The organism is Curtobacterium sp. MCBA15_016, from assembly GCF_001865105.1.
Lineage (GTDB): Bacteria > Actinomycetota > Actinomycetes > Actinomycetales > Microbacteriaceae > Curtobacterium.
This window is the reverse complement of record NZ_MJGR01000021.1, coordinates 1-55528: the sequence shown is the minus strand read 5'-3', so window position 1 is coordinate 55528 and position 55528 is coordinate 1. Positions and strand designations below refer to the sequence as shown.

Genomic DNA, 55528 nt, shown 5'->3' with positions numbered 1-55528 from the left:
CAAGTCCGTGTCCCCCTCGACCGCGGTCGAGCCCGGTGACGAGGTCGAGTACACGATCACCGCCCGCAACCGGGGCCCGGGCACCGCCGAGGACGTCGGGGCGGTCGACGAGCTGCCGAGCGCGATGCGGTTCGTCGGGTCGCCGGACGACTGCACGGCCGAGGGGCAGGACGTGACCTGCCGCTCCGGTGCCGCGCTCGCCGCGGGGGAGACCGTGTCGTTCCGGATCCGGGCGCAGCTCGACCCGGCGTACTCCGGGGACGGGTCGGACGTGGTGAACGTCGCGACCGCGACGTCGCCGAGCGATCCGGACGGCGGCGACCCCTCGCCGGGCGTCGGGATCGTGGTGGTCCTCGGCGGCGACGGCGGTGGTGACGGCGGCGACGGCGGCCCCGACGGGCCGGGTGACGGCGGGGACGCTGACACGGGTCCGCGCGACCGGGCGCCCGACGACCGCGGGGCCCGTCCCGTCGGGAACGGTGGAGACGGCGGGGACGCCGGGCCGGCCCGGACCGGAGCGCTCGCCTACACCGGCACGGAGGACCTCGGCGTGGTCGCGGCGGTGGCCGCCGTCGGTGTGGCGGCCGGGGCGACGTGCTGGTGGCTCGCGCGGCGGCGTGCGCGCCGACGTGCGGCGGAGGACGAGGTCGGGTCGACGCCCCGCTGACCCCTCGCTGACGCCTGCTGGTTCGAGCATCCTCAGCGGCCGATCGCCCCGCGCGGTCGGCCGCTGCACCGTGCGGCGGTAGGATCGAACCACGATCCGCATGCCCGAAAGAGGTCTCGTGTCCGACTCCGTGGACGACTCCGGCCAGCGCGCGCGGTACTGGCCGATCCCCGTCCTCCGGGCCGTGCCAGCCGCGATCGTGGCCATCGTCATCACCTTCTCGTCCAACCACGCGGCGGGCTACGGCCTGCTGCTGTTCGGTGGGTTCGCGGCGGCGGACGGACTCGTGCTGCTGCTCGCGGGCACGACGCGGCTCCCTGCGGACGGACGGTCGCGCCGGACGACCCTCCTGCAGGCGGTGATCACCCTCGTCGCCGCGGGCGCCGCGTTCGCGTGCAACGGCCTCGGCCTGCCGGCGTTCATCGCGGTCGTCGTCGCCTTCGCCGTCCTCACGGGGGCGCTCGAGCTCACGCAGGGGCTCCGCGCCCGTGGGCGTTCGCCGTTCGCGCGCGACTGGACGACCGTCGGCGGCCTGACGCTGCTGCTCGCCGTCGCCTTCCTGGTGACGCCGCCCGACTACTCGCAGGAGCTCGGCGGTGTCGAGCGGGTCACCGGCACGCTGGACGCCTCGATCGTCCTCGTCGGCCTGCTCGGCGCCTACCTCGCCATCACCGCGGTCTTCCACGTGATCGCCGGCCTCTCGCACAAGTGGGGAACGGCGGCCCCGGCCGCAACCCCGGACGGAGCACCACACGCATGACCACCCCCAGCCGTCGCGACCGCCTGCGCCCGGTCGAGCTCCTCGGGATCTCCGCGATCGTCGCGGTCTTCACCGGGCTCGTCGTGCTGCTCGCCACGCGTGAGCTCCAGCTCGCCGCGATCTTCCTCGGCATCGCGTTCATCGTCGTCGTGGTCGTCCTCGCGATGCTGCAGCTCGCGTCGACGAGCGACCAGGACGACAACGACATGCTCGGTGGTCACAAGACCCCGGGTGAAGGAGACGGCAACGACTTCCACTGAGTCGGAGACCGCCCCCGCGGTGCCGTCACGGCGGCCCTTCCAGGGCGACCCGGGCCTGCCGCAGCGGTACCGGCACCGGTACCTCATCCTCGCGGTCTGCTGCATGAGCCTCTTCATCGTCTCGATGGACGCCACCGTGGTGAACGTCGCACTGCCCTCGATCGGGCGGGAACTCGGCAGCTCGATCTCCGGGCTGCAGTGGACGATCGACGCCTACACGCTCGTCCTCGCCAGCCTGCTGCTGCTCTCCGGCTCCACCGCCGACCGCATCGGCCGCCGCGCCACCTTCCAGATCGGGCTCGCGCTCTTCACGGTCGGATCGCTGCTCTGCTCGCTCGCGCCCGGGGTGGGCTGGCTCGTCGTCTTCCGCATGGTCCAGGCGGTGGGCGGTTCGATGATGAACCCGGTCGCGATGTCGATCATCACGGCCACCTTCGACGACGCGAAGGAGCGTGCCCGTGCCGTCGGCGTCTGGGGTGCCGTCGTCGGTGTGTCGATGGGGCTCGGTCCGCTGGTCGGCGGCGCGCTGACCGACACCGTCGGCTGGCGCGCGATCTTCTGGATCAACGTGCCGATCGGCATCGCGGCGATCGTGCTGACGTTCCTGTTCGTCCCCGAGTCGAAGTCGCCGAAGCCCCGACGGCTCGACCCCGTCGGCCAGGTGCTCGTCATCGTGCTCCTGGCGACGCTCGTCGGCGGGCTCATCGAGGGGCCGCGGCTCGGCTGGACGTCACCGGCCGCTCTCGGGCTGTTCGTCCTCGCCGCGGCGTCCCTCGTCGTGCTCGTCGCCGTCGAGCGCCGTCGCCGCGAACCGCTCATCGACGTCCGGTTCTTCCGGAGCATCCCGTTCTCGGCCGCGGTCGTCACCGCGATCGGCGCGTTCGGCGCCAACGGGGCGTTCCTCTTCCTCAACGCGCTCTACCTGCAGGAGGTCCGGGGCATGTCGCCGTTCCAGGCCGGCCTGTGGACGCTGCCCGCGGCGGTCGCGACGATGCTCGTCTCGCCGCTGTCCGGGCGGCTCGTCGGCTCGATCGGCACCCGGGTCCCGCTCGTCCTCGCCGGCATCGGCGTCGGCGGCGCCGGGGCGATCCTCACGACGATCGACGCCACGACACCGATGTGGGTGCTCGTCGTCGCCTTCGTGCTGTTCGGGTTCGGGTTCGGCATGGTGAACGCGCCGATCACGAACACGGCCGTCTCGGGCATGCCCCGCGCGCAGTCCGGGTCCGCTGCGGCCGTCGCGTCCACGAGCCGGCAGACCGGGGTGTCGCTCGGGGTCGCACTCGCCGGCACCGTGACCGGCGCGAGTGCGGTCGCGACCGTCGGCGCCGGGTTCGCGGTGGCCACGCACGCGATGTGGTGGATCGTCGTCGGGATCGGAGCGGGGATCGTCCTCGTCGGGTACCTGTCGACCTCGGCTGCGGCGAAGCGCTCGGTCGCCGGCATCGCGCACCTGCTCGACGCCTGACCCGCTCGGGCGACCGACACGCCCGGGATCACGTTTTCGCCACGGTCCTGTCACGATCGCGCGTGCAGCCGACACCTCTGGAGTGAAGGAGGTGGGATGTGGACGTGACGACCGGCACCGACACGGACGAGGCGATCGTCCGTGCGATGGCACGGGGCGACAAGAGCGCGCTCGCCCGGGCGTTCGACCGGTACGCCGCGACCCTCACCCGCTACGCCTGGGCACTCGTCGATGACCGCCAGGACGTCGAGGAGATCGTGCAGGACGCCTTCCTGACGCTCTGGCAGCGTGCCGAGACCCTCGAGCTCCCCGCGGACACGATGCTCCCGTGGCTGCTCGTCGTCTGCCGGAACCACGCGTTCAACACCGGCCGGAAGCAGGCCCGCCGTCGCGCCGACGAGCTCCCGGAGCAGCTCGCCGCACCCGAGGACCACGCCGAGGCCCGTGAGCGCCTCCGCTGGGTCCGCGACGAGATCGCCGCGCTCCCCGAGACCGACCGACGCATCTGCGAACTGTGCCTCCTCGAGGGGCACTCCTACGCCGAGGCCGCCGAGATGCTGGGCCTCAGCGTCGGTGCGGTCACCCAGCGGGTCTCCCGCTCCCGACGCCGACTCAAGAAGGTGGTGATGCACGATGAACACTGAGCCCCCCGAGGGAGACGACCTGCAACGCATGCTCGTCTCGATGAAGCAGAACGTCCTCGAACGTGCCACCCCCCGTCCGAAGCGGCGTCGGTTCCGCCCGGGCATCGCGCTCGGCGTCATCGGCCTGCTGGCGATCGGGACCGCGACCGGTGCCGTGGCCCTGTCGCTGTCCCAGCAGGAGACGCCCGTCGCCGCACCCACCTGGACGCAGCAGCCGGAGCCGTCGCCCTCCGCGACGACCCCGACGTCCGCGCCGATCACCCAGCGCCCGACACCGCGCCCGACCCCGGTCAACACAGCAGCGACGATCCCGACCGACTGCCGTGCACTCGTCCCGGCGTCCGACTACGACCGTTTCTTCGGCGACGTCCCCTTGCAGCGGGTGCTCCCGGTCGCGGAAGGGCTGCCCGCTGAAGCGACGCCTCCGCCGGTGGTGGATACCGGCTCGGGACTGCCGGAGACCGACCTGTACTGCCTGTGGCGTGATCCGGCTGCGGACATCACGGGGCTCGCCGTGACGATGGGCCACGGCACGCCGGAGGAGCTCGCGAACGGAGAGCGCAGCTACTACGAGGGGTGGTCGCCGACGTGCGAGGAGTCCGACGGCATCCGGATCTGCCGGCAGACCAGGCCCGATCCGCAGTACGGCACGGACTGGAGCAGAACCCGCTACGTCCGCGGCGACACCTGGTTGGAGATCGACCAGGCCAACTTCCCGACCGACAACCTGCTGGGTGCGATCGTCGGGGAGATCTGGGGGGACTGACGGCCTGGAGGCGCGTGGCGGGGACGACCCGCGCCTCCAGTCCGTCGGTGGGGTACGACCGGGATCCGGCCGCTCAGCCCGGCTGCGCAGCGACGTCGACGCGCGCCGCCACGATGTCGCGCGCCAGCGCGCGCACCGCTCGGTTCGGCTCCGGACTCGTCCGCATCGCGAGTCCGATGCGCAGGGGGGCGACCTCGTCCTCGAGTTCGAGCACCGCACCGTCGTGGCGCACCCCGGAGTCCGGGACGACGCCGACGCCGAGGCCGGCCGACGCGAACCGGATCACTGCGGGCATGTCGTTCATCTCCGCGACGATCCGCCGCCGGATCCCGAGCCGCTCCAGCGCGGTGTCGAGGATGATCCGGTTGCCGAAGCCCTGCGCGGTGTCGATGAACGGCTCGTCGGCGAGCTCCGCGAGCGAGACCGAACGACGACCGGCGAACCGGTGGTCGGCGGCGGTGAAGACCCGGAACGGCATCTCCCGGAGCGGCGCCATCTCGACCCCGGCCGGGACCGCCGGGAGGCCCGTGTAGGCGATGTCGAGCCGCCCGGCGACCAGGTCCTGCACGAGCCCGGTCGTCCCGGAGGGCGAGGTCATGAGCTCCACCGCGACCAGCGGGTGCCGCTGCCGGAACCGTCGCAGCACGCCCGTGAGGTCGACGATGTCCATGCTCGTGAAGATGCCGAGCCGGACCCGTCCCCGCAGGTCGGCGTCGTCGACGGTCGCGAGGTCGTGCATCCGGTCGAGGGACTCCAGCACGGCGCGGGCGTGGGGGAGCAGGTCCTCGCCAGCGGTCGTCAGCACGAGGTGCCGTCCGGTGCGGTCGAACAGCCGGACCCCGAAGCTCCGCTCGAGTGACGCGATCCCCGCGGACACCGTGGACTGCGCCGCCCAGAGCCGTTCGGCGGCGCGGGTGACGCTGCCCTCGGCGGCGACGGTGACGAACTGTTCGAGCAGGCGGGTCTCCACCGGCTCAGTATCGATCAGGTCGATGGACGACATCAAGAGCATCCGTTGGACTCGATGGGTGTTCGGCGGCACGATCGGAGCATGTCAACCGCCACCGCATCCGCTCCCACGTCGTCGACCGTCGCCACCGCGAGCGAGCGCGTCGCCGCCCCGCGTGGACGACGAGCGCACACGCGCCGTCGGCACGGCGTCGGGTTCTGGGCCGTGGCGTTCGCGTTCCTCGCGGTGATGGCGTTCGCGACCGTGCCCGCACCGCTCTACGTCATCTACCAGGCACGCGACGGCTTCCCGACCTTCACGACGACCGTGGTCTTCGCGGCGTACGGCGTGGGCGTCGTCGGGTCCCTGTACCTCGCCGGACACCTCAGCGACGTGCACGGACGGCGTCCGCTCATCCTCGTGTCGGTGGCGCTCGAGCTCGTCGCAGCGGTGCTCTTCCTGCTCTGGAACGACGTCAGCGGCCTCATCGTCGCCCGGCTCGTGACCGGCCTCGGGGTCGGGCTCCTGACGGCGACGGCGACCGCGCACCTCGGCGAGCTGCGGGTCCGGGCGACGGGCTCGCAGTCGTCGGCCGACGGGGCGGGCGTGGTCGCGGGGGTCGTGAACCTCGGCGGGCTGTCGCTCGGAGCCCTCGTCGGAGGAGCGCTCGCGGAGTTCGTCGGGCAGCCGCTCATGGTGCCGTACGTCGTGTTCGTCGTGGCGCTGGCCGTCGCGTTCGTGGTGGTGCTCGCCGCCCCGGAGACCGTCGACCGTCCCACGTCGCCCGTGCCCTACCGCCCGCAGCGACTGCAGGCGCCGGAGGGGCAGGCCGGAGCGTTCTGGACCGCCGGCACCGCCGCGTTCGCCGCGCTCGCGGTGCAGGGACTCTTCACCTCGGTCGCGCCGACCTTCCTCGGGACGACCTTCCACGTGACCGACCGGCTCGCCGCCGGAGCCACGACGTTCGGGGTGTTCGCCGCGAGCGCGGTGTCGCAGATCGTCTTCGCCCGGCTGTCGCAGCGGGCGCAGATCCGCCTCGGGATGGTCCTGCTCGTCGGTGGTCTGGTCGTCCTGGCCGGTGCCGCGGTGGTGCTGCAGGTGGCCGGGTTCATCGGCGGCGGGGTCGTCGCGGGAGCCGGCGTCGGGCTGCTGTTCCGCGCGTCGATCGGCAGCGCCGGCGCCCTCGTCGGCCCGGAACGTCGCGGCGGTGTCCTCGCCGCGACCTTCCTCATCGCCTACGCCGGGCTGACCGTGCCGGTGGTGGCGGTCGGGGCTGCGCTCCTCGTGCTGCCGACGCTGCCCGTGCTGCTCGGGTACGTCGTGTTCGTGGTCGTGCTGGCCGTCGTCGCCGGCACCCGCCTGGCGGCGCGGGCCTGAGCGCTGGTCCGCGTCCGCGTTGAGCGTTCGGCCATGCTGCGCGTTCGGCCACGTCGAACCACGTTTCCGACATCGCACCACCGCTGGGGCGCGGCGCGATGTCGGGAACGTGGTTCGACTGCCTCCCGCGGCCGGTCCAGGAGGCGCGACACCCGTCCGGCATACTGGGCGCGTGTCCCAGAAGCGCAACCGTTCCGTCATCACCGGGGTCGCCGCCGTGCTGGCCGCCGGCCTCGTGGCCGGTGGCGTCGCACTGACGGCGCAGCGCGGTGCGGACGACCCGGTGCTCGGGGGCACGGCGGCCAGCGTCGTCCCGAGCGCGACCGCCGGCGGGGACGCGACGAAGGACGGCACGGTGACGATCACCCGCACCGGCCCGGACCTGCCCGGCGACGCCGTCCTCGACCGCTGCGACCGGAGCACCCGCGAGACCGTGGCCCGGTACGACACCGATGCGCTCGGCACGGTCGTGCTGCAGTGCGGGAACTCCGGCCAGGGCTACGAGCACATCCGCGTCCGCCACACCGCGGACTGGGAGGACGTCGTGACCGGCCACGGCTCCCGGGACTGGGACGACGCGATGCTCACCGCGGTGCAGTCCGCCCTCGAGGCACCGGCGACCGGGTACCCGCAGGACGCCGGCGACGGCAAGGTCTGCTTCGCCGCTCCCGTGCGGTTCGACGACGGGTCTCGCCCCGCGGCCGAGCCGTTCGTCCGCGTGATCGTGTCGGCCACCACCGACCGCGTGATCACGGCGTTCCCCACGAGCGACGGCGGCTGCTGACCTCGTCCCCGGGCGACGGTGGCGCGCCGGGCACCGCCTAGGCGTGCACCTCGTGCTCGTGCCGCCGGTGCGACGCCGGCTCCAGCTGGAACGTCGAGTGCTCCACGGGGACGTCGAAGTGCTCCGCCACGCACTGCTGCAGCTCGTCGAGGATCCGCGGGGCGTGCGCCGTCGAGAAGCACTCGTCGTCCACCACCACGTGTGCGGTCAGGTTGGGCACCCCGGTCGCCACGAGGGTCGCGTGCAGGTCGTGCACGGCGATGACGTGGTCGAGCTCGAGGATGTGCCCCCGGACGTCGTCGAGGTCGAGCCCCGGGGGCGTCGACTCGAGCAGCACATTGGCGGTCTCGCGCAGCAGCCGGATCGCCCGCGGCAGGATGAGCAGCCCGATCAGGATCGCCGCGACCGAGTCCGCACGCTCCCAACCGGTCACCATGAGGACCACCGCGGCGGCGATGACCGCGACGGAGCCCAGGGTGTCGTTGAGGACCTCGAGCCGGGCAGCCCGCGAGGTGAACCCCTCGCCGGAGGCCCGCAGCAGCACGGCGTACGCCACGAGGTTGCCGACGAGGCCGATGACCCCGAACACGAGCAGCGGCCCGGAGTGGATCTCGGCCGGCACGAACAGCCGCTGGATCGCCGAGATGATCACGTAGACGCCGACGGCGAGCAGGATCGCCGCCTGCGCCGTGGCCCCGAGCACCTCGGCACGCTGGAAGCCCCACGTGCGCTGCGCGGTCGGCGAGCGTCGTGCGAGCCGCGTCGCCACGAGGCCGATGCCGAGCCCGCCGGTGTCGACGACCATGTGCCCGGCGTCGACGAGCAGGGCGAGCGATCCGGTCACGACGGCACCGACGACCTCGGCCAGCAGGATCGTCGCCGAGATGCAGAACGCGATGAGCAGTGCGCGCTCGGACGCGTGCCCGTGCGGGTGCCCTGCTCCGTGGTCGTGTCCCATGCGCATCATCGTAGGGATCCGCACCGACGACATGCCAGGATCGGGACGTGACCCGGTCGCCCTACGAGCTGTCCACACCGCCCGACGTGCTGGCCCGGTTGCACCCGCGACTGTCGACGTACTTCGGTGCGATCCCGCCCGGACACGTCGGCCGCGGCGAGGGCGTCTTCGACGTCGTCGGCACACCCCGCCGCTGGCTCTGGCCGGTGCTCGCGTGGTTCGCCCGCGACGCCGTCATGTTCCCGGTCTGGGAGCGGGACGTTCCCTTCACGGTCGAGAACCGCCCGGCTCGCGTCGGTCGCGGGCGGGCGGTCCAGGAGGGTCGGATCGCCGTCCGCGCGCACCGCACCTTCCGCTTCCGCTCCGGCACCCGCACGATGGTCGACGCCATCACCGCCGGACCCGACGGGCTCGTCGACCACCTCGGTCGCCGTGGGCGCGTCAGCGCCATGCTCCGGGCGGAGGTCGACGCGCACGGCCCGGACGCTGGCGCCCTGCGCCTGGTCTCCACCCGTGTGTCGTTCCGTGCGCTGGGACGCGAGGTGCGCCTCCCGAGCCGCATCGCACCGCGTGTGACGCTCGTGGAACGATTCGATGACGATGCCGACCAGCAGCGCGTGTCCCTGGTGCTCTCCGTCCCGCTGGTCGGCACGCTGTACCGGTACGAGGGGGCGTTCCGGTACGAGATCGCGCCGGACACAGGACGGGGATGAGATGAGCGACCACAAGGGCCGCGCCGTGATCGCGGGGGCGAGCGGTTTCGTCGGGCAGTACCTGCAGGACGCCTTCCGCGACGAGGGCTACGAGGTCGTCACGATCGGCCGCACCGGGGACGCCGTGTGGGGCAACACCATGCGGATCCGGGAGCTCGTGGACGGGGCCGCACTCGTCGTGAACATGGCCGGCAAGAGCGTCAACTGCCGGTACGGGCGCCGGAACCGGGCGGAGATCATCCGCTCCCGGGTCGACACCACGCTCGAACTGGCCGAGGCGATCCGCACGAGCGAGCACCCGCCGCCGCTGTGGGTGAACGCCTCGACGGCGACGATCTACCGGCACGCCGACGACCGGCCCCAGGACGAGGCGACCGGGGAACTCGGCGAGGGGTTCTCGGTGTCCGTGGCGACCGCGTGGGAGGACGCCCTGTCCGCGGTCGACCTGCCCGGCACCCGCCGCGTGGCGCTCCGGATGGCGATCGTGTTCGGCGACGGCAGCGCCCTCGTGCCGTTGCTCCGGCTGGCGCAGGCGGGACTCGGTGGGCCGCAGTACGACGGCCCGTGGTTCCCGACGCGCTCCCGGCTCCGTGCCGGCACGTACCACGTGAACCGCCACACCCGGGGCCGGCAGCGGTTCAGCTGGGTGCACATCGCGGACGTCCTCGGGGCGATCCGCTTCGTCCGCGACCACGAGGACATCGACGGCGCGGTCAACGTGTCCAGCCCGAACCCGTCGGACAACCGCACCGTGATGGCCACCATCCGGGACGCCGTCGGGCGACGCTTCGGGATCCCGACGTGGCGGTGGATGCTCGAGCTCGGGTCGTTCGCGATCCGGACCGAGACCGAGCTCGTGCTGAAGAGCCGGTGGGTGGTGCCGACGCGCCTGGTCGAGGCCGGGTACGAGTTCCGCTACCCGCACCTGCGCGGCGCACTCGCCGGGATCATCGCGGAGCGTCGGCAGCACCGGGGCTGAGCGCCGGCGCCGGCGTCGGTGTCGGTGCCGGTGCCGGCGGGGGCGGGTCGCCGAGGTCGCTCGAACTGCCGCCCCGGCCGTCGGCGGGCGGCACGTCGTGCGACCTCGGCGGAGCGTCCGCGGCGTGTGGTGCGATCTCGACCGGTGACGACGCCGGGCGGACCCGCGCAGGGCGGGCCCGTGTCGGGCGGACCCGTGCCGGGCGGGCCCGCGCGGGCCGGGACGACCACAGCACGGCGGCCACCACGACGACCCCGGCCGCGACCTCCACCGCGTCCGGCACCTCCCCGAACGCCACCCACGAGGCGAACACCCCGACCACGGGCACGAGCATCGAGAACGGCGCGACGGTGCTCGACGGGTACGCCGCCAGCAGCCGCGACCAGATGCCGTACCCGACGAGGGTCGCCACCAGCACGATGTAGAGCAGCCCGAGGTCGGCCGGAAGCGCCTCTGCGGTGAACGCCGTCCCGAGCGCGTTCCCGATGCGCGACGGCCCCTCGACGACGAACGACAGGACGGCCATCGGCACCGGCGGCACGATCGACCACCACAGCGTCAGGTGCAGCGGGTTGGCCGCCCCGGCCCGACGGGTCGCGACGTTGCCGATCGCCCACCCGAGGGCCCCGCACAGCGCGAGCACGACGGGCAGCAGCGCGGCCGCCTGCGCCCGGTGCACGGCGATCGCCGCCAGCGCCGCCACCGCGATCGTGACCCCGATCACCTGCCGGCCGGTGAGCCGCTCGCGCAGGAACACCCCGGCGAGCACCACCGTGAACGGCGCCGACGCCTGCAGGACGAGCGACGCCAACCCGGACGGGAGCCCCGCGGCCATGCCGAGGTACAGGAACGCGAACTGCAGGACGCCGAGCCCGAAGCCGACCAGCAGGAGCCGGCCGAACGGGATCCTCGGGCGCGGGACGAGCAGCACGGTCGGGACCGCGAGCAGCGTGAACCGCAGCGCGGCGAGCAGGAACGGCGGGAAGTGCTCGAGGGCGAGGGCCGTCGCGGGGAAGTTGAGACCCCACACGACGGCGACGACCACGGCGAGGAGACGGTCACGGGTGCGCACGGGTCGATCGTGACCCAGCCGCACCGTTCAGCACCAGCGAAGAGTTCCGCACTGACGTTGTAGGCTCCCTGCATGGTCGGCTTCGACGTGCAGCTCCTCGCCGTCCTCCGCGAACTCGCCGAGCGGGGGAGCGTCACCGCCGTCGCCGAGGCCACGCACCGCACGCCCAGCGCCGTCTCGCAGCAGCTCCAGACCCTGCAGCGCCAGGTCGGCGTCCCCCTCGTCGAACGGGTCGGCCGCGGGGTCCGGCTCACCGAGCACGGCCGGGTGCTCGCCGGGCTGGCGAGCGGCGTCGCGACGGCGATCGCCACGGTGGACGCGGCGTGGCAGGAGCACCTCGGCGGCGCGACCGGGCGGGTGGACCTCGCCGTGTTCCCGTCGGCCGCGGAACTCCTGCTGCCCGGCCTGCTCACCCGGATGCGCGAGCACCCCGGCATCGACCTGGTGCTCGTCGACGTCGATGTCAGCGAGGACGCGTTCGGCCCCCTCGCCGCCGACCACGACGTCGTCATCGGGCACCGGCCGGACGGCGCCCCACCGGCCGGCCGGGAGGCGCTCGAGACCGTCCCGCTCCTCCGCGAGCCGCTCGACGTCGCGCTCCCGCTCGACCACCGGCTGGCCGCCCGCGAGCGGGTCCGCATCGACGACGTCGTCGGGGAGTCCTGGATCGGGGTGCCGGAGGGCTACCCGATCGACCGGGTGCTCACGGCCATGGCGGCGGCGACGGACACACCGCCGAGCGTCGGCTTCCGGACGATCCACCTGCCCGTCATCGAGAACCTCATCGCCGCCGGACACGGGGTGGCGCTCGTGCCGCGGTACACCTCGGGGACGCGGGCGTCCGGTCGCTTCCACCTCGCCGAGCTCGCCGACGTCCGCGCAGGGCGGCGGATCGAGGCGCTCGTCCGGCCGGACCGTGCGGTCCGCCCCGTGGTCCGGACGGTCCTGGAGGCGCTGGTCGCCGAAGCCCTGGACGTCACCACCTGAGGCGGTGACGCTGCCGGCGGGGCCGACCCGCGCCTCCAGGCCGCACTTGGTGAGCAGAAATGGTCGGGTCCCTGCTCGGGACCCGACCATTTCTGCTCACGAAACGCGCGACGCGGCGCGCGACGCGGCGCGCTACACGTCGAGGTGGTTGACGAGCTCGTCGGCGAGGCCCGTGTAGGTCGCCGGGGTGAGGTTCGTCAGCCGGGCCTTCGCGCCGGACGAGATGTCCAGGCCGTTCACGAACGCGACGAGCTCCGCCTGCCCGATGCGCTTCCCGCGCGTGAGCTCCTTGAGCATCGCGTACGGGTCCTCGATGTTCGACTGCCCGGCCGTGACCTCGGCGCGGATGACCGTCTGGATGGCCTCGGCGAGCACCTCCCAGTTGCGGTCGAGGTCCTCGGCGAGACGCACCTCGTTCACGGCGATCTCGCCCAGGCCACGGCGCAGGTTGTCGAGCGCGAGCAGCGAGTGCCCGAACGCGACGCCGATGTTCCGCTGCGTGGTCGAGTCGGTGAGGTCACGCTGGAGCCGCGACGTCACGAGCGTCTCGGACAGTGTGGAGAACAGCGCCGACGAGATCTCGAGGTTCGCCTCGGCGTTCTCGAACCGGATCGGGTTGATCTTGTGCGGCATCGTCGACGAGCCCGTGGCACCCGCCACCGGGATCTGCGTGAAGTACCCCATCGAGATGTAGGTCCACACGTCGGTCGCGAGGTTGTGCAGGATCCGGTTCGCGTGGCGCACCCGGTCGTACAGCTCGGCCTGCCAGTCGTGCGACTCGATCTGCGTCGTGAGGGGGTTCCAGGTGAGCCCGAGACCCTCGACGAACTCGCGGGAGAGTGCGGGCCAGTCGGCCTCGGGGTCGGCCGCGAGGTGCGCCGAGAACGTGCCGGTCGCGCCGGAGAACTTGCCGAGGTACTCGCCGCCCTCGATCTGGGACAGCACGCGCTCGAGGCGGTAGACGACGACCGCGAGTTCCTTGCCGAGCGTCGTCGGCGTCGCCGGCTGCCCGTGCGTGTGCGAGAGCATCGGGACGCTCTTCAGCTCGTCGGCGAGCTCGCGGAGCCTCGCCACGACGGCGCGGTAGGCCGGCAGCCACACCTGGTCGACGGTGTCGCGGACGGTCAACGCGTACGAGAGGTTGTTGACGTCCTCGCTCGTCGCGGCGAAGTGCGTGAGCTCGGCGATCGCGTCGAGCCCGAGCTCGGACAGACGACGACGGACGAAGTACTCGACCGCCTTGACGTCGTGCCGCGTCGTGGCCTCGATCTCGGCGAGCTCGGCGATCTGCTCCTGGCCGAAGGTCTCCACGACCCGGCGGAGCGCGGCCTTGTCGTCGACGCTGAGCGGCGACGTGGTGAACATCGCGTGGTCGGTCAGGAAGATGAGCCACTCGACCTCGACCACGATGCGCGCGCGGTTGAGCCCGGCCTCGGAGAGGTGCTCGCCCACCGTGTGCACGATCGGGTAGTAGCGCCCGTCGAGCGGGCTGATCGGCTGCGGGGGAAGGGGGGTCATGGGGCTCCCTGACGGACTGCCGGCTCGAGTTGGCGGAAGAGCGCCCGGCAGGCCCGTTCGACGGTCGAGAGCACTCGGTCGAACTCGTGCCGGTCCGCGTAGTACGGATCCGGTACGTCGGTCTGCTGGGGCCAGGCGTCGTCGTACCGCAGCAGGAGCGTCACCTTCGCGGCGTCGTCCATGGTCGGTGCCCACGAGCGCAGGATGCGTTCGTGGGAGCGGTCGAGTGCGACCACCAGATCGAGGTCCGGGAACCGGTCCGGATCGAACTGACGGGCGCGATGCCTGCTGCCATCGTATCCGCGCGCTGCGAGTGCTGCGATCGTGCGCTCGTCGGCGGGCTCGCCGACGTGCCAGTCGCCGGTGCCGGCGGACTCGACCTGGAACCGGTCGGCCATGCCGGCGTCCGCCGCGAGCTGGGCGAAGACGATGCCGGCCATGGGGGAGCGGCAGATGTTGCCGCTGCAGACGAACGAGACCCGGAAGGGGGCGTCGGCGTCCGGGGTCATGGGGACATCATGGCGCAGGGAGCGTCCGTCCGCGACGCTGCTGCTGTCGGGAGGCGCGGTGCCGGTCCGGTCGTCGGCCCACCCCGACGGGGTGCTCGCCGACGGGTCGTCGGCCAGCGTCACGCGCGCGGGCGGTTCAGCACCGGCCGCACGAACAGCCCGATCAGCCACGCGAACACCGCGAGCACGAAGGCGCCGACGATGCCCCAGCCGAACGAGTCGACGTGCAGCCCGAAGCCGAAGGCGTCCGAGATCCCGGCGACGATGAGCAGCAGGATCGCGTTCACGACGAACGAGATGAGCCCGAGCGTGAGGATGTAGATCGGGAAGGCCACGATCCGCATGAGCGTGCCGATGACCGCGTTCACGAGGCCGAACACGAACGCCACGAGCAGGTAGGTGAGCACGGTGGCCGTGGTGCCGCCGTCGCCGAAGGGCGTGACGGAGACGCCGCTGACGATCAGCGTGGTGAGCCAGAGGGCGACGGCGTTGACGACGAGGCGGACGAGGAATCGCATGCGTCCATGATGCCCTCCGGTACCCGCGGACGGGCCGGTAGCCTGATCCCGTGACTGACGAGCGCGTGCACATCCGGCCCGAGATCGCCGTTCTCCCCGCCTACAAGCAGGGGCGCCAGGCCGCGGCCGACGCCTTCAAGCTGTCGAGCAACGAGAACCCGTTCCCGCCGCTGCCCGGCGTCGTCGAGGCCGTGCAGGCGCAGACCGCGTTCAACCGCTACCCCGACGCCACCGCCCTCGCCGTCCGGGCCGTGCTCGCGAACCGCTTCGGCACCACCGTCGACGAGGTCCACGTCGCCCCCGGCAGCGTCGCGATCCTCCACGAACTCGCCAAGGCCACCTCCGGCCCCGGCGACGAGATCGTCTACGCGTGGCGCTCCTTCGAGGCCTACCCGGGCGTCGTCACGGTCGCGGGTGCCACGAGCGTGCAGGTGCCGAACCGCCCCGACGGCGGTCACGACCTCGACGCGATGGCCGCCGCGGTCACGGAGCGCACCCGCCTCGTGATCGTCTGCACGCCGAACAACCCGACCGGCCCGATCGTGACCGGCACCGAGTTCGAGGCGTTCATGGCCCAGGTGCCCGCCACCGTGCTCGTGGTCCTCGACGAGGCCTACGCCGAGTTCGTCACCGAGCCGACCGCCGTCCGTGGCGCCCCGCTGCTCAAGCGGTACCCGAACCTCGTCGTGCTCCGCACCTTCTCGAAGGCGTACGGGCTGGCCGGACTCCGTGTCGGGTACGCCCTCGGCCCGGCGTACGTGCTCGATGCCGTACGCGCCTGCGCCATCCCGCTCTCGGTCACGGCGCAGGGCCAGGCGGCGGCGCTCGCGAGCCTCGAGCGCGAGTCCGAACTGCTCGAGCGCGTGTCCGAGATCGCCGTCCTGCGGGACCACGTCGTCACGTCGCTCCGCGAGCAGGGCTGGGACGCACCCGACGCCCAGGGCAACTTCGTGTGGCTGCCGACCGGCGAGCTGACGGCGCACGCGACGGAGCGCTTCGAGCAGGCCGGCATCATCGTCCGGGCCTTCGGGAACGAGGGCATCCGCATCTCGATCGGGGAGCACGAGGCTGTGGGAACGCTCCTCGAAACAGCACGGTCGCTTGTGGGGGACCTCCAGGCAGCCGAGTAGTCGCTGCCGCTACGCTGGCCCGCATGTCATTCCGCGCCGCGGCCCCCGCGACGACCACCGTCCGGCTCCTCGACCCCGAGGGCCGGTTCGTGGAGACCGACGAGAACGCCGAGTTCGCCGCCGCCGCGCGGGCGATCCCGGACGAGACCCTGCTGGCGATGCACCGTCGCATGGTCCTCACCCGTCGGTTCGACCACGCCGGTCACAACCTCCAGCGCACCGGTCAGCTCGGCCTCTGGGTGCCGAGTCACGGGCAGGAAGCCGCACAGACCGGCTCCGCCTTCGCCCTCCGCGCGCAGGACCACGTCTTCCCGTCCTACCGCGAGCACGCGGTCACGATGCACCGCGGCGTCGAGCCGATGGAGATCATCGCGATGTACCGCGGCCAGACGCACGGCGGGTGGGACCCGGACGAGCGCGGCAACACCCACATCTCCACCCTGGTGATCGGCTCGCAGACCCTGCACGCCACCGGCTACGCGCTCGGGCAGAAGCTCGACGGCGACGTCGGCACGGGTGACCCCGACCGCGACGCGTGCTCGATCGTCTACTTCGGCGACGGCGCGACGAGTCAGGGCGACGTGAACGAGGCGTACGTGTTCTCGGCCTCGACGAAGGCCCCCGTCGTCTTCTTCCTGCAGAACAACCACTGGGCGATCTCGGTACCGGTGTCGGTCCAGTCGCCGACCCCGCTCGTCGACCGTCCGCGCGGCTTCGGGATCCCGAGCGTCCTCATCGACGGCAACGACATCCTCGCCTCCTACACGGCCTCGGTCGTCGCCACCGACCACGCCCGCAGCGGCCAGGGCCCGGCGTTCATCGAGGCCGACACGTACCGCATCGGCGCGCACACCAGCTCCGACGACCCGAGCCGCTACCGCGCCGAGGGCGAGCTCGAGGACTGGGTCCGCCGCGACCCGATCGTCCGGTCCGAGGCGTACCTGCGCTCCAAGGGCGCGACCGACGAGCAGTTCGCCGCGTTCGACGAAGAGGGCGAGGACATCGCCGCCGACGTCCGCCGCCGCACCGTGGCCCTGACACCGCCGTCCGTCGACGTCATGTTCGACAACGTCTACCGCGAGCCGCACCCGCTGATCGCCGAGCAGAAGGCCTGGCTCGAACAGTACGAGGCCGGCTTCGAAGGGGGCGCCCACGCATGAGCACCACCGAGCAGCTCTTCGACTACACCCTGCGCTCCCACCCGGGTGCCGGCGAGGTCCCGAGCGACCCCACCCCGACCCTGACGATGGCCAAGGCGCTCAACGCCGGGCTCGCCGCCGCGATGCAGGCGGACGACAAGGTCCTGCTGATGGGCGAGGACATCGGCGCACTCGGCGGTGTGTTCCGCATCACCGAGGGCCTGCAGGAGAAGTTCGGCCCCGAGCGCGTGCGGGACACCCCGCTCGCCGAGGCCGGCATCATCGGCACCGCGATCGGCCTGGCCCTGCGCGGCTACCGCCCGGTCGTCGAGATCCAGTTCGACGGCTTCGTCTGGCCGGGCTTCGACCAGATCACCTCGCAGCTCGCGAAGATGGCGAACCGGCTGCCGGCGCACATGTCGCTGCCCGTCGTCATCCGCATCCCCTACGGCGGCCACATCGGCGCCGTGGAGCACCACCAGGAGTCGCCCGAGGCGTACTTCGCGCACACCCCGGGTCTCCGCGTGGTCAGCCCGAGTACGCCGAACGACGCCTACTGGATGATCCAGGAAGCAGTGGCCTCGAAGGACCCGGTCGTCTTCCTCGAGCCGAAGTCGCGCTACTGGCCGAAGGGCCAGGTGGACCTCGTCGACGGGCACGTCCCGATGCACACGACGCGCGTCGCCCGCACCGGCACCGAGGTCACCCTCGTCGGCCACGGCGCGATGGTCGCCACGCTCATGCAGGCGGCGGAGATCGCCGAGGGCGAGGGCACGAGCTGCGAGGTCATCGACCTCCGCTCGATCTCGCCGATCGACTGGGAGCCGCTCCTGGCGTCGGTCCGGAAGACCGGTCGTCTCGTCATCGCGCAAGAGGCCTCCGGCTTCGTCAGCGTCGGCAGCGAGATCGCCGCGACCGTCGCCGAGAAGGCGTTCTACACGATGCAGGCACCCCCGCTCCGCGTCTCCGGGTTCGACGTCCCGTTCCCGGTGTCGAAGCTGGAGCACCTGCACCTGCCGGACGCCGACCGCGTCCTCGAGGCCGTCGACCGCGCCCTCGCCTACTGACCTCCCTGTCCGAGCTCGACCAGAACGCCGAAGGAGCCGTAGTGGCCGTCGCCGAATTCCCCCTGCCCGACGTGGGTGAAGGCCTCACCGAGGCCGAGATCGTGCAGTGGCGCGTCGCGATCGGTGACGAGATCACCGTCGACCAGGTCCTCGTCGAGATCGAGACGGCGAAGTCCCTCGTCGAGCTCCCGTCGCCGTTCTCCGGCACCGTCACCGGCCTGCTCGTCTCCGAGGGCGACACCGTCGAGGTCGGCAAGCCGATCATCCGCGTGGAGTCCGACGCGCAGGTCGCGTCCGGTGCGCCGGTCGCCGGCCCAGGAGGCGCGGCACACGTCGACCAGAGCGTCCCGACCTCGCCGGACGTCACCGCCACCCCGCCGGCACCGGCCGCTCCCGCCGCCCCGGTCACGCAGACCCCCGCCGCACCCGCGCCGGTGAGCGCGCCGACCCCGCCGATGGCCGCCGCGGCGCCCGCCGCCGCTCCCGCGCAGCCCGCAGCCGCGCCTGCCCAGCCGGTCGCCGTCGACGCCTCCGTCGTCGGCACGGACGAGTCCTCCGGCGCCGTCCTCGTCGGCTACGGCTCCGCGACCTCGTCGCCGTCCCGCCGGAAGCCGGGCGCCCGCCGGGCCGCAGCGCTCGCGGCCGAGGCGAGCCGCGCCTCCAGTGCCGACGCCGCTGCAGCGGCCGAAGCCGCCACCGACCCCGGCGAGGAGACCACCGCCGAGGCGATCTCCGCCCTCGGGTCCGGCTCCGCGCGCAAGCACGGTGTGGCGACGAACGTCCTCGCGAAGCCCCCGATCCGGAAGCTCGCGAAGGACCTCGGCGTCGAGCTGAGCGAGATCGTCGCGACCGGCCTCGCGGGCGAGGTCACCCGCGACGACGTCATCCGGCACGCGAAGCAGGCCAGCGTCTTCCGCAACATCGAGACCCCCGAGTGGGGCGACGTCCGCAGCGAGACGATCCCGGTCAAGGGCGTCCGCAAGGCCATCGCGACCGCGATGACCACGTCGGCGTTCACCGCACCGCACGTCTCGCTGTTCGTCGACGTCGACGCCACCCGCACGATGGAGTTCGTCAAGCGGCTGAAGTCCTCGCCGACGTTCGCGGGCGTGAAGGTGTCGCCGCTGCTCCTCGTGGCGAAGGCCGTGATCTGGGCGGTCCGCCGCAACCGTTCGGTGAACTCCACCTGGACCGACCGCGAGATCATCGTCCACCACTTCGTGAACCTCGGCATCGCCGCGGCCACCCCGCGCGGCCTCATCGTGCCGAACATCAAGGACGCGCAGGACATGTCCCTGCTCGAGCTCGCCCAGGCCCTCGAGCAGCTCACCCTGACCGCCCGCGACGGCAAGACCACCCCGGCGCAGATGGCGAACGGCACGGTGTCGATCACGAACATCGGCGTGTTCGGCATGGACACCGGCACCCCGATCCTCAACCCGGGCGAGGTCGCGATCGTGGCGATGGGCACGATCAAGCCGAAGCCCTGGGTCGTCGACGGCGAGGTCCGGTCGCGCATGGTGACGACGATCGGCGCCTCGTTCGACCACCGGGTCGTCGACGGCGACGTGGCGTCGCGCTTCGTGCACGACGTGGCCTCGGTGCTCGAGGAGCCGGCGCTGCTGCTCGACTAGCCGTCACGCTCCTCGGCAGCGCGCAACAGGCCCGCTCGGAACATCCGCACGGCCAGGACCGCGTCGAGCGCGAGCGCGTCGTGGTCGCGTTGGTCGCCCGCGGCGATCGAAGCGCTCGCGAACACGACCGCACCGATGCTGGCCGCTGTCTCGAACGAGGCGCATGCTCCCAACACGGCGCCGAACCGATCGCGGTCGACACCAGCGTCGAGGACCGCCGTGACGGCGTTCGCAGCGCGGTCGGCGTCCATCCTCGCGGCGTTCACCAGCACCCACGCGAAGTCGTACAGGTCCTTCTCCGCGCCCCGCCAGTACGCGGCGGCACCTTTCGCCGACAGGTAGCCCCCGATGTCGGTCATCCGTACCGGGTGACCGTGCACGACGGCATCGTGCGCGTCTCGGAGTGCGGGCCCGGGTCCGCGGAGGTTCTTCGCGCCGAGGACGGATGCACCCGGCAGAGCGATCTCACGGTCGAGGTTGTCGGCGACGTCGGCGAGGAACTCCACGAGCACGGGGTGACCGCGGACCTCGGCGACCCATCGCCACCCGACGTTCGGTGACGCGGGGACGAAGCCGGCAGCGACGAGCGCACGCTCCAGCCAGCCGTAGTCGTGCTCGTCCCGGTCGTACTCCAACCCGAGGTCGAGCAGGAGATCGACGTCGTTGGTTCCCTGGTGCGGATCCGTGGTCTCGACGAGGTACTCGGGAACGAGGCCGCCGATGAGGACCAGTTCGGTCGATCTGGGACCGGCTGCCCGGAGGAGTGCGGCGAGCGCCTCCTCAGCGAGCGCCCGCGCGGCGTGGTCTCGCGACGCGTCGGCGCTCACGGCAACTTCCCCAGTGCGGAGTCGCGGATGATGTCCGCAGCTTCCCGCTCCCGCTCCGACCCGGTCAGGAGATCGGCGTAGATGCGGGCCGGGGAGGCGATCCGGACGTCCGCAGCGACCCGCGTCGTGTTCGCGATCGCGCGCGGTGCCACCGCGACCCGGACCTGCCCCGTCGGAGCAGGCAGCATGCCCGCCCGCTCGCCGAGGTCGCGGATGTGGTCGTCGTCCGCATCGACCACGTACGCGCTCACGCTCCTCGCCCCGGTGAGGAACGGACGGAGACGCTCGCTGCCCGAAGCGCCGGTGAGGACGAGGTCCGTCCCGAACGTCGTGAGCAAGACCCGCTCGACCCTCGCGGGGTCGCGGTCGAGGGTGTGGAAGGAGATCCAGTTCCGTGGCTGTCGGCGACTCCACTCCGACCAGGAGTCGAGCATGCCCGACCCGTCGACGAGCGCACGACTCCTCGGTTCCGGTCCGGGTCCGGTCCATCCGTTCTGGTCGAAACCGCTCAGGGCGTTCGAGACCGAACCGAGCGATCGGTCTGAGAGCGTCGCGAGACTCTCCACCTCGGGGACCCGTGTCCGTCCGTCGCCCCACCGACTGCCGTCTGCCACGATCGCGAACAACGCCTCCGCGACGTCCGCCCGCGCAGCTGACCAGCGGAACCCGACCTCCTCGGCGACGAGCCCGGGGGCGGGAGCGCGCTCCACCCAGACGGTCCCGATGTGCAGGGACGCCGACCCGTCGAGTGCGACCCAGGACGCACCGACGGCGTCGATGACCCGTCGTGATCCTTCGGAGACGGACTGCGCGAAGACGACCTCGTGATGTGCGTCGACCCCTGCGTCTGCCGACGGGGACAGCGGCTCGTTCTCGAACGCCCGGGCGACGTCCCGTGGGAACCCTGCTCCGGCCCAGCGCAGCACGAGGGCCACCTCGGAGCCGTCGGGGAGCACCGCCACCGGAGCGACACCGTCACGCGAGATGATGTCGATCGACCCTGGAGGCAGTGCGCGCCGAAGGGCCTGCACGAGGGTCTTTTCAGTGATCGGCATGTTTTCACTGTACAGTGAAATAGACGTCTTGGCTGAAAATCCCTGCTTGCGGACTCCCGCATTCGTCGCGTGGTGTTCAGACGGATGTCGGTGGGCGGCGGGATGATCGAGGCATGGTCCACCAGCTCCTGATGCCCTCGCAGGAGATCCGAACGGATCGCCTCCTGCTCACCCCGCTGTCGCCGGCGGACATCGACGACGTGCACGCGGTCTTCTCCGACGCCCGGACGTGGACCCACCTCCCCGCGGGACGGCACGCGGTGCGGGCCTCGACGGTCGACCTCGTCCAGCGCAAGATCGGCGGTCGGGCACGACACGGGCTCGGTTCGTGGGCCGTCCGCGCCGCGGCCGACCACGCGTTCGTCGGCGTCGGCGGCGTGGACATGACCGCGGCCGGGGTGTGGAACCTCGGCTACCGGTTGGCACCGGCGGCGTGGGGCAACGGCTACGCGACGGAGATCGCGCTCGCTGCGGTGGCTGCCGCGGCGGACGTCGCTCCCGACGTCGCGGTCACCGGGCGGGTGCTGACGAACAACCCAGCCTCGGCGGCCGTGCTCGACCGCGCGGGGCTGCAGCTGGTGTGGCAGGGCTCGACGTCGTCGACGCTGCCGGACGGTGTCGAGCGGCAGGTCTGGGCGGACCGGGCGCTGTCGCGGACGCAGCGGGCCTGGCTCGTCGCGAACGCCTGACCCGCACCGGCCCCGTCACCGGTCGGGGCCGAACAGCGAGAGCGTCGTCGTCGCTCGTGCCTCCACCTCGGCCGCATGCGTCGCGATGACCACCGCGGCGCCCGAAGCCGCGAACTCGTCGAGCAGGTCGAGCACCATCGACGCGTTCGTCCCGTCGAGCGCACTCGTCGGTTCGTCGGCCAGGATCACGTCCGGCTGCTTGACCAGCAGGCGTGCAAGGGCCACGCGCTGCTGTTCGCCGCCGCTGAGTTCGTGCGCACGATCCGTCGCCCGCCCAGCGAGTCCGACCCGTTCCAACGCCGCTGCGGTCCGGACCGGTGTGCCACGGTGCTCGCGGGCCGGCACCCGTGCGATGTCGATGTTGGCCTGGACGGTCATGTCGGGTACCAGCCCGAAGTCCTGGAAGAGGTACCCCAGATGTCGTCGGCGGACGAGCCGTGCGCTCCGACCACCACCGCCGACCGTGACGCCGTCGATCCGGATCGATCCGGCATCGAACGTGTCGATGTGGCCGATGCAGTCGAGGAGCGTCGACTTGCCGGAGCCGCTCGGTCCCACCAGGGCCACGATCTCACCACGACCGACGTCGAACGTCAGATCCTGCCAGAGCACACGTCGCCCGCGGCGCTTGCTGGCACTGCGTACTTCGATCATCAGGATCCGTTCCCTCGTGTTCGTGCAACGGTCTTCGCTGTCGTCGCGATCGCCGTGGCGCTGACCGTGCCGACCAGCACGAGCATCCCGGCCGCGAAGGCGACGGCGACCCCCGCAGTCTGCGCGACCGGGTCGAGTGCGGATCGCATACCGGCCCCGTCCGGGTGGAGGTCCCACCAGGTGTTGATCGCGGCCACGGTGGCGACAGTGACGAGCACGACCTCGATCACCAAGAGGCTGGCGTTCGCCCGCAAGAAGGACGTTCCTGCCGCGATCCTCGCGAAGTGCGCGCGGCCGTACCGCCGTCGGTGTGCGGCCGCACCGAGTCCGGCGAGCACCGCACTGACGATGACGGCGCTCACCACGCCGGCGACCCCGATCCCGACCGTGCGCGCTGCCTGCCGAGCTGCTTCCGCGGCCACCTGGCCCACGTCGACGACAGCACTGAACTCGCGGCCGACGTCAGACGTCCGGATCGCGCGCTCCGCAGCCGAGCGCGACCCGAACACGACATCCCCGCTCGACAACCACGAGCCGAGTTGGTCTGCGGAGAAGGCTGCAGCGGGATCCGGTACGACGACCAGGACCGCGTCGTCGAGCCACGTGCGCGACGTGGAATCGCCGGGGTAGGAGTACACCTCTTGTGCTGCGAGCCGGCCGACGGTGATGTGTGCGCGCGTGGCAGCGGGAGCGTCCCGGAGTTCCCACCCGGAGAGCGCCTGCACGAGTCGGCCGGCACCGATGGTGCTGTGCGCGGGGAGCCAGACGGAGACGCCCGGGGCATCAGCGGCGAGACGCGTGCCGTCCTCCGCGCGCACGTCCTGTCGGTCCAGGTAGCCAGCGTCGACGAACAGCGCGGGTGCGGTCGCCCCGCCCTGTCCGGTGGACACCTCGACCGGCGCCGCGAGCAGTGCGTCCCCGCGGTCGAGCGCCCGACCTGCGAACGCCCCGATCCGGTCCCAGTAGGGCTGCGTGTCCACCGGGCGTGGGTCTGGAGTGACCCAGAGTTGCATCGTCTCTCCTGCTGCTCGGAGGTCGCGTTCGGCGCTGCCCGATCGGACGACCGCGACGGCGCCGACGAGGTCGAATGATGCAGCGACCAGGACGAGGAGCGCCGGGAGCCGTGCGGCATGCACGACGACCAGGAGCGCCCCGGCGGGCCGGGCACCCCGGAGCGCATCGACCATCGGCACCCGACAGGCTCCGATCGTGCCGAGCGCGTGGGCGACCGCGACCGGAGCGAGGAGTGCTCCGCAGAGGATGACGAACGCCGTACCGAACGTCGTCACGTCCGCCAGCCCGTTGTGCATCCAGAGCCAGATCGCCGCGCAGGGGGCAGCGATCACGATGGCGAGCACGGACGTCCGGGCTTCCGCGAGCTCTGAGCGCACGATCGACGCCGTGCTGCGACCGTGCAACCTCCGGACTGCGCTCCGACGGAGAGACCCGCTGGTCCCCATCACGCACAGCGTCGAGCACCCGAGCGTCAGGGTGACGATGAGTCCGGCTGTCCGATCGACACCGTCGACGACCCCGACCCGCTGGAGCAGGGGGACCCGTTCGGACGTCACCGCGTAGCCGACCTCGGTGAGCGCTTGCACGGCCGCTCGTCGAGCTCGGTCGTCGCCGAAGACGTCGTAGGTCCCGGTCGGGTCGAACTGGTCGAGGTCCTGCATCGGCCGCACGTGCGTGGTCATCGACCTCGAGAAGTCCGCGTAGCCGTCCTGGAGCCACCGTTCACCGCGACTCGCCGGAGCATCGGTGACGAGCGCCACGCGTCGTGTGGTGGGTGCCGCCCGGTCTGCCACGACGCGGACGATGGTCGCGTCCGCAACGCGTGCCACGCGGTCGAGTGCCGCAGCGACACGCTGGTTCGAGCCGGTCTCGGGACCGGCGGTGGCGGTGACCGTCGACGACGCGCCGATGAGTCCTGCTTCGCCGACCTGCGTCACCCCGATGAACGCCAGGACCAGAGCGAGGACCGGCGGGACGACGTAGGCGAGCGTCACCGATCGGATCGTCATGCCGCACCTCCCGGGAACGGCACGATCAGCAGTTGTGGTAGTACGCCTTGTTCCCGCTGCTCGCCTTCGGCGTCTTCGCCATCGCGTACTTGCCGCCCGGGACGTTCGACACTCGTTTGGACTTCTTCCCGACAGCCGTCGCGCCGTGGCACCGCTTCTCGCGGAAGTAGTTCGACCACGTGTCGTCCTTGCCGACACCCCACTGCCAGAAGCTCCCGCCCCCGCCGTCGTTCCGGGTGCCGACACCCGTGGTCGCTCCGGTCGAACCGTCTCCGGAGTCGGCGATGCTCACCCCGCCGGCCACGGGCCCCGATCCCATGACCTCGAACGGCGTGGCCGACGCCGTCGAGGCGGTCCCGGTGACCAGGCCGATCGACAGCCCGAGGCCGACGAGGATCGTCGTCTTCGTGTTCTGCATCATTCCCCTTGTCTCTGCCCCTCCATGGAGCAGGCCACATCGTGACAGCGACCGAACGGCAATGTCAAACACGCAACATGTCAATATTCGCGACGACGATCACCCGAGCCGTCGTCCCCGGTCGCGAGTGCAGCAGCACCCACGCAGAGCAGCAGGAGCACGGCGGCGACCGGCGCCACGGCGACCGGCCCCACCGTCAGCAACAGCACCGCCACGAGGGCGACCACCGCCAGCACGACGGGCCTCACCCGAGGGCCCCGAACAGGGTGTCGGCCTCGTGCGGCAGCTCCGTGCGCAGCGACCACTGCACGGTGTTCCAGTCGTGCCCGCTCCCCGGCGCGAACGCGACCACGGTGTCCGCGCCCGCCGTCCGGGCCGCACTGCCGAGTGCCCGGGCGTTCCGACTGAACTGGTGGTCGGCGGACCCGGCCGTGAGCCAGAGCGCGTGACCACCGAGCCCGTTCGCCCGCATCTGCGCGATCGGGGCGGCGGCCTTCCACCGGGCCACCGACCCACCGAACGCCTGGTCGGCGCTGTGCCGCGGGTTCTGGTCGATCGGCTGCAGTTCGCTGGAGATCGCCAGCGCGGCGCCGAACGACCCCGGGTGGGCGGTGACGAACTGCATCGCGCAGGTCGCCCCCTGCGAGAACCCGACGAGGCCCCAGGCGTGCCGGTCCGGCGTCGCGGGGAGGTGTGCTGCGATCCAGGCGGGCACGTCCTCGGTGACGTAGGTCGCGGACTTCCCGAGCGTCGAGTCGACGCACATCGGGTTCCGACCGGGAGCCGACAGCTGGTCGACGGACACGACGATCGGTGCCGATCCGTGGTGCGCGGCCGCGTAGGCGTCGAGCACGGTCCCCATCTGCCCGGCGGTGAACAGGTCGCTCGGCGCACCGGGCTGCCCGGCGAACGCGAGGACGACCGGCAGGCGTGCCGGGTCCCGGACGAGCGCGGCCGGCGGCAGGTAGACGACGGCGGGGCGGGCCGGGAAGCCGGAGCGGGTCCCGGGGATGTCCACCGTCCGGACCTCGCCGTGCGCCGGGAGCGCCGCTGCCGGAGCCGCGTGCAGGTCGAGCGCCGGGTACGGGTCGCTCTGCACCACGGTGCCGAGGGTCGGGTACTTGGCGAACTCGACGTTCACCCCGAGTGCGGGGACGAGCAGCGCCGCCGGGACGAGCACGGCGGCGAGCACCCGGCGTCCGCGACCGCCCTGCACGATGCCGGTGACCGCCAGGGCGAGTGCGGCGGTGGCGATCGCGACCCACATCCGCGTGACCGGACTCAGGGCGACGCCGAACAGGTTCAGGACGTCGCTCAGGACCCAGCAGACGAGGAGCACGGCGACGGCGGCCCCGACGGCGACCACGGCGCGCAGCCGGACGGCACGCCAGGCGGACCCGGACCGGGTGTGCCGGAGACCGGGAATCAGCACCGCGACGGCGAGCACCGCGAACGCGATGTCCACCGGGACGAGCTTCGACGGCGCCTGCAGCTGGGTGGCGAGCAGCCACTCGGTCGGACTCACGAGCGCGCCGCACCCGCGGCACGGGCCTCGGCCACCGCTCGGGCGTCCGCCGCCGCACGGTGCGCCTGCCGGAGCGCCCACAGGTGCTTCGGGCGCAGGCCCGGCACGTACGCCGACGCCAGGGCCCGGGCGACCCGCGGCACGTGCAACGGCGTCGGGACGACCAACCAGAGGGGCTCGTGCCGCGCGCCGAACTTCTCCTTGAAGCGTTGCAGCGACCGGAACCCGTACACCGGCTCGAGCACGCGGGCGAGGAGCACCGACCCACGGACGACCAGCGACCGGGCCCCGGCGTGGGCGGCCAGCGGCGTGCCGGAGAGGCTGATCGTGGTGAGGCCGGCCTCGCGGGCACGGAGCGCCGTCCGGGCGATGAGGAACTCCATCACCCCGGGCATCCCGTCGTCGCCGCGGCGCATGACGTCGAGCGTGTAGCCGGTCAGCGCTCCCCGCTCGTGGACGGGCAGCCAGCTCGTGACCGCGGTGACGTGCCCGTCGGCGTCGACGGCGAGCATGAGCCGGACGTCCGGGTCGTCGAGCTCGCGGAACCCGCCGAGCGTGAAGCCCATCTCCGGCAGGCGCCGATCGGCGGCCCACCGCGTGCAGATCGCCTCGACCTCGGCACGACGGCCGGCGTCGAGCGCGTCGAGGGTGGTCCACTCGTCGCGGACACCCTCGCGGTCGGCCCGGTTCGACGCGGTCCGGAGGTCCTGCCGCTTCTTGCCGCGCAGGTCGAACGTCGTCACGTCGAGCACGCACTCGACCCCCACCGGCAGCGCGGTCCACCCCTCGGCACCGAGGATCGCGCGGACGGGTTCGTGGACGCTCGTGAACGCGGGCACCCAGCCGTTGCGCTCGCAGAACGCAGTGAAGCCGGCGAGGACCTCGGCGCGGTCGGCGGTGGCGCACGCCGGGTCCGAGACGGCGAGGGCGACCTCGCCGCGCACCCGGTAGGCCACGGCGCCGCGTCCGTCCGGGTGGGTCCAGGTCGCGTTCCCGCGCCAGGTGCCCATGTGCCCGAGGGTCCCGGCGTCGCCGTCGCGGAGCATCTCGACGAGGTCGTCACGGCGTGCACCGGCGGCCCGGAACCGCGCCCGGACGAGCCGCGGTCGGAGGAGGAGCACGGCGAGCAGCACGGCGGCTGGCACGATCCACGCGCCGAGCAGGGTGACCTGCCACTCGATCGCGTCGAGTCCGAGCCCCTGCCACTGCACCGCGTCGTCCTTGACCGGCTCGATGAGGAAGACGTCGGCGAGCACGACCGTGAGCGTCAGGAGCACGCCGATCGCCAGCGCGATGCCCGTCCGGCGACCGCGGTGCACGAGCCAGGCGGCCAGGAGCAGCAGCACGCCGACGACGACCACGGAACGGTCCGGCATCGCGTCGGCGAACGGGGACAGCACGCCGTCCGGGTCCGGCACGATCGGGGTCACCAGGGTGCCGGCACCGAGCGCGATGAGGGCGCTCACCACGACCGTCCGTGCGGTGACGCGGGTGGTGCGGCTCTGGGGCCTGGAGGCGCGGCGCACGATCCACGCGCCGGCTGCGGTCCCGAGCAGGGTCGCCAGGGCGCGGGCCAGGTCCGACCCGTGGCCCGCGAAGAGCACGAGGGTCAGCACCACGGTCCAGAGGGCGGCGCGCGTCCGCCAGCGTCGCTGCGCGGGCATCGCCGCCGACGCGGCCCCGAGCAACGCGGCGGCGACGACGGAGGGGGCGAAGAGCGGCTGTCCGACGGCGAACTCGGCGTGTGCCTCGCCCAGCGCCGAACCGATCGTGACGGTGAGGAGGGTCGCGAGGACCCCGAGCAGCGGCGCGCCGACCCCGATCACGAGGGTCCGGATCGATCCGAGGGAACGCTCGGCGAGGACGGTCGTCAGGACCACCGCCACGAGGGCGAGACACGCGACGGGCGGGTGGTGCGGGAAGTCCGGCTCGGAGTGCGCCATCCGTGCGGTCACGACGAGCGCGACCGCGACCACCGCCACGGCGACGGAGACGGGGGATCGACGGAGTCGTCCGAGGAGCGCTGCTGGTGCCACGGTCCCATCCCAGCCGATCGCCCCCGCCGGGGCATCGCTCCACGGCGTGAACCGCGATGGCCGATCGGCCAGGACGGGCTGGCTCCGAGGATGACCGTCAGACCGCCCGAGCGGCCGGCACGTGCTCCACCGGCAGCCGCAGGTGCAGTGCGAACCCGTCGTCCGGCTGCGGGCCCGACTCCATGCTCCCGCCGAGGAGCGAGGCCCGCTCCCCGAGCCCGATCAGGCCGAGCCCGGACCCCGGCAGTTCGAGCCGTTCGGAACGCGCCGGGCCGTTCACGACGTCGACGAGGACGTGCTCGCCGTGGATCCGGCCGCTCACCCGGACGGTGGCGTCGGGGGCGTGCTTGCGGACGTTCGTCAGCCCCTCCTGCACGAACCGGTAGACCGCGCGCTGGAGTGGCTGGGCGAGGGTGTCCGGAAGGTCGACGGTCGTGCTCGTCTCGAGGCCGCTCTCGGCGATGAGCCGGGGGAGGTCGGTGAGCACCGGCTGGGGCGCGATCTCGCGGTCGGTGCCGCCGGAGGCGCGGAGCACCTGCACCATCTCGCGGAGCTCCTGCAGGGTGATCACGCACAGCTGCCGGATCGTCCGGGCGAACCCGCGCTCGGCCTCGTCGCGTCCGGCCATCTGCATCGCGCCGGCCTGCACCGCGATCAGGGTCACCTGGTGCGAGACGACGTCGTGCATCTCCCGCGCGAGCAGCGCCCGCTCGCGGGACAGGGCGACGGCCGCGGCCTGCCGGCGTTCGTCCTCGCGGGCACGGCGGGACTCGACGAGCTGGTCGGTCAGCCGCGCACGGGTCTGCACGAGCAGCCCGACGGCGAGCGGTCCGAGCGCGAAGATGAGCGCGTAGACGACGGAGACGACGATCTCGTCGAGGGTCTGCGGCGGCCCGACGAACCCGCTGAAGCCGACGAACTGCACCAGCGCGGCGAGGAGCATCAGCCACCGGCGGCTCGTGCGCTCCCCGAGGGTGAACAGCGCCACGCTCGCAGCCACCACCGCGGAACCGACGAACAACCCCGGCACCGTCAGGGCGAACGCGAGCACGGGGAAGCGACGACGGAGCAACAGGGCGGCGGCCGCGAGCAGCGACAACCACGTCTCGAGGGCGGTCGCCCCGGAGATGTCGAGCACGGCGTCCGCGACCGCGGCGGCGATGAACAGGGCGTCGACCAGCCACCACGGTGCACGGTGGGTGCGCGCCCACCGCAGGCCGACGTCGACGAGGCGGTCGAGCCTCCCGTCGGTCGCCGCGAGCACCCGCCGGACGCGCCCCGACCGCTGCGTGTCAGCCATCCAGGAGTCCCGCCTCGGCCGCGCGCAGCGCGAGCTGGACGCGCGTCGGGACGCCGAACGCGGCGAGCAGCGACCGGATGTCCTCCTTGACGGTCCCGGTGCTCACGCCGAGCCGTCGGCCGATGTCCGGGTTGCTCACGCCGTCCGCGACGAGCCGGAGCACCGCGTGCTCGCGCTCGCTGACGGACGGCGCGGGAGCTGCCGGACGTGCCGCGAACAGCCGGGTCCGGTCGACGCCCGGTGCCAGGACGACCCCGCCGCGGGCGAGGACCCGGACGTACTCGGCGAGGCCCTCGGGGTCGGTGTCCTTGAGCAGGAAGCCGGCGGCGCCGAGCTCCATCGCCCGGCCGACGTACTCGTCGGTGTCGAAGGTCGTGAGCATCGCGACCGCCGGTGGTTCGGGGAAGGCCTGCAGCTCGCGGAGGACCTCGAGGCCGTTCACCCGCGGCATCCGCACGTCGAGGAGCACGACGTCGGGCGCGTGCGACCGGATGACCTGCACGGCGTCCACGTCCCCGGTGGTGGCGACGACGTCGATGTCCGGTGCGGCGCCGAGGATCAGCTCGAAGCCGTAGCGGACGAGCGTCTCGTCGTCGACGATCACCACGGTTGTCACGCGCGTCATCTTGTCATGCACGTTGGCGTTCCGAGGGGGACTCGCTACTGTGGCAGGCACTGGTCATGTCCGCGCATGACCACCCGCACGACCAGCGACGGAGCACGAGGACCGCATGACGAGCCGGATCACCGAGGGTGCCGAACCGAAGCACCAGCAGCTGCGGCGCATCCTCCTCGAGCTCGCCACGGTCCGGCTCGCACCCGGGGCGGCGATCCCCTCGGAACGCCAGCTCATCGCCGAGTACGGGGTGTCCCGGATCACCGTGCGCGAGGCCCTCGGCCAGCTCGTGAACGAGGGCTACCTCGAACGCGTGCGCGGCAAGGGCACCTTCGTGGCGCACCGCCCCGTGCAGTCGACGCTGCACCTGGCGTCCTTCACCGAGGAGATGCGGGCGATGGGGCACGTGCCGACGACCGTCGTGCTCGTGCGCGAGGAGCGGGTCCCGCCGTCCGACACCGCCGCGGCCCTGCGGCTCGACCCCGACGTCGCGGCCTTCCACGTGAAGCGCCTGCGCATGGCCGACGGGGCACCGGTGTCGATCGACGACGCCTGGCTCGTCGCGGACGCGTTCCCCGGGTTGCTCGAACACGACCTGTCCGGGTCGGTCTACTCGATCATCGCGACCGAGTACGGCACGCCGATCGACCGCGCGCAGCAGACCGTCGCGGCGAACCCGGCGGCGGACGACGTGGCGACCCTGCTCGGCACGAAGACCGGGGCGCCGCTGCTGGAGTTCGACCGGGTGTCGTACGCGGGGGAGCGCCCCGTCGAACACACGCGGAGCTGGTACCGCTCGGACCGGTACCGGGTGCAGATGGAGGTCACGGCGACGGCGGCGCACGCGGTCGCGTAGAGCGCAGTTCTTCGCGCTGAGCGACACCTCACGGCTCGTCGCGGCCGTGAGGTGTCGCTCAGCGCGTGGGAACGCTCCGGATCAGACCTCGAACAGGGTGTCGCCGTCGCGCACCGTGGTGCCGACCGCATCCTGCGCGATCGAGTCCGGCGCGGAACCGAGCACGACGACCGGGCAGATCGGCGAGTAGCCGGCGGCCGAGATCACCGAGGGGGTGAACCGGACGACCGGGTCGCCCGCGACGACGGTGTCACCCTCGGCCGCGACGAGCTCGAAGCCCTCGCCCGAGAGCTTCACGGTGTCGATGCCCACGTGCACGAGCACGTCGGTGCCCGCGGCACCCTGCAGCGCGAACGCGTGCGGGTGCAGCTTCACGATCGTGCCGTCGACCGGTGCGACCGCCGTGACGGCACCCTCGACCCCGGTCGGGTCCACCGCGACGCCGGCGCCGACGAGCTGCCCGGCGAACACCGGGTCCGGCACGTCGGCGAGCGAGACGACCGGGCCCTGGAACGGGGTCCGGACGGCGGTCACAGCTCGTCCTGGATGTCCTGCGCGAGGTTGTCGGCGATCGGGCCGACGATGACCTGCCACCCCGTGCCGCCACCGACGACGGCCTGCGCGCCGGCGGCCTTCAGTGCGTCCTTGTCGACGAGGTCCCCGTCCTCGACCTCGACGCGCAGGCGCGTGATGCAGCCCTCGACCTCGTCGATGTTCTCGGCGCCACCCAGCGCGGCGATGATGTCAGCGGCCTTGATGTCAGCCATCGTTTCCTCCTCGTTACGAAAACGCGTGCCGGGTTGACAGGCGTGTGGTCGCGGTTCAGACTACGGAACTGGTCATGACCGGACAGGACCGGACCTGGCGACACCGCCGAGGTTACCTGCGCTGACTGTACGACTCAACTCACCCCGACAGCTCCACCCAACGACGAGAGGACCTCCGATGAGCACCACCACTGCCACGGATGTGCCGGAGAAGAAGACCCCGAAGAAGCAGTCGCGCGTCTTCGCCAACGCCCAGCGCCTCGGCCGGAGCCTGCTCCTGCCGATCGCGGTCATGCCGGCAGCGGGCATCCTGCTCCGCCTCGGCCAGGCCGACATGCTCGGAGCGATCCCCGGCTTCGAGAAGGGCGCGACGATCATCGCCGCCGCCGGCAACGGTGTCTTCACCTGGCTGCCGCTGCTCTTCGCCGTCGGCATCGCGATCGGCTGGGCGAAGAAGTCGGACGGCACCACGGCGCTCGCCGCGGTCGTCGGCTACATGGTCATGTACCAGGTGTTCGCGGCCATGTCCCCGATCGTGCTCGACGGGGTGAAGGACGCGAACGGCAACCAGGCCACGATCAACTTCGGTGTCCTCGGCGGCATCGTGATGGGGCTCCTGTCGGCGTTCCTGTGGGAGAAGTTCCACCGGACGAAGATGCCCGACTTCCTCGGCTTCTTCTCCGGGCGCCGCCTGGTGCCGATCCTCACCGCGGTCGCCGGTCTCCTCATCGCCGTCGTGATGTCGTTCTTCTACCGGTACTTCGACATCGCCCTGACCGCTGCCGGCCAGGCCGTGGCGGACAACGCCGTCATCGGCGGTGGCATCTTCGGGTTCGTCAACCGCATGCTCATCCCGATCGGGCTGCACCAGCTGCTGAACTTCTTCCCGTGGTTCCAGCTCGGCAGCTTCACCACCGGCGGCACGACCTACCACGGCGACATCGCCCGGTTCCTCGCCGGCGATCCGACCGCCGGCATCTTCCAGACCGGCTTCTTCCCGATCATGATGTTCGCCCTGCCGGCCGGTGCCCTGGCGATCTGGCGCAACGCCAAGCCGCAGAACCGCAAGCTCGTCGGCGGCATCATGCTCTCGGCCGCGCTCACCTCGTTCGTGACCGGCATCACCGAGCCCCTCGAGTACTCGTTCATGTTCGTCGCGTTCCCGCTCTACATCATCCACGCGGTCCTCACGGGTACCTCGCTGGCGCTGGTGAACGCGCTCGGGATCCACGACGGCTTCTCGTTCTCGGCCGGCGCGATCGACTTCGTGCTGAACTTCGGCAAGGCGGACGGAGCCATCTGGCTCATCCCGATCGGCCTCGGCTACGCGGTGATCTACTACTTCCTGTTCAGTTTCGTGATCAAGAAGTGGAACCTCCGCACGCCCGGGCGTGAGGACGACACGATCGCGGAGAACACGATCGAGGCGGCCACGAAGCCGTAGCCGTCACCATGCAACGGACTGGAGGCGCGGTGCCGGCTGGCACCGCGCCTCCCGTCCGTCATCCGGCTGATACTGGTTTTGACAACCGTTATCAACTAGCCCTACGCTCGTCGACATGCACAACCGTCTCCTCGCCCTGCCGCTCGTCGCCGGCGCCGCCGCGCTCGCCCTGACGGGCTGCGCGACGTCCTCCGCCTCCGGTGACGCCTCGGGCGACGGCACCGTCCGGGTCGTCGCCTCCACCAACGTCTACGGCTCGATCGTCGAGGCGATCGGCGGCGACCACGTCTCCGTCACGAGCATCCTGGACGACCCGTCGCAGGACCCCCACTCGTTCGAGTCGAGCGCAACGACACAGCTCGCGGTGTCCAAGGCCGACCTCCTCATCGAGAACGGCGGCGGGTACGACGACTTCATGACGACCCTCGCCGACGCGTCCAGCACGAAGGCGGACACGATCAACGTCGTCGAGCTCTCCGGTCTCGACAAGGGTGGCGACGCCGAGTTCAACGAGCACGTGTTCTACAGCTACCCGACGATGGTGAAGCTCGCCGACGACGTGGCGAAGCGCCTCGGCGACCTCGACCAGGAGGACGCGGACACCTTCACGAAGAACGCCGACGCGCTGACGACGAAGCTCGAGGGGCTCGAGGCGAAGACGGCCGAGCTCGAGGAGACGTACGGCGGCGAGAAGGTCGCGTACACCGAGCCGGTCCCGGGGTACCTCTTCGACGCGATCGGCCTCGACAACGTCACGCCCGACGCTTTCTCCGAGGCGATCGAGGAAGGCGACGACGTGCCGCCGGCGGCGCTCAACGACACGCTCAAGCTGTTCACGAACAAGACCGTGAAGCTCCTCGCCTACAACGACCAGACCTCGAGCCCGGAGACGGAGGAGGTCAAGAAGGCCGCCGACGAGAACGGCGTCCCGGTCGTCGGTGTCACGGAGACGCTCCCGAAGGGGGAGGATTACGTCTCGTGGCAGCAGGCGAACATCGACCAGGTGCAGGCGGCGCTCCAGAAGTGACGACCGTCTCCCACCCGACGACCGAGCGGACCGCCACTGCCCCGGGCAGTGGCGGTTCCGCCGTGCTCGAACTCCGCGACGCCGGGCTGTCGTACGGCTCCCGTGCACTCTGGTCGCACCTCGACCTCGACCTGGCACCGGGCGAGTTCGTCGCGGTGCTCGGGCCGAACGGGGCGGGCAAGACCTCGCTCCTCCGCACGGTCCTCGGGCAGCAGCGGCTGACGAGCGGCTCGATGTCGTTCCTCGGCCAGCCCGTCCGGCGCGGGCACCGCAAGATCGGGTACATCCCGCAGCAGCGCCTGATGGACGCGGGGACCCCGCTCCGGGCGCGGGACATGATCGCGCAGGGCGTGACCGGCTCCAGGTGGGGCATCAAGCCCGCGAGCCGTGCCGAACGGTCCCGGGTCGATCGCATCCTCGACGAGGTCGGCGCCACCGCGTTCGCGGACGCTCCGATCGCCGAGCTGTCCGGCGGCGAGCAGCAGCGCACCCGCGTCGGGCAGGCCATCGCCGCCGACCCCGCGCTGCTCCTCTGCGACGAGCCGCTCATCTCGCTCGACCTCCGGCACCAGCGCGGCGTCACCGAGCTCATCGACCGGCAGCGTCGGCAGCAGGACGCTGCCGTGCTGTTCGTCACCCACGACGTGAACCCGATCCTCGACGTCGTCGACCGGGTGCTCTACATCGCCGGCGGGCGGTTCCGGATCGGATCCCCCGACGAGGTCCTCCGCACGGACGTGCTCTCCGACCTGTACGGCACCCCCGTCGACGTCGTCCGCACGATGGGGCGGATCGTCATCGTGGGCGCGAACGACGCGCACGACCACCACTGCGACGCGGACCCGAACGCCGTGACGCCGGACGACGGGCGGATCTGATGGACGTCTGGTCGCAGGTCTTCTCCTTCCAGGACTACGGCGAGCTCGTCGTGCTCGTGCAGAACTCGATCTGGGCCGGCGCGGTGCTCGGCATCGTCGGCGGGCTCATCGGGCCGTTCGTCGTCGCCCGGAACATGCCCTTCGCCGTGCACGGCATCTCGGAGCTCTCGTTCGCGGGCGCCTCGGCATCGCTGCTGCTCGGGGTGAACGTGGTGACCGGGTCGCTCGTCGGGTCGGTGATCGCGGCGCTGCTCATCGGGCTGCTCGGGTCGAGGGCGCGGGACCGCAACTCGATCATCGCCGTGCTCATGCCGTTCGGCCTCGGCCTCGGCATCCTCTGCCTCGCGCTGTACAAGGGCCGCGCCGCGAACAAGTTCGGCCTGCTCACCGGGCAGATCGTCTCGGTCGACAACCCGCAGTTGACGTTCCTCGTCGTCGTCGCGGCGATCGTCGTCGTGACGCTGCTCGTGATCTGGCGCCCGCTGATGTTCTCGTCGGTCGACCCCGACGTGGCCGCTGCCGCCGGGGTGCCGGTCCGGACGCTGGCGCTCGTGTTCATGCTCGTGCTCGGACTCGCGACCGCGGTGTCGGTGCAGATCGTCGGCGCGCTGCTCGTGCTCTCGCTGCTCGTCACCCCCGCGGCCGCTGCCCTGCGCCTCAGCTCCCACCCGGTCGTCGTCCCGGTCCTGTCGACGGTGTTCGCCGTCGTCTCGGTCGTCGGCGGCATCCTGCTCGCCCTCGGCGGGGGGCTCCCCATCAGCCCGTACGTCACGACGATCTCGTTCGTGATCTGGGTGGTCTGCCGGATCGTCGGCGGACGCAAGGACAAGCGCGGACGCGACCGGATCGTGCGCCGTGACCAGCGTGACGGAGGCGCACCGCGCCTCCAGGCCGACGATGCGGACCACCGGTCCGCCGCCGGCCGGAAGGAAGGAGCGACCGCATGAACGCCGTGCAGAAGCCGAAGCGGAACACGTGGCAGCGCGAAGCGGTGCGCACCGCGTTGTCCAGCACCGAGGGGTTCGTCAGCGCGCAGGCGTTGCACCAGCACCTGCGGGACGACGGCTCCACGATCGGACTCGCGACCGTCTACCGGGCGCTCTCCGACCTGGCGACCGAGGGCGACGCCGACTCGCTGCAGCAGGACGGCGAATCGCTGTACCGCGCGTGCACGACCGACGCGCACCACCACCACCTGATCTGCCGGAACTGCGGCCGCACGGTCGAGATCGAGGCGGACCCGGTGGAGCGGTGGGCGCAGGAGGTCGCGGCGGCGAACGGGTTCACGAACGCCAGCCACGTGGTGGACATCTTCGGGGAGTGCGCGTCCTGCACGGCCGCGCGCACCGGCGCGTAGTCTCCGCGTCATGCACGTGATCCTGGTGCCCGGCTTCTGGCTCGACGCGAGCGCCTGGGACGAGGTGGCCCCGGTGCTCCGAGCAGCGGGCCACTCGGTCGAGGCGGTCACCCGCGACGGTGACACGCTCGACGAGCAGGTGGCCGCCCTGGTCGAGCTGCTCGACGACGTCGCGACGCCGGACGAGCCCGTGGTGCTGGCGGGACACTCCGGCGCGGGGCCGATCGCGTACATGGCGGCCGACCAGCGGCCCTCGCTCGTCGCGCACCTGCTCTACGTCGACACCTTCCCGGGGCCCGAGGGCGGCTGCGTCAACGACGAGCTGCCCGTGGTGGACGGTGTCGTGCCGCTGCCCTCGTGGGACGTGTGGGAGCCGGCGACCGTGCGGGGGATGACACCGGCACTGCGGTCGGAGTTCGAGCACCGCGCGATCCCGGAGCCCGCTGCGGTGCCGTCCGACCGGTTCCACTACGCCGACGCCGCGCGGCACACGATCCCGGCGACGGTGATCACGTGCGAGATCCCGGCAGCGGACCTCGCGACGATGGTGGCCGACCACCAGGCGTGGGCAGCGGAGCTCGTGGCGACGGAGGAGCTCGCGATCCTGGGGCTCGAGACGGGGCACTGGCCGATGTACACGGCGCCGCGGGAGCTCGGCGAGCTCATGGTGCAGGCGCTGGCGCCGCGGCGGGCCGAGGCGCCGTAGCGCGGGCGCGCGCCGGCGCGCCCCGGTGCCCGCGCCGCGCTCACTTGGTGAGCAGAAGGTGTCGGGTGGCCGACCGTGACCCGACCATTTCTGCTCACGAACGCGCCCGCCGGAGGTGGGGCGCGCCTCCAGGGCGACCCACGCAGCTGCGGCAGTTTGCGACACGCCCGGTCGTCGCGTACTCTTGACCCTTGGTTCTCCGCGTCCGCGCGGCGAGCCCAGTTGTTCCAAGCCCTCCGACCGTCGCGTACGCCGCGGTCGCGCGGTGTCCACGGCCCCTTTGACAGGGATCGCGGGCCTGGGCGGTGCGCACAACCCCCTCGCTCCGTCGCTCGGCGACGCAGCGCGTGCGCGCCAGGCAAGTGACCTTGGGTGCGGCCGTCCGGTCGCACGGTACCTCAGGAGGAAACCATGGCAGCAGTGTGCCAGGTGACCGGAGCCACCCCCGGCTTCGGACACAACATCTCGCACTCGCACCGCCGGACGAAGCGTCGCTTCGACCCGAACGTGCAGAAGAAGACGTACTACGTGCCCTCGCTTCGTCGTAACGTCACGCTCACGCTCAGCGCGAAGGGCATCAAGGTGATCGACGCACGCGGCATCGAGTCCGTCGTCAAGGATCTCCTCGCCCGTGGGGAGAAGATCTGATGGCCAAGAAGGGTCAGGACGTTCGTCCGATCATCAAGCTCCGCTCCACGGCGGGCACCGGGTTCACCTACGTGACCAAGAAGAACCGTCGCAACAACCCGGACCGCCTCGTGCTCAAGAAGTACGACCCGGTGATCCGCAAGCACGTCGACTTCCGTGAGGAGCGCTAAGCATGGCGAAGAAGAGCAAGATCGCGAAGAACAACCAGCGCGCCGAGATCATCGCGCGCTACGCCGAGCGTCGTCTCGAGCTGAAGAAGGCCCTCGTGGACCCGAACGGCTCCGACGAGTCGCGTGAGGCCGCCCGCGTCGGCCTGCAGAAGCTCCCGCGCGACGCGTCGCCGGTCCGCTACCGCAACCGCGACGCCATCGACGGTCGCCCCCGTGGCCACCTCGGTGAGTTCGGCATCAGCCGTGTCCGCTTCCGCGACATGGCCCACCGTGGCGAGCTGCCGGGCATCACGAAGAGCTCCTGGTAAGCACCAGCTTCCGCAGACGCCCCGTCACCCCAGTGGTGGCGGGGCGTTCGCCGTTCCCGGGCCGTTTCGGGGGACATCTTCGTCACATCGGTCACTTCCACCCCTCCAGTACCCCGACAACCCCGGAAATCCGGGCGAGTCGGCAGGTTTCGTCCCTGGTGGCTGGTACGTTCGACTCCGGTTCCGCAGGGTCTCGCGCCCACCGGCACCGTGGCACGGAGCACCCGCTCCGGGCGCCGGACGAGAAGTCGTCCGACCGATACTGCAAGAAGTCCGAGGAGGACATCCATGGCTGACAAGTCCCTGAACCGCACCGAGCTCGTCGCTGCCGTCGCCGCTGAGTCCGGCCAGAGCCAGGCCACCGTCAACGGCGTCGTCGACGCGCTCTTCTCCGTCGTCTCCGGCTCGGTCGCCGACGGCACCAAGGTCACGATCCCCGGTTGGATCGCCTTCGAGAAGACCCACCGTGCCGCCCGCACCGGCCGCAACCCGCAGACCGGCGAGGCCATCGAGATCGCTGCGAGCGACTCGGTCAAGGTCAGCGCCGGCTCGAAGCTCAAGGCTGCCGTCAAGTAAGACTGCTCCCGCGCCACGAAAGGGACGGCTTCGGCCGTCCCTTTCGTCGTTCCCGGCCTGCGATGGGTCCGTGGTCGGTCCTCCACATCCAGGAGGCGCGGATCGCCCTCCACAGGTCGCCCCGCTCGATTCCGTGGCCGGGTGGGGCAGCGCCTAGGCTTGACGGGTGAATCGGATCGCGCGCATCGCCGGCCCCGCCGTGCTGCTGCTCGTCGGGTTCGTGTCACTCCTCGTCGCCCTCGTCATCGGGGGCGGCGCGAACGCCGCGCTCATCGCCGACCCCGGCGCCGTCGTCCGGTTCGGCTTGCCGATCGCCCGACTGGTGGTCGACCTCTCCGCCGCAGCCGCGATCGGTGGTCTCGCACTCGCGACCGTCGGGCTGTCCCGCACCGCGCCCGAGTGGAACCGCGCGATCGACGTGGCCGCCGGTGCGGCGGGCGTCTGGACCGTGTCGTCGGCCGTGACGACGTTCTTCACCTTCCTCAGCGTCGCCGGCTCGAGGATCAGCATCGACGAGCAGTTCGGGCAGTCGATGGGGGTGTTCCTCACCGGGACGGACCTCGGCCTCGCCTGGCTCGTCACCGTCCTCGTCGCCGCGGCCGTCACGGTGCTGTGCTTCGCCGTGCGCTCCCGCGGGATGGTCGCACTGACCGCGGGGGTCGCGATGATCGGGCTCGTCCCGCTCGCCCAGCAGGGGCACGCCGCGGGCACGGCGAGCCACGACGCGGCCGTCACCGCACTCGGGCTGCACCTGGTCGGCGCCGCGCTCTGGGTCGGCGGACTCGTGATGCTCGTGCTGTTGCGCCCGGTGATCGACGGCGAACGACTGGCCGTCGTCGTCGGGCGCTACTCGAGCATCGCGCTCGGGTGCTTCGTGCTCGTCGCCGTGTCCGGTGTGGCCTCGGCGCAGATCCGGGTCGGGGCGCTCTCGAACCTCTTCACCGCGTACGGGGTCCTGGTGCTCGTGAAGATCGCGGCCATCGTCGCGATGGGTGTGCTCGGGGTCGTGCAGCGTCGACGGGCGATCCGCGCGCTCGGCACCGCCCCCGAGCGCCGTCGTCCGTTCTGGTTCCTGATCGTGGCGGAGCTCGCCGTGATGGGCGTCGCCAGCGGGTTCGCCGCGGCGCTCGGCCGCACCGCGACCCCCGTCGACCAGGTCGCGCTGAGCAAGACCACGAACCCGTCGCCGGCCGAGTTGCTGACCGACGACGCCTTGCCGCACGCTCCGGGTGCCTGGGGATGGCTGACGGCGTGGAACATCGACCTGTTCTGGCTGATGGCCGCTGTCCTGCTCGCAGCGACCTACACCGCCGGCATCGTGCGCCTGCGTCGCGCCGGTGTGCGCTGGCCCGTGCGCCGGACGGTCGCCGCCGGCATCGCGATCGTCTCGCTCGTCGTCGCGACCTCGGGCTCGCTGCACACCTACGACCGCTTCCTCGTGTCCGCCAACGTCGGGTCGCACGTGCTCCTCGGGCTCGTCGTGCCGGCGCTCGTCTGGGCGTCGGCACCCGTGCAGCTCATCCGTGCCGCCGTGCACCCCCGCGACGACGGCAGCACCGGTGTCCGCGAGTGGACGGGCGTCCTGGTCGACAACCAGGCGGTGCGGTACCTCGTGCAGCCGTTCCCGGCGTTCCTGTTCCTGGCGGCGGCGTGGTGGGCGTTCTTCGTGACCGACGCACTCCGGTGGTCGGTCAGCGACTCGACGGGCCGCACCGTCATCGACGTCGGGTTCCTGCTCGTCGGGCTCCTCGCCGTCCCCACCCTGCTCACACCGATCGCGGTCGGTGCCCGGCGCGCTTCGATGCCCGCGGCGCTCGTCCGGATCGCCGGGGCGGTCGTCGTCGCGGCCGGTCTGGTGTCGCTCGGCATCGCGATGCGCGGGCCGCTCGGGCTCCTGCAGGCGTCGTGGTTCGGTGCGATGGGCCGGACGTGGGGACCGGATCCGCTCGTCGACCAGGCCCGCGCGGGCACGCTGCTCGTGGTCGCCGGTGTCGTCGTCGTCGTGACCGTCGTCGTGGTGGTGCTGGTCCGCGTGCGCCGCGCCGTGGCGGAGCCCGCCGTCGACGGACCGCGCAGCGACGACCGGGTGGCGACCCGATGAGCGTCGAGCTCAGTGCCGAGCAGCGGGCCGTCTTCGAGTACATCGAGCACACCCGCGACCACGTGTTCATCACCGGTCGTGCGGGGACGGGCAAGTCGACGCTCCTGAACCACCTGTCGTGGAACACCGAGAAGCAGGTCGTGATCTGCGCGCCGACCGGTGTCGCGGCGCTGAACGTCGGTGGGCAGACGATCCACTCGCTCTTCCGCCTGCCGATCGGGCTCATCGCCGACGCCGAACTCCGGCAGGGGCCGGACACCCGCAAGCTCCTCAACACGATCGACACCCTCGTGATCGACGAGGTCTCGATGGTGAACGCCGACCTCCTCGACGCGATGGACCGCTCGCTGCGCAAGGCCCGCGGGCGTCAGTTCGAGGCGTTCGGCGGCGTGCAGGTGGTCATGTTCGGCGACCCGTACCAGCTGCCGCCGGTGCCGGGCGACGGGGACGAGCGCGCGTACTTCACCGACCACTACCGCTCGATGTGGTTCTTCGACGCCAAGGTCTGGCTCGAGGCGGAGCTCAACATCGTCGAGCTCGCGACCGTCCACCGGCAGCGCGACGACGCCTTCGCCGCGATGCTGACGGCCGTGCGGCACGGGCGCGTGACGGCCGACGTCGCCGGGCAGCTCAACGCGGCGGGCGCCCGACCCGCCCCGGACGACGCGATCACCCTGGCGACCCGGAACGACACCGTGGCGCGCATCAACAAGGCCGCGCTCGACCGGCTGCCCGGCAAGGTGCGGACCGCGCGGGCCGACGTCAACGGCGACTTCGGCGGACGGAACTTCCCGGCGGACGAAGCCCTCGAGCTGAAGCCCGGCGCGCACGTGATGTTCCTGCGCAATGACCCCGACCAGCGCTGGGTGAACGGCACCCTGGGGGTCGTGCAGACGATCCGCGACACCGTGTGGGTGGACGTCGACGGGGAGTCGTTCGAGGTCCAGCCGTCGGTGTGGGAGAAGTTCAAGTACTCCTACGACGCCGACAAGAAGGAACTCAAGAAGGACACCGTCGGCGAGTTCCAGCAGTTCCCGCTCCGGCTCGCGTGGGCGGTGACGATCCACAAGTCGCAGGGCAGCACCTACGACCGGGCGGTGGTCGACCTCGGCAACCGGGTGTTCAGCGCCGGGCAGACGTACGTGGCGCTGTCACGGCTGACCTCGCTCGAGGGGCTGTACCTCACGCGTCCGCTGCGGCCGCAGGACATCATCGTTGATCTCGACGTCCGGCGGTTCATGTCCGAGGCGCCGCGGGTGGTGGCGACGGAGCTCGAGGCGGCTCCCGCTCCCGCCCCGGACGCCGACGACGGCGACTGACCCGCCCCCGCGCGACGGCGCGGGCGTGCGACGGCCCGGGCGTGCGACGGCCAGGGCGCGCGCCGGCCAGTACGTGCGCCGGCTCGGACGCACGACGCCCGGGACGCGCGACGGCGAGGCGTGCGGCGGCCCGGACGCACGACGCCCCGCCGGCCACGAGGGGCGGGCGGGGCGTCGGGATGCGCTGGATCAGGCGCGAGCGGTGTCCGCACGGAGCGCGCGGAGGTTCTCTTTGTCGGCGCCGAACGCCGTGAGGAGCAGGATGACACCGACGATCGCGTGGAAGACGTTGTCGGTCGTGTTGAGCGCGAACACGTTCGCCGAGGTGTTCACGAACACGAAGCCGTAGACCGCGAGCACGACGAGGACGGCGCCCACGAGGACGTTCGCGTTCCGCGACCCGATCGTGTTGCCGAGCCCGACGATGAGCAGCACGGCCGCGAGCAGGACCCACAGCAGTGCCAGCGGCGGGTTGACGCCGAACGCGTTCCAGAGCATGCCGCCCTTGCGGCTGAAGAAGCCGGGGTCGCCGTCGGCGGCGAAGAAGAACCCGAGGATGCCCCAGATGAGGAGCAGCGCGCCCACGGTGAGCGCGAGACCGCGGTTCGGGGAAGCGGTGATGCTCGGTTCCTTGATGGCCACTTCGGTTTCCTCCTCGTACGCAGCCGACGCCGTGTACGTCGGTCCGGCGATGCGCGCCGGTGCGTTCGCCCGCGCGCGGCCGGTCGGTGCGTTGCCGGATCCGAAGGTCGCTGTCCCGCGGTTCCCAGGCTCCGACCGGCGTCCCAACGGTATCGTGTCGGACCCCGACCGTCCGAATCGCACGCGCGTGAACAGGCGTGCGACGACACCGACGACCAGCACCCCGAGGAGGACCAGCCCGGTGACCCGAACGCCCGAACGCAGCGCACCCGAGTCGCGTGGACCGAGCGTCTCACGGCGGTTGCGGTGGGGACTGTTGTCGGCTCTGGGGTTCGTGATCGTGCCTCTCGTCTACGCGGTGGCGGTGCTGACGCCGGTGGGGCAGCGGGTCGAGGACGCCGCACTCGGCGGGGTCCGGGAATCCGACCTGTTCTCGTCGGACACTGCCCTGAACGTCATCTCGGTACCGGTGATCTTGTTGCTCGTGGTCGTGATCGCGGCCGTCGCGCTCGCTCGGCGCCGGCTCGCAGTGGGGCTCGGAGCCGGTGTCGTCGTGCTCGCTTCGGCGGCCACCTCGACGCTCGTCAAGCGTATCGCCGAGCGCCCGGAGATCGCCCAGTCGACCACGCCGAACTCGTTCCCGTCCGGTCACGCCACGATCGCCCTCGCCGCCCTGTTCGCCGTGCTCATGGTCACGCCGCGTCGGTTCCGCCCGCTCGTCGTGATCGTCGGCGCCGCCTACGCGGTCTTCGTCGCGAACCAGACCGTGGTCTACGGCTGGCACCGGGTCAGCGACATCATCGGCGCGTGCGCGATCGCGCTCTTCTGGGTCGGGGCCGTCCGGGCGTTCGGACCACGGGTCGACCGTGGCGCGCGCGGCGACCGCGACGGACACCGTGGTCCGCGTCGGTTGGTGACCTGGGTCCTCCTCGTCGCCACCGGGGTGACGTTCCTGGTCGGTGTCGCGGCGCTCGTGTACGGCATCTCGGGCGGGGCACACGACCACGGTGCGATCCTCGTCGCGGGCCGGATGGCGTCGAGCGCGAGCGTGCTGGCCGTCGTGACGATCGTGTGGATCGCCGACGGCATGCACCACGCGGCGCGGACGGACTCCGAGGCGCTCCCGGGCCGGTAGCCATCGCATCCTCAAGGGTTACAGGCCTGTAACGCCTCCGGACCCGACGGCCGTTGGCCGACTAGCGTCGTCCACACGCCGGCCTCGGGAGCCGGCGTGGACGGGGAACACATGCGGGTGGAGCACACCCCGACGCGGGCACGTCGGGTCCGTGGCACCGTGGCCGCTGCCCTCGGGGCGCTCCTCGTCGCCACCGGGGTGCTCGTCCCCGCGACCTCCGCATCCGCCATGACCCAGGTCGGCGCGCCACCGACCGGCGTCCCCGGGAGCTCCGTGCAAGCCGTCGTGCAGAACCAGGCCGCCGGCACCGGGACCTGGACGATCACCGCGCCGCCCAACACGACGATCACGGCTGCGCAGTCGGTCCCGGCACCCGGGCTCGGACAGTTCACCTGCGTGCCCACGAACGGCGGGACGCAGGCGGCGTGCGGCGCCAGCACGTGGGGGACCGGCAACCAGGTCGCCATCACGATGACGATCGATCCGGCTTCGCCGCTCGGGACCGTCGCCGGTTCGTCCGAGATCAGCCCGTTCGAGGCCGCCGCGCCCTACTCGATCACGGTCGTCGCACCCCCGGCCCCCGCTGCCCCCACCATCACCGCCCCGCCCGCGGGCGACGAGTCGATCGCGACCCAGCCGACGATCACCGGCACGAAGGTGGCCGGTGCGGCGGACACGACGGGAACGACCCTCACGGCCACGATCGACGGCGAGCCGCTGTGCACGGTCGACCCGGCGGCGACCCCGGACTGGTCGTGTACGCCGACCGAACCGCTCGCGGTCGGACAGCACACCGTCAGTGCGACGCAGACGGACCGCTTCGGGCAGGTCTCCCCGGCGGCGACGAGCACGTTCACGGTCCTGGCGCCCGCCGGCCTCAGCGTGACCCAGGCCGGTGCGACGCAGCTCTACGCGGGCTTCCCGGCGATCCGGACGGTCACACTGGCCAACACCGGCGAGGGCGAGGCGCGAGGCGTCCTCCTCACCGCCGACACCGGCGGCCTGCAGGTCCCCGTGTGCGAGCTCGACGGCGCCACGATCGACTGCGCCGGCCTCGCCGCCGGGGTCGACCTCGGCACGATCGCTCCCGGCGACCGGCACGTCCTCCGGCTGACGGTCGCCGCCCGGTCCGGGACCGCCCCCGCGTCGGCGTTCACCATCACGGCGCGGGCGTCCTCCACCACCGCGGCCGTCTCGCCCGTGGAGTCCGGCAGCACCCTCCGCACGATCGCTCCCGGAGCGCCGGTGATCACCGCTCCGGGCAACCGCACGTCGACGACGGACCGCACACCCGAGGTCCGCGGCCGCGGCGTCATTCCGAACGCGGTCGTGACCGTCCGGCAGGGCGAGACCGTGGTCTGCACGGCCACCGCGACGCGGGCCACCTCCTTCGCCTGCACGCCGGAGCGCGCATTCGCCCTCGGCGCGGTCGCCCTGACGGCGACCCAGACGTACGGGGGCGTCGAGTCCGCGCGCGCGTCGACCGCCTTCACGGTGACGGTCGCGACACCGGCCCCTCCAGGAGGCGCGGGTGGCCTCCCCGGCACGGGCGGAGGTTCCACGGGCGGTCCCGGCGGCGCCGGTGGCGGGACCGCGCCGACCGCGCCGAGCACGCCCGGCAGCCCGAGCACGGGAGCCGGGAGCGGTTCCGGCGCCGGCCAGGGGGTCGGGTCGGGAGACGCGGGCGGCAGCACCGGCCCGTCGTCGTCGCCCTCGGCCACACCGCCCGCGCCGGGGGAGAGCGCCGGCAACGGCAACGGCAACGGCAGCGGGGGCGGCAGCGGCGGTGCTGGCGCGGGCAGCGGCGGCACGGACGACGGTCCCCTCGCGATGGACCTCCGCTTCGGCACGCAGCGCATCGTGCCCGGCACCGCGGCCGACATGCGGGGCACGCTCGGCCCGAACGCCTCCGGGGCGACCGTCGCGATCACGTTCGAGGCCCGGATCACCACCGGCATGGTCTACCGGAACGTGAACGTCGAGGTCGACGACTCCCCGCTCGACTGCACCGTCGCCACGAGCTCGTTCTCGTGCATGATCCCGCTCGACCCCGGGCAGCAGGCGGACGTTGACGTCCGGGTGTTCGCCGACCCGGTGAACGCGCCGGACACCGCCGTCCAGCAGATCTCGCTCGCGTCGAACCGGGCGTCGCAGTCCAACGCGATGACGGTGACCACGGCCGTGGCGAAGGGCGAGACCGAGGCGTCGCAGCTGGCCGACCAGATCACGACCTTCAACGCGACGGAGTTCCCCGGCGCGATGGTGCCGCTCCTCGCGATGCTGCTCTTCGCGCTCGCCGCGACCGTCGTCGGTCGGCGGGCGACGAGCGGCCCCGCCGCAGCGGCGACCGCCTCGCCGACCGGGGCCGGTCCGTCGGACGGGAACCGCGCCTCCAGTCCGACCGCCGCACCGACCGGTCCGACCGCCGCACCGACCGGTCCGAGCGGCCCCGCCACCGACCCGAGCCGACCCACCACCGACCCACCGTCCGGGAGCAACCGATGACCCACACGACCGACGCCCCGACCGACGCACCCGGCGCACCAGGTACCCCGACCGCGAAGCGCACCCGCAGGAACCCCGCGCCGGTCATCCTGCTCGTGGCGGTGGTCCTCCTGGCCGTCTACTACGTCGTGATCGGCCTCTCCGGAGCGCTCAAGACGACGACCGCCGTCCCGGTGAGCGGGTCGAACAGCCAGTCCGGCGACTACATGACCCTGCGGATGAGCGTGCAGGACGTCGACCTCTCGAACCGGGTGATGCAGGCGAACGTCCTGCCGATCCCGCACGGCTCGTTCGAGGGCGAGAAGGCCGGCGAGATCTCGCAGCCGCTCCGCATCGAGGTCTCGAGCGGCGGGGTGACGACGAGCGTCGTGACGTTCCCGGGGCAGTCGGTGGTGGACGCGACCTCGTTGACGTTGACGCTCGACCGCGGCGACACCTCGTACCCGTTCGACCAGCCGTTCGCGAACTTCCAGCTGAGCGTGCAGGACGACGACTCCGGGGACGCCGTGCCGTTCGAGGTCGACATGTCGAACTCCGCCCGGCCGTGGGTGATGAACGCCGAGCGGAGCGCCGCCGAGGTGCAGAGCGACCGCACCCTCGTCCCGATGCAGATCGACGGGCACCGGGACACCCTGAGCGTCGTGATCGTGTCGTTCTACATCATGGCGATCCTCTTCACGACACTGATGGCCGTCGTGACGATCGGCAGCGCGATCCTCCGGCGGAAGCTCGAGTTCGCGAACGTGATCTGGCTGAGCGCCACGCTGCTGTCGTTCCCGGCGCTCCGGTCGGCGATGCCCGGCGCCCCGCCGATCGGGACGACGCTCGACTTCGTCTTCCTCTTCCCCTGCCTGGCGCTGGTGGCGATCATGTTCGTGTGGACCGGTGCGTACATGCTGTGGCGGGAGTCGAAGGTGCTGCGGAACCGCGTGCTGGACGACGCCGCCGCGTAGTCGCCGCTGGCGGGAATGCCTCGGCCTGCGCTACGTTGTACCGAGCAAGTCGATGCAAATGCATCGAAATCGCAGGCGGAGGGACTCCGCGGAAGGCGGCGCATCATGCAGTTCGGCATCTTCACGGTCAGTGACGTCACGACCGACCCGGTCACCGGCCGGACCCCCGACGACACCCAGCGGGTCCGCGACATCCTGACGATCGCCGAGCACGCCGACCAGGCCGGACTCGACGTCTTCGCCACCGGTGAGCACCACAACCCGCCGTTCGTCGCGTCGAGCCCGACGACGATGCTCGGCTACCTCGCCGGACGCACGAAGCACATCACGCTCTCGACGTCGACGACCCTCATCACCACGAACGACCCGGTGCGCATCGCCGAGGAGTACGCGATGCTCCAGGTCATCTCCGACGGCCGCATGGACCTCATGATGGGCCGCGGCAACACCGGGCCGGTCTACCCGTGGTTCGGGCAGGACATCCGCCAGGGCGTCAACCTCGCGATCGAGAACTACGCGCTCGTCCGCCAGCTCTGGGAGAACGACGTCGTCAACTGGCAGGGCAAGTTCCGCACGCCGCTGCAGGGCTTCACCTCGACCCCGCGTCCGCTCGACGGTGTCGCGCCCTTCGTGTGGCACGGGTCGATCCGCACGCCGGAGATCGCGGAGCAGGCCGCTTACTACGGCGACGGATTCCTCCACAACAACATCTTCTGGCCGATCCAGCACACCGAGCAGATGGTGGGCCTGTACCGCCAGCGCTTCGAGCACTACGGGCACGGCCGCGCCGACCAGGCGATCGTGGGACTCGGTGGCCAGTTCTTCGCGCGGAAGAAGTCGCAGGACGCGATCGACGAGTTCCGCCCGTACTTCGACAACGCCCCGGTCTACGGGCACGGCCCCTCGATGGAGGACTTCACCGAGCAGACCCCGCTCACGGTCGGTTCGCCGCAGCAGGTGATCGACCGGTACGCCGCCATGAAGGACCACGTCGGGCACTACCAGCGCCAGCTGTTCCTCGTCGACCACGCCGGGCTGCCGCTCAAGACGGTGCTCGAGCAGATCGACATCCTGGCCGAGGACATCGTCCCCGAGCTGCGGAAGATCAACGAGGAGGGCCGCCCGGAAGGCGTCCCCTCGAACCCGCCGTCGCACGCCGACCGCGTGGCCGCGGCGATGGCCGCCGGCTCCCTGGGCAGCGACCACGTCGCCGCCGAGGACGAGTGGACGGGTGCGTCCGTCTGATCGCGTGACCGCTTGACGGACTGGAGGCGCGGTGCCAGCTGGCACCGCGCCTCCAGTCCGTCTCGGGTCGCATCTCGGGCCGCGACCGACCCGTCCGCGAAAGCGACAGTTGCCGGGGGCGGCGCGCGGTCGCTCCCGTCGAAGCGACACCTTGCCGCCTTTCACGGGCGGGATTCTGTCGCTTTCGCGGGCGGCGCCGCGGCGCCTGCGCGGGCCGCGGCCGCGGACGGGCGCGCCGGGCGCGCCGGGCCGGCCGGGCGGGCCGGGACGAGCTTCAGGCCGACCACGCAGCCCACGATCCCGGCGATGAGCAGCAGGCGGAGTGCGGTCACGGGCTCCGCGCCGGTGGCCATGCCCCAGAGGACCGTGAGGGCCGCTCCGGTCCCCGTCCACACCGCGTAGGCGGTGCTGATCGGGATGTGCTTGAGCACGTACCCGAAGGCCCCGAGGCTCACCACGATGGTGATCGCGAAGACGATCGTCGGACGGGGCTCGGTGAAGCCGTCGCTCGCACCGAGGGCGGTGGCCCACACGGTCTCGAGCGCGGCGCTGACGAACAGGACGATCCACGGCACCTCAGCTCACCACCTTCAGGCCGACGACGCAGGCGACGAGCCCGAGCACGAGGGCGACCCGGGCGACGGACGCGGCCTCCTGCTTGCGGAGGATCGCGACGATCACGGTGAGCGATGCGCCGATGCCGACCCAGACCGCGTAGGCGGTGCCGACCGGGATCTCCTTCATGGCGAACGCCAACCCCACCATGCTGAGTGCCATGCCGACGACGAACACGATCGTCGGCACGACCTTCTTGAAGCCGTTCGATGCGCTCAGCGCAGTGGCCCACACTGCCTCGAGCACGCCCGACAGGACGAGGACTGTCCACGCCATGACGGTCTCCCTTCGATCTCGTTCCGCAAGTCGCACGACTGTGCGACAACGAACTCCACGGTAGCACGAACTCGTACGACTGTGCGAGTATTGGCCCGTGGCCAGGAGCATCGACATCGAGGAACGACGTCGCTCCGTGTCCGAGGCGGCGTGGCGGGTCCTCGCCCGTGACGGCCTCGGCGCGTTGAGCGTGCGGAACGTCGCGGCCGAGGCCGGGCTGCCGCCGAGCACCGTCCGCTACGTCTTCCCGACGCAGTCGAGCCTGCGCGAGCACACCATCACGCTCGTGTTCGACCGCACCCGGGAACGGATCGCCGCGATCCCCGAGGGGCTGCCGACCCGCGAGCACGCGCACCAGCTCCTGCTCGAGCTGCTGCCCCTCGACGACGAGCGGGTCATCGAGCTCGAGGTGTACCTGGCGCTCGCGAACGCGGCCCTCACGGACGCCGAACTGCGGCCGGCGCTCGACCTGGTCGTGGTCGAGATGCGGGAGTGGAGCGAGGAGGTGCTCGAGCTCGTGGGCGTCCCGGCGGCCGACCGCGAGTACGAGGTCCGTCGGCTGCACGCGCTGATCGACGGGCTCGCGATGCACCTCGTGCGGCTCGCCCCGGGGGAGTCGGGCGACTGGGCGATCGACGTGCTCGACCGGCACCTCGACGAGCTCGCGCGGCGCTCACCGTAGGAGCGCGCGAGCGGCCTATCCTTGCCCGGTGACGACGACCACGCCGCCGCAGCAGCGCCCCACCGCCGCGTCCCGCTCCCGGAGCCTCACCGGCCCCGGGCTGGTGCTGCTCGCCGTCGCCGTGCTCCTCGGGATCCGCCTGCTCTCGCCGGCCGTCGGCACCGCGGGTCTGCCCGACGTCGTGCAGGACTTCCTCACGCTCGCGATCAGCGTCGTCGTCGAGTCCCTGCCGTTCGTGGTGCTCGGCATCCTGCTGTCCATCGTCGTCGAGGTGTGGGTCCCCGTCGGCGCGCTCGAGAAGGTCCTGCCGCAGCGCCCGATCCCGCGCCGGGCCGCGATCTCCCTGATCGGCATGCTCTTCCCGGTGTGCGAGTGCGGGAACGTGCCACTCGCCCGCGGCCTCATGATGCGCGGCTTCACGCCCGCCGAGGCCGTCACCTTCCTCGTCGCCGCCCCGATCCTCAACCCGCTCGTGATCATCAGCACTGCCCAGGCGTTCGGGTGGTCCGGCTGGATCCTGCCCGTGCGCATCGTCGGCGGCTTCGTCATCGCGAACCTCGTCGGCTGGATCGTCGCCGCGCACCGTCGTCCGACCGAGCTGCTGCTGCCCGCGTTCGAGGCCCGCTGCCGAGCGGCCGTCGGTGCGCCGCGGTCCCGGAACCGCTGGCGGGACAGCGCCGCGCAGTTCGGCGGCGAGACCGCGACGATGATGCCCGCGCTGTTCGTCGGCGCCGGGCTCGCCGCAGCGATCCAGGTCGCCGTGCCCCGGTCCACGCTCGTGTCGATCGGCGCGAACCCGGTGCTCTCCGTCGCGGCGATGATGCTCCTCGCGATGACGGTCTCCCTGTGCTCGAACGTCGACGCCTTCTTCGCGCTGTCCTTCGCGTCGACGTTCCTCCCCGGGTCGATCACCGCGTTCCTCATCATCGGGCCGATCATCGACGTGAAGATGATCGCCCTGCTCCGGACGACGTTCCGTGCGCGTTTCCTGGTGCTGCTCGCCGTCGTCTGCGTCCTGTTCGCCGCGACCGTCGGGTTGGTGATGAATGTCCTCGTCTGAGTCCCGCCTGTCGTCGTCCCTGGGCCTCGGGTCCGTGCTCGCGGTGGCGCTGTGCACGCTGTGGCTCGCCCTCGCCGGGCACCTCGACCTGTACATCAACCCGCGCTACTCGGTCTTCACGGTCGTGCTCGCGGCCGTCGCGGTGCCCGCGTCGATCGCCGGCCTGGTGGTGACCGCGCGCGGACACGGGCACGATCACGACGAGGGGCACGACCACCGCCCAGGAGGCGCGGCTCGCCGCACACGGATCGTCCTCAGCGGCGTGGCCGCCCTCGTCACCGTCGGGGTCACCGCCGCCATGCTGGTCCTGCCCCCGACGACGCTGTCCGCCCGCACCGCGCAGCAGCGGAGCGTCGACTCGGCGACCCTGTCGAACGCCACCGGGTCCCAGGCCGCGGTGTCCCTGCTCGGCAGTACCTCGGTCGACACCTCCGAGTACGGCGTCAAGGACTGGGCCGCCCTCATCCGGCAGACGACCGACACCACGTCGCTCGTCGGCAAACGGGTCGACCTGACGGGCTTCGTCGTCCCGGGCGCGGACGGGTCCTTCACCCTCACCCGGTTCGTGATCAGCTGCTGCGCGGTGGACGCCCAACCCGTCGGGATCGGGGTCGACACCGACGGGACGGTCCCGGGCCAGGGCGCGTGGGTCCGGGTCCGCGGAGCGCTCGCCGCCAACCCGGACCAGTCGGCCGACGCCCGCATCGTCATCCGCGCCGCCACGGTGCGGGGCGTCGAGCAGCCCGAGGACCCGTATGAGTACTGAGCTGCGAGAACGCCCCCGGAACCGCTTCCGCCGTCGCCTCGTCGCGACCGTGCTGGTGTTCGTCGTGGTCGGCAGCGCCGCGGCGGTCGTCGGATCGCAGCAGGGCCCACGGCTGCGCGACGTGTCGTACGACGCCTCCGGCCTGGTGTCCCGCCCGGCACAGCGCGTGATCCTCACCGCGAACCAGGCGATCGAGCGCGTGTCGGCGCAGGACGTCCGGGTCAGTCCGGCAGCGGCGCACACCGTGACGTCGAGCGGCAACACCATCGCGGTCGAGTTCACCGGGCCCCTGGCCTACGACCGCTCGTACGAGATCTCGGTCGCGGGCGTCCGGGCGCCGGGGCAGCGCGCGACCGCCGACCTCCGCACGTCGATCCGCACGGGCAGCACCGACGTGCTCGCGCTGGTCCCGGGTGCCGCCGGGAGCGAGGACCGCATCGTCCGCCGGTCCCTCGACGCCGGGGGCGCGACCACGGTGTACGAGGGGACCGGCATCTCGGAGTACGTCCGCCTCGGCCGGTCGCTCGTCGTGGTGAGCGGCACGGACGCCGGGTCGTCGGTCGACATCGTGCCGCTCGCCGGCGGGGTGCAGGACGAGGACCTCCCGGTCGAGCACCTGACGCTCCCGACCGCCGAGGGGCGCGTCACGGCCCTGCACGCCGCCGACGACGGCGCCTCGTTCGGCTTCGAGTACGCCGACACGTCCACCGGTCAGTCGCGCAACGTCGGGCTCTACGTCGTCGACATGACCGGCACCCACCTGCCGACCGCGATCGACGCGAGCGGGAAGCCGAGGACGGGGGCGGTCCCGATGAGCGTCGGGCAGTGGGCCTACGTGCCCCGCACGGAGAGCGCCCTCGTCCGCACCGGCAGCGACGACCTCGTGCTCGTCGACACGAGCGGGCGGACCGACCCCGTCCGGCTGGGGAGCGCCACGTACCTGCACGGCTTCGTCGGTACCGGCACCACGGCGGTGGTCGAGACCGGCACGGGGATCGTCCGCCTCGACCTGACGGACGGGAAGCGCACCGTGCTGCAGGCACCGGCCGGCAGCACCGACGCGGCGTACCTCGGCCGGATCGCCCCGCTCACCGACGACGGCTACCTGCGGGTGGTGGGCGACGTGCGTGCCGACGGGACGCTCGCCCAACGCATCGTGCGCGTGGAGGGGAGCCGCGCCTCCAGGCTGCCCGTCTCCGTCCCCGACGACGCGAGCGTCACGGCCGTCTGCCCGTCCCCGAACGGGCAGTTCGTCGCCGTGGCGACGAAGTCGGCCGGCGGCGTGCTCGTGAGCATCGTCGAGGCGTCTTCCGGCGCGCTCGAGGCGAGCGTCGACGCCGGGTCCGTGGACTGGTGCACCGCGTTGCCGTCCGGCGACGAGGTCGGTTAGCGGCGGAGGGTCTGCTTCGGGTACTCCCCGAACCGCCGCAGGTACTCGCCCGAGAACCGGCCCATGTGCGTGAAGCCCCACCGGGCGGCGACGTCCGCAACGGAGACCTGACCGAGGTGGGCGGCGAGGAGGTCCTCGTGGGCGCGACGGAGGCGGACCTCGCGCAGGTACTGCATCGGCGACCGGTCGAGGGTGCGCTGGAACGCCTCCTGCAGCCCGCGGACGCTGAGGTCGGCGACCCGGGCGACGTCCGACACGGTGAGGGGCTCGTGCGCGTGGGCGTGCAGGTACTCGACGGCGGCTCGGATGCGCGCGTTGCGGTGCTCGCCCCACCCCGGCGGGACCGCCTCGGCACGGAACCGGTAGAGGTCGAGCAGCGCCGACGTCACCGCGCGCTGCGACTCGTGCCAGGCCAGCGAACCGCTCCCCGAGGTGCGGAGTGCCTGCACCGACGTGGCGACCGCTCCGCGCCACCGGGTGATGGCCGCGGCCGTCGGCGGTGTGGAGCGGTCGAAGTCGACGGTGTCGTCGACGAGGTACCGCTCGGACGCGACGTCGAGGACGAGGTCGCGGTCGAGGTGCACGAGTCGCTGGTCCCAGTCGCGGTACTCGACGTCGAACCGGCGCTCGATCGGGAACAGCGTCGGGACACCCGGTTGCATCTGGACGGCGTCACCGCCGACGTCCACGGTGGCGGTGCCGGCGTCGATCCACTGCACGACGACCTCGCCCTGGACGGCGACGTCCCCGCGGAGGGACCCGTGCATCTGCGACCGTCGGACGCTCATGCGCTCGTCGCCGATCCCGACGTAGCGGTACCAGTAGTCGCCGTCGGTGCGGCCGGAGTGCCAGGCGCGGCCGGCGTACATGCCGGCGAGGTCGGCGACCGCGGTGTCGGTGTCCGTCCCGGCGACGGACACGAGGGACGCGGGACCCTCGTCCGCCGTGCTGCTCATGGATCGAGTCTGGCGTGGGTGGCTGTGCCCGGCCCGTCAGCTGCGCCAGCCGGACGACCGGCTCGCGTTGTGGGGACAGACCGCGGGACGGACGGGAGGCGCG

The 55528-nt window shown here is 72.0% G+C and carries 59 protein-coding genes (1 of these 59 cut by a window edge); 37 read left to right on the top strand and 22 right to left on the bottom strand.

Annotated features, from left to right (window positions below; translation table 11 throughout):
• The 6 genes from BIV03_RS09840 to BIV03_RS09815 form a co-directional block, all read left to right on the top strand.
• Positions 1–667: the final stretch of a DUF11 domain-containing protein gene (locus BIV03_RS09840; RefSeq protein WP_071295551.1), read on the top strand. It extends 1304 nt beyond the left edge of the window; the window shows 667 of its 1971 coding nt (coding positions 1305–1971); the start codon falls outside the window, past its left edge; the stop codon is at positions 665–667.
• A gap of 100 nt (positions 668–767) precedes the next feature.
• Positions 768–1427: a hypothetical protein gene (locus tag BIV03_RS09835; RefSeq protein ID WP_071295550.1), complete on the top strand. Its 660-nt coding sequence runs from the start codon at positions 768–770 to the stop codon at positions 1425–1427.
• Positions 1424–1687, top strand: coding sequence for a hypothetical protein (locus BIV03_RS09830; RefSeq protein ID WP_070417166.1), 264 nt, complete (start codon positions 1424–1426; stop codon positions 1685–1687). The genes BIV03_RS09835 and BIV03_RS09830 overlap by 4 nt, the downstream gene beginning before the upstream one ends.
• Entirely contained in the window at positions 1659–3155 is a 1497-nt protein-coding gene (locus BIV03_RS09825; RefSeq protein WP_254790843.1) for a DHA2 family efflux MFS transporter permease subunit, read from the top strand. Before BIV03_RS09830 ends, BIV03_RS09825 begins: the two co-directional genes overlap by 29 nt.
• 104 nt (positions 3156–3259) lie before the next feature.
• Positions 3260–3799, top strand: coding sequence for an RNA polymerase sigma factor (locus BIV03_RS09820; protein WP_083403343.1), 540 nt, complete (start codon positions 3260–3262; stop codon positions 3797–3799).
• The gene (locus tag BIV03_RS09815; RefSeq protein ID WP_139201927.1) at positions 3789–4565 is read left to right on the top strand and encodes a hypothetical protein; all 777 of its coding nucleotides are present in this window, start codon (positions 3789–3791) and stop codon (positions 4563–4565) included. The genes BIV03_RS09820 and BIV03_RS09815 overlap by 11 nt, the downstream gene beginning before the upstream one ends.
• 73 nt (positions 4566–4638) lie before the next feature.
• Here the strand turns inward: BIV03_RS09815 and BIV03_RS09810 are convergent, their stop codons facing one another.
• Complete coding sequence (locus BIV03_RS09810) at positions 4639–5568, bottom strand: LysR family transcriptional regulator (RefSeq protein ID WP_175475792.1); 930 nt, start codon at positions 5566–5568, stop codon at positions 4639–4641.
• 48 nt (positions 5569–5616) lie between these two features.
• On the opposite strand from BIV03_RS09810, the gene BIV03_RS09805 reads away from it, so the two are divergent.
• Positions 5617–6891 (top strand): MFS transporter, encoded by a 1275-nt coding sequence (locus BIV03_RS09805; protein ID WP_071295547.1) that lies wholly within the window; start codon positions 5617–5619, stop codon positions 6889–6891.
• Between the two features lie 172 nt (positions 6892–7063).
• Entirely contained in the window at positions 7064–7675 is a 612-nt protein-coding gene (locus tag BIV03_RS09800) for a hypothetical protein (RefSeq protein ID WP_071295546.1), read from the top strand.
• Positions 7676–7712: 37 nt separating this feature from the next.
• Here the strand turns inward: BIV03_RS09800 and BIV03_RS09795 are convergent, their stop codons facing one another.
• A complete protein-coding gene (locus tag BIV03_RS09795) occupies positions 7713–8633 on the bottom strand; it encodes a cation diffusion facilitator family transporter (protein WP_071295545.1) in 921 nt (306 codons plus the stop codon).
• A gap of 47 nt (positions 8634–8680) precedes the next feature.
• Between BIV03_RS09795 and BIV03_RS09790 the strand changes: the two genes are divergently transcribed.
• Together BIV03_RS09790 and BIV03_RS09785 are read left to right on the top strand one after the other, a co-directional pair.
• Positions 8681–9346: a DUF4166 domain-containing protein gene (locus BIV03_RS09790; RefSeq protein ID WP_071295544.1), complete on the top strand. Its 666-nt coding sequence runs from the start codon at positions 8681–8683 to the stop codon at positions 9344–9346.
• A 1-nt stretch (position 9347) separates the two neighbouring features.
• Positions 9348–10325, top strand: coding sequence for an epimerase (locus BIV03_RS09785; protein ID WP_071295543.1), 978 nt, complete (start codon positions 9348–9350; stop codon positions 10323–10325).
• Here the strand turns inward: BIV03_RS09785 and BIV03_RS09780 are convergent.
• Positions 10294–11397, bottom strand: coding sequence for an EamA family transporter (locus BIV03_RS09780; protein WP_071295542.1), 1104 nt, complete (start codon positions 11395–11397; stop codon positions 10294–10296). The two genes, BIV03_RS09785 and BIV03_RS09780, sit on opposite strands and share 32 nt — an antisense overlap.
• A 72-nt stretch (positions 11398–11469) precedes the next feature.
• On the opposite strand from BIV03_RS09780, the gene BIV03_RS09775 reads away from it, so the two are divergent.
• Positions 11470–12384, top strand: coding sequence for a LysR family transcriptional regulator (locus BIV03_RS09775; RefSeq protein ID WP_071295541.1), 915 nt, complete (start codon positions 11470–11472; stop codon positions 12382–12384).
• A gap of 132 nt (positions 12385–12516) precedes the next feature.
• Here BIV03_RS09775 and purB read toward each other — a convergent pair whose 3' ends face one another.
• From purB to BIV03_RS09760, 3 genes are all read right to left on the bottom strand, one after another.
• Positions 12517–13902, bottom strand: a complete 1386-nt coding sequence (gene purB, locus BIV03_RS09770) for an adenylosuccinate lyase (protein WP_071295540.1) — start codon at positions 13900–13902, stop codon at positions 12517–12519.
• A complete protein-coding gene (locus BIV03_RS09765; protein ID WP_070419277.1) occupies positions 13899–14411 on the bottom strand; it encodes a low molecular weight protein-tyrosine-phosphatase in 513 nt (170 codons plus the stop codon). Before BIV03_RS09765 ends, purB begins: the two co-directional genes overlap by 4 nt.
• A 119-nt stretch (positions 14412–14530) precedes the next feature.
• Positions 14531–14929, bottom strand: a complete 399-nt coding sequence (locus BIV03_RS09760) for a phage holin family protein (protein WP_071295539.1) — start codon at positions 14927–14929, stop codon at positions 14531–14533.
• 50 nt (positions 14930–14979) lie between these two features.
• On the opposite strand from BIV03_RS09760, the gene BIV03_RS09755 reads away from it, so the two are divergent.
• From BIV03_RS09755 to BIV03_RS09740, 4 genes are all read left to right on the top strand, one after another.
• Positions 14980–16059, top strand: coding sequence for a histidinol-phosphate transaminase (locus tag BIV03_RS09755; RefSeq protein ID WP_071295538.1), 1080 nt, complete (start codon positions 14980–14982; stop codon positions 16057–16059).
• Positions 16060–16082: 23 nt separating this feature from the next.
• Positions 16083–17219 (top strand): thiamine pyrophosphate-dependent dehydrogenase E1 component subunit alpha, encoded by a 1137-nt coding sequence (locus tag BIV03_RS09750; RefSeq protein ID WP_071295537.1) that lies wholly within the window; start codon positions 16083–16085, stop codon positions 17217–17219.
• Positions 17220–17305: 86 nt separating this feature from the next.
• On the top strand, positions 17306–18265 hold the full coding sequence (locus tag BIV03_RS09745; protein ID WP_070419276.1) for an alpha-ketoacid dehydrogenase subunit beta: 960 nt from the start codon (positions 17306–17308) through the stop codon (positions 18263–18265).
• 41 nt (positions 18266–18306) lie between these two features.
• Positions 18307–19899 carry a dihydrolipoamide acetyltransferase family protein gene (locus BIV03_RS09740; protein ID WP_071295536.1) on the top strand — a complete coding sequence of 531 codons (1593 nt, stop codon included), beginning with the start codon at positions 18307–18309 and terminating at the stop codon, positions 19897–19899.
• Here the strand turns inward: BIV03_RS09740 and BIV03_RS19125 are convergent.
• Both BIV03_RS19125 and BIV03_RS09730 read right to left on the bottom strand, forming a co-directional pair.
• Positions 19896–20726, bottom strand: coding sequence for a hypothetical protein (locus BIV03_RS19125; RefSeq protein ID WP_071295535.1), 831 nt, complete (start codon positions 20724–20726; stop codon positions 19896–19898). The two genes, BIV03_RS09740 and BIV03_RS19125, sit on opposite strands and share 4 nt — an antisense overlap.
• Complete coding sequence (locus tag BIV03_RS09730) at positions 20723–21781, bottom strand: type IV toxin-antitoxin system AbiEi family antitoxin (protein WP_139201926.1); 1059 nt, start codon at positions 21779–21781, stop codon at positions 20723–20725. The genes BIV03_RS19125 and BIV03_RS09730 overlap by 4 nt, the downstream gene beginning before the upstream one ends.
• A gap of 113 nt (positions 21782–21894) precedes the next feature.
• On the opposite strand from BIV03_RS09730, the gene BIV03_RS09725 reads away from it, so the two are divergent.
• Complete coding sequence (locus BIV03_RS09725) at positions 21895–22470, top strand: GNAT family N-acetyltransferase (protein ID WP_071295533.1); 576 nt, start codon at positions 21895–21897, stop codon at positions 22468–22470.
• Between the two features lie 15 nt (positions 22471–22485).
• Here BIV03_RS09725 and BIV03_RS09720 read toward each other — a convergent pair whose 3' ends face one another.
• The 8 genes from BIV03_RS09720 to BIV03_RS09690 all read right to left on the bottom strand — a co-directional run bounded on the left by BIV03_RS09720 (position 22486) and on the right by BIV03_RS09690 (position 31043).
• Positions 22486–23124, bottom strand: coding sequence for an ABC transporter ATP-binding protein (locus tag BIV03_RS09720; protein WP_083403337.1), 639 nt, complete (start codon positions 23122–23124; stop codon positions 22486–22488).
• Positions 23124–25148, bottom strand: coding sequence for a hypothetical protein (locus BIV03_RS09715; protein ID WP_071295532.1), 2025 nt, complete (start codon positions 25146–25148; stop codon positions 23124–23126). The genes BIV03_RS09720 and BIV03_RS09715 overlap by 1 nt, the downstream gene beginning before the upstream one ends.
• Before the next feature lie 25 nt (positions 25149–25173).
• Entirely contained in the window at positions 25174–25566 is a 393-nt protein-coding gene (locus tag BIV03_RS09710) for a lactococcin 972 family bacteriocin (RefSeq protein ID WP_175475790.1), read from the bottom strand.
• An 80-nt stretch (positions 25567–25646) separates the two neighbouring features.
• Entirely contained in the window at positions 25647–25814 is a 168-nt protein-coding gene (locus tag BIV03_RS19590) for a hypothetical protein (RefSeq protein ID WP_175473749.1), read from the bottom strand.
• Complete coding sequence (locus tag BIV03_RS09705) at positions 25811–27091, bottom strand: esterase family protein (RefSeq protein WP_139199439.1); 1281 nt, start codon at positions 27089–27091, stop codon at positions 25811–25813. Before BIV03_RS09705 ends, BIV03_RS19590 begins: the two co-directional genes overlap by 4 nt.
• On the bottom strand, positions 27088–29127 hold the full coding sequence (locus BIV03_RS09700) for a bifunctional lysylphosphatidylglycerol flippase/synthetase MprF (protein WP_139201925.1): 2040 nt from the start codon (positions 29125–29127) through the stop codon (positions 27088–27090). The genes BIV03_RS09705 and BIV03_RS09700 overlap by 4 nt, the downstream gene beginning before the upstream one ends.
• A gap of 97 nt (positions 29128–29224) precedes the next feature.
• Positions 29225–30427 (bottom strand): sensor histidine kinase, encoded by a 1203-nt coding sequence (locus BIV03_RS09695; RefSeq protein ID WP_083403336.1) that lies wholly within the window; start codon positions 30425–30427, stop codon positions 29225–29227.
• The gene (locus BIV03_RS09690) at positions 30420–31043 is read right to left on the bottom strand and encodes a response regulator transcription factor (RefSeq protein WP_217637367.1); all 624 of its coding nucleotides are present in this window, start codon (positions 31041–31043) and stop codon (positions 30420–30422) included. Before BIV03_RS09690 ends, BIV03_RS09695 begins: the two co-directional genes overlap by 8 nt.
• Before the next feature lie 115 nt (positions 31044–31158).
• On the opposite strand from BIV03_RS09690, the gene BIV03_RS09685 reads away from it, so the two are divergent.
• A complete protein-coding gene (locus BIV03_RS09685; protein WP_070417150.1) occupies positions 31159–31899 on the top strand; it encodes a GntR family transcriptional regulator in 741 nt (246 codons plus the stop codon).
• Positions 31900–31980: 81 nt separating this feature from the next.
• On the opposite strand, the gene BIV03_RS09680 is transcribed toward BIV03_RS09685, so the two are convergent.
• Both BIV03_RS09680 and BIV03_RS09675 read right to left on the bottom strand, forming a co-directional pair.
• The gene (locus BIV03_RS09680) at positions 31981–32433 is read right to left on the bottom strand and encodes a glucose PTS transporter subunit IIA (RefSeq protein WP_071295527.1); all 453 of its coding nucleotides are present in this window, start codon (positions 32431–32433) and stop codon (positions 31981–31983) included.
• Complete coding sequence (locus BIV03_RS09675) at positions 32430–32666, bottom strand: PTS transporter subunit EIIB (RefSeq protein WP_022907163.1); 237 nt, start codon at positions 32664–32666, stop codon at positions 32430–32432. The genes BIV03_RS09680 and BIV03_RS09675 overlap by 4 nt, the downstream gene beginning before the upstream one ends.
• A gap of 178 nt (positions 32667–32844) precedes the next feature.
• On the opposite strand from BIV03_RS09675, the gene BIV03_RS09670 reads away from it, so the two are divergent.
• The 12 genes from BIV03_RS09670 to BIV03_RS09615 all read left to right on the top strand — a co-directional run bounded on the left by BIV03_RS09670 (position 32845) and on the right by BIV03_RS09615 (position 43200).
• A complete protein-coding gene (locus BIV03_RS09670) occupies positions 32845–34110 on the top strand; it encodes a PTS transporter subunit EIIC (protein ID WP_071295526.1) in 1266 nt (421 codons plus the stop codon).
• 115 nt (positions 34111–34225) lie between these two features.
• Entirely contained in the window at positions 34226–35137 is a 912-nt protein-coding gene (locus tag BIV03_RS09665; RefSeq protein WP_071295525.1) for a metal ABC transporter solute-binding protein, Zn/Mn family, read from the top strand.
• Between the two features lie 62 nt (positions 35138–35199).
• Positions 35200–36015: a metal ABC transporter ATP-binding protein gene (locus BIV03_RS09660; protein WP_071295561.1), complete on the top strand. Its 816-nt coding sequence runs from the start codon at positions 35200–35202 to the stop codon at positions 36013–36015.
• Positions 36015–36962, top strand: a complete 948-nt coding sequence (locus BIV03_RS09655) for a metal ABC transporter permease (RefSeq protein WP_071295524.1) — start codon at positions 36015–36017, stop codon at positions 36960–36962. The genes BIV03_RS09660 and BIV03_RS09655 overlap by 1 nt, the downstream gene beginning before the upstream one ends.
• Entirely contained in the window at positions 36959–37372 is a 414-nt protein-coding gene (locus BIV03_RS09650; RefSeq protein WP_070417146.1) for a Fur family transcriptional regulator, read from the top strand. The genes BIV03_RS09655 and BIV03_RS09650 overlap by 4 nt, the downstream gene beginning before the upstream one ends.
• Before the next feature lie 10 nt (positions 37373–37382).
• Entirely contained in the window at positions 37383–38078 is a 696-nt protein-coding gene (locus BIV03_RS09645) for an alpha/beta fold hydrolase (RefSeq protein ID WP_071295523.1), read from the top strand.
• Between the two features lie 411 nt (positions 38079–38489).
• On the top strand, positions 38490–38726 hold the full coding sequence (rpmB, locus tag BIV03_RS09640; RefSeq protein WP_022903747.1) for a 50S ribosomal protein L28: 237 nt from the start codon (positions 38490–38492) through the stop codon (positions 38724–38726).
• Positions 38726–38896, top strand: a complete 171-nt coding sequence (rpmG, locus tag BIV03_RS09635) for a 50S ribosomal protein L33 (protein WP_022908193.1) — start codon at positions 38726–38728, stop codon at positions 38894–38896. Before rpmB ends, rpmG begins: the two co-directional genes overlap by 1 nt.
• Positions 38897–38898: 2 nt before the next feature.
• Positions 38899–39204: a 30S ribosomal protein S14 gene (rpsN, locus tag BIV03_RS09630; protein ID WP_070417144.1), complete on the top strand. Its 306-nt coding sequence runs from the start codon at positions 38899–38901 to the stop codon at positions 39202–39204.
• Positions 39205–39492: 288 nt separating this feature from the next.
• Complete coding sequence (locus tag BIV03_RS09625; RefSeq protein ID WP_022908191.1) at positions 39493–39780, top strand: HU family DNA-binding protein; 288 nt, start codon at positions 39493–39495, stop codon at positions 39778–39780.
• A gap of 166 nt (positions 39781–39946) precedes the next feature.
• Positions 39947–41881, top strand: coding sequence for a cytochrome c oxidase assembly protein (locus BIV03_RS09620; protein WP_071295522.1), 1935 nt, complete (start codon positions 39947–39949; stop codon positions 41879–41881).
• Positions 41878–43200: an ATP-dependent RecD-like DNA helicase gene (locus tag BIV03_RS09615; RefSeq protein WP_070417142.1), complete on the top strand. Its 1323-nt coding sequence runs from the start codon at positions 41878–41880 to the stop codon at positions 43198–43200. The genes BIV03_RS09620 and BIV03_RS09615 overlap by 4 nt, the downstream gene beginning before the upstream one ends.
• A 189-nt stretch (positions 43201–43389) precedes the next feature.
• On the opposite strand, the gene BIV03_RS19585 is transcribed toward BIV03_RS09615, so the two are convergent.
• Positions 43390–43842 (bottom strand): DUF4383 domain-containing protein, encoded by a 453-nt coding sequence (locus BIV03_RS19585; RefSeq protein ID WP_175473751.1) that lies wholly within the window; start codon positions 43840–43842, stop codon positions 43390–43392.
• A 334-nt stretch (positions 43843–44176) separates the two neighbouring features.
• Between BIV03_RS19585 and BIV03_RS19580 the strand changes: the two genes are divergently transcribed.
• The 4 genes from BIV03_RS19580 (at position 44177) to BIV03_RS09590 (ending at position 49680) form a co-directional block, all read left to right on the top strand.
• Positions 44177–44977 (top strand): phosphatase PAP2 family protein, encoded by an 801-nt coding sequence (locus BIV03_RS19580; RefSeq protein ID WP_071295521.1) that lies wholly within the window; start codon positions 44177–44179, stop codon positions 44975–44977.
• 96 nt (positions 44978–45073) lie between these two features.
• Entirely contained in the window at positions 45074–47482 is a 2409-nt protein-coding gene (locus tag BIV03_RS09600; protein ID WP_139201924.1) for an Ig-like domain-containing protein, read from the top strand.
• Complete coding sequence (locus BIV03_RS09595) at positions 47479–48435, top strand: DUF4436 family protein (protein ID WP_070417139.1); 957 nt, start codon at positions 47479–47481, stop codon at positions 48433–48435. Before BIV03_RS09600 ends, BIV03_RS09595 begins: the two co-directional genes overlap by 4 nt.
• Positions 48436–48540: 105 nt before the next feature.
• Entirely contained in the window at positions 48541–49680 is a 1140-nt protein-coding gene (locus tag BIV03_RS09590; RefSeq protein WP_071295519.1) for an LLM class flavin-dependent oxidoreductase, read from the top strand.
• Positions 49681–49841: 161 nt separating this feature from the next.
• Here BIV03_RS09590 and BIV03_RS09585 read toward each other — a convergent pair whose 3' ends face one another.
• On the bottom strand, positions 49842–50255 hold the full coding sequence (locus BIV03_RS09585; RefSeq protein WP_071295518.1) for a multidrug efflux SMR transporter: 414 nt from the start codon (positions 50253–50255) through the stop codon (positions 49842–49844).
• Position 50256: 1 nt separating this feature from the next.
• The gene (locus BIV03_RS09580; protein WP_071295517.1) at positions 50257–50571 is read right to left on the bottom strand and encodes a multidrug efflux SMR transporter; all 315 of its coding nucleotides are present in this window, start codon (positions 50569–50571) and stop codon (positions 50257–50259) included.
• Positions 50572–50668: 97 nt separating this feature from the next.
• Here BIV03_RS09580 and BIV03_RS09575 point away from each other — a divergent pair, with 97 nt between their 5' ends.
• From BIV03_RS09575 to BIV03_RS09560, 4 genes are read left to right on the top strand one after another with little or no spacing between them, the layout of a single operon-like run.
• Entirely contained in the window at positions 50669–51253 is a 585-nt protein-coding gene (locus tag BIV03_RS09575; RefSeq protein WP_071295516.1) for a TetR/AcrR family transcriptional regulator, read from the top strand.
• A 28-nt stretch (positions 51254–51281) separates the two neighbouring features.
• Positions 51282–52313, top strand: coding sequence for a permease (locus tag BIV03_RS09570; protein ID WP_071295515.1), 1032 nt, complete (start codon positions 51282–51284; stop codon positions 52311–52313).
• Positions 52300–53079, top strand: coding sequence for a TIGR03943 family protein (locus tag BIV03_RS09565; protein WP_083403334.1), 780 nt, complete (start codon positions 52300–52302; stop codon positions 53077–53079). Before BIV03_RS09570 ends, BIV03_RS09565 begins: the two co-directional genes overlap by 14 nt.
• On the top strand, positions 53069–54469 hold the full coding sequence (locus tag BIV03_RS09560) for a hypothetical protein (protein ID WP_139201923.1): 1401 nt from the start codon (positions 53069–53071) through the stop codon (positions 54467–54469). Before BIV03_RS09565 ends, BIV03_RS09560 begins: the two co-directional genes overlap by 11 nt.
• Here the strand turns inward: BIV03_RS09560 and BIV03_RS09555 are convergent.
• Entirely contained in the window at positions 54466–55425 is a 960-nt protein-coding gene (locus BIV03_RS09555) for an AraC family transcriptional regulator (RefSeq protein WP_071295513.1), read from the bottom strand. The two genes, BIV03_RS09560 and BIV03_RS09555, sit on opposite strands and share 4 nt — an antisense overlap.
• Positions 55426–55528 lie beyond the last annotated feature (103 nt).

What these genes read in the sequence shown, in the direction of transcription:
- BIV03_RS09670 (WP_071295526.1), top strand. Translation starts at nt 32,845, where the DNA reads ATGAGCACCACCACTGCCACGGATGTGCCGGAGAAGAAGACCCCGAAG.
- BIV03_RS09785 (WP_071295543.1), top strand. Translation starts at nt 9,348, where the DNA reads ATGAGCGACCACAAGGGCCGCGCCGTGATCGCGGGGGCGAGCGGTTTC.
- BIV03_RS09805 (WP_071295547.1), top strand. Translation starts at nt 5,617, where the DNA reads ATGTCAACCGCCACCGCATCCGCTCCCACGTCGTCGACCGTCGCCACC.
- BIV03_RS09650 (WP_070417146.1), top strand. Translation starts at nt 36,959, where the DNA reads ATGAACGCCGTGCAGAAGCCGAAGCGGAACACGTGGCAGCGCGAAGCG.
- BIV03_RS09685 (WP_070417150.1), top strand. Translation starts at nt 31,159, where the DNA reads ATGACGAGCCGGATCACCGAGGGTGCCGAACCGAAGCACCAGCAGCTG.
- rpsN (WP_070417144.1), top strand. Translation starts at nt 38,899, where the DNA reads ATGGCGAAGAAGAGCAAGATCGCGAAGAACAACCAGCGCGCCGAGATC.
- BIV03_RS09675 (WP_022907163.1), bottom strand. Translation starts at nt 32,666, where the DNA reads ATGGCTGACATCAAGGCCGCTGACATCATCGCCGCGCTGGGTGGCGCC.
- BIV03_RS09655 (WP_071295524.1), top strand. Translation starts at nt 36,015, where the DNA reads ATGGACGTCTGGTCGCAGGTCTTCTCCTTCCAGGACTACGGCGAGCTC.
- BIV03_RS09815 (WP_139201927.1), top strand. Translation starts at nt 3,789, where the DNA reads ATGAACACTGAGCCCCCCGAGGGAGACGACCTGCAACGCATGCTCGTC.
- BIV03_RS09720 (WP_083403337.1), bottom strand. Translation starts at nt 23,124, where the DNA reads ATGATCGAAGTACGCAGTGCCAGCAAGCGCCGCGGGCGACGTGTGCTC.
- BIV03_RS09725 (WP_071295533.1), top strand. Translation starts at nt 21,895, where the DNA reads ATGGTCCACCAGCTCCTGATGCCCTCGCAGGAGATCCGAACGGATCGC.
- BIV03_RS09560 (WP_139201923.1), top strand. Translation starts at nt 53,069, where the DNA reads ATGAGTACTGAGCTGCGAGAACGCCCCCGGAACCGCTTCCGCCGTCGC.
- BIV03_RS09625 (WP_022908191.1), top strand. Translation starts at nt 39,493, where the DNA reads ATGGCTGACAAGTCCCTGAACCGCACCGAGCTCGTCGCTGCCGTCGCC.
- BIV03_RS09745 (WP_070419276.1), top strand. Translation starts at nt 17,306, where the DNA reads ATGGCCAAGGCGCTCAACGCCGGGCTCGCCGCCGCGATGCAGGCGGAC.
- BIV03_RS09695 (WP_083403336.1), bottom strand. Translation starts at nt 30,427, where the DNA reads ATGGCTGACACGCAGCGGTCGGGGCGCGTCCGGCGGGTGCTCGCGGCG.
- BIV03_RS09750 (WP_071295537.1), top strand. Translation starts at nt 16,083, where the DNA reads ATGTCATTCCGCGCCGCGGCCCCCGCGACGACCACCGTCCGGCTCCTC.
- BIV03_RS09580 (WP_071295517.1), bottom strand. Translation starts at nt 50,571, where the DNA reads ATGGCGTGGACAGTCCTCGTCCTGTCGGGCGTGCTCGAGGCAGTGTGG.
- rpmB (WP_022903747.1), top strand. Translation starts at nt 38,490, where the DNA reads ATGGCAGCAGTGTGCCAGGTGACCGGAGCCACCCCCGGCTTCGGACAC.
- BIV03_RS09595 (WP_070417139.1), top strand. Translation starts at nt 47,479, where the DNA reads ATGACCCACACGACCGACGCCCCGACCGACGCACCCGGCGCACCAGGT.
- BIV03_RS09760 (WP_071295539.1), bottom strand. Translation starts at nt 14,929, where the DNA reads ATGCGATTCCTCGTCCGCCTCGTCGTCAACGCCGTCGCCCTCTGGCTC.
- BIV03_RS09565 (WP_083403334.1), top strand. Translation starts at nt 52,300, where the DNA reads ATGTCCTCGTCTGAGTCCCGCCTGTCGTCGTCCCTGGGCCTCGGGTCC.
- BIV03_RS09835 (WP_071295550.1), top strand. Translation starts at nt 768, where the DNA reads ATGCCCGAAAGAGGTCTCGTGTCCGACTCCGTGGACGACTCCGGCCAG.
- BIV03_RS09830 (WP_070417166.1), top strand. Translation starts at nt 1,424, where the DNA reads ATGACCACCCCCAGCCGTCGCGACCGCCTGCGCCCGGTCGAGCTCCTC.
- BIV03_RS09715 (WP_071295532.1), bottom strand. Translation starts at nt 25,148, where the DNA reads ATGACGATCCGATCGGTGACGCTCGCCTACGTCGTCCCGCCGGTCCTC.
- BIV03_RS09810 (WP_175475792.1), bottom strand. Translation starts at nt 5,568, where the DNA reads ATGTCGTCCATCGACCTGATCGATACTGAGCCGGTGGAGACCCGCCTG.
- rpmG (WP_022908193.1), top strand. Translation starts at nt 38,726, where the DNA reads ATGGCCAAGAAGGGTCAGGACGTTCGTCCGATCATCAAGCTCCGCTCC.
- BIV03_RS09765 (WP_070419277.1), bottom strand. Translation starts at nt 14,411, where the DNA reads ATGACCCCGGACGCCGACGCCCCCTTCCGGGTCTCGTTCGTCTGCAGC.
- BIV03_RS09730 (WP_139201926.1), bottom strand. Translation starts at nt 21,781, where the DNA reads ATGCCGATCACTGAAAAGACCCTCGTGCAGGCCCTTCGGCGCGCACTG.
- purB (WP_071295540.1), bottom strand. Translation starts at nt 13,902, where the DNA reads ATGACCCCCCTTCCCCCGCAGCCGATCAGCCCGCTCGACGGGCGCTAC.
- BIV03_RS09590 (WP_071295519.1), top strand. Translation starts at nt 48,541, where the DNA reads ATGCAGTTCGGCATCTTCACGGTCAGTGACGTCACGACCGACCCGGTC.
- BIV03_RS09710 (WP_175475790.1), bottom strand. Translation starts at nt 25,566, where the DNA reads ATGCAGAACACGAAGACGACGATCCTCGTCGGCCTCGGGCTGTCGATC.
- BIV03_RS09555 (WP_071295513.1), bottom strand. Translation starts at nt 55,425, where the DNA reads ATGAGCAGCACGGCGGACGAGGGTCCCGCGTCCCTCGTGTCCGTCGCC.
- BIV03_RS09615 (WP_070417142.1), top strand. Translation starts at nt 41,878, where the DNA reads ATGAGCGTCGAGCTCAGTGCCGAGCAGCGGGCCGTCTTCGAGTACATC.
- BIV03_RS09645 (WP_071295523.1), top strand. Translation starts at nt 37,383, where the DNA reads ATGCACGTGATCCTGGTGCCCGGCTTCTGGCTCGACGCGAGCGCCTGG.
- BIV03_RS09775 (WP_071295541.1), top strand. Translation starts at nt 11,470, where the DNA reads ATGGTCGGCTTCGACGTGCAGCTCCTCGCCGTCCTCCGCGAACTCGCC.
- BIV03_RS09665 (WP_071295525.1), top strand. Translation starts at nt 34,226, where the DNA reads ATGCACAACCGTCTCCTCGCCCTGCCGCTCGTCGCCGGCGCCGCCGCG.
- BIV03_RS09795 (WP_071295545.1), bottom strand. Translation starts at nt 8,633, where the DNA reads ATGGGACACGACCACGGAGCAGGGCACCCGCACGGGCACGCGTCCGAG.